Source organism: Flavobacterium ginsenosidimutans (assembly GCF_003254625.1).
In the GTDB taxonomy this organism is placed as follows: domain Bacteria; phylum Bacteroidota; class Bacteroidia; order Flavobacteriales; family Flavobacteriaceae; genus Flavobacterium; species Flavobacterium ginsenosidimutans.
The window spans coordinates 1-43,345 of sequence record NZ_QJRJ01000058.1 but is presented as its reverse complement, the minus strand read 5'-3'; the positions used below and the strand labels follow the sequence as shown (position 1 = coordinate 43,345).

Sequence of the window (43,345 nt, the reverse complement as noted above, 5' to 3'; positions counted from 1 at the left end):
TTGGTCTGGCTTGGCGCTATTGTAAGGGCTGATGGTTCAGATATGGTAAAGCTTCTAGTGGCTTGGCATCCGTTCGCATCAGTTACTGTTACCGTATAAGTGCCGGCAGAAAGTCCTGATGCGGTAGCAGTTGTTTGGACAGGAGATGTATTCCAAGAATAAGAATAATTAGGAGTTCCTCCAATTGGCGCAACTGTTGCAGTACCATTAGCTCCTCCGTTGCAGGACACATCTGTTTTGCCTCCTCCAATTGCTGCGTTTAACACTGGAGGCTGATTAATGGTAAAGCTTCTAGTGGTTTGACATGCATTAGCATCGGTTACCGTCACAGTATAAATACCAACAGTAAGTCCTGTTGCTGTAGCAGTTGTTTGGACAGGAGTTGTATCCCAAGAATAAGTATAACCTGGAGTTCCTCCAGTTGGCGCAACTGTTGCAGTTCCATTAGCGCCTCCATTGCAGGACACATCCGTTTTGCCTCCTCCTGATACAGCGCTTAAAGCTGCTGCAGGTTGGTCAATAGTAAAACTTCTAGTGGTTTGACATGCATTAGCATCGGTTACCGTCACAGTATAAGTGCCTGCAGTAAGTCCTGTTGCTGTGGCAGTTGTTTGTACCGGATTTGTATCCCAAGAATAAGTATAACCTGAAGTTCCTCCAGTTGGTGCAACCGTTGCAGTTCCATTAGCGCCTCCATTGCAGGATACATCTGTTTTGCCTCCTCCAGATGCAGCACTTAAAACTTCTGCAGGCTGGCCTACTGTAATATTGCTTACTGTTGCTGTGCAACCATTGTTATCAGTAATAGTAACGGCATATGTGCCTGCGATAAGTGCAGTTCTGTCTTCGGTAGATGCACCTCCCACCCAGTTATAAGTATATGGAGGTTGACCGCCTGTTGGTGTAAGGTTAATGGCTCCATTAGATCCCCCAAAACATGAAACATTGGTTGGTACCGCAGTTCCACCAAGCGCAGAAGCAGGTTGATTAACTGTAAAGCCAGATAATGTTCTTGAACATGAATTAGCATCAGTTACTGTAACTGTATATGTGCCTGCAGTAAGCCCTGTTCTGTCTTCTGTAGTTGGTCCATCACTCCAAGAGTATGTGTAAGGACCGACACCACCGCTAGGAGTAAAGTTTATAGCTCCAGTATTTCCTCCATTGCATGCAATATGTGTTATGGTTCCTAATCCGGTTATTACTGGAGGTTGGGTTACAGGAATATTGCTGACAACTATTTGGCATGAGTTAGCATCTGTAATGGTAACTGAATATATGCCTGCTGTAAGTCCTGTTCTGTCTTCAGTTGTAGTTATTCCATCATTCCATAAGAATGTATAAGGAGTAGTTCCTCCAGTTGGAGTAAGATTAATAGCTCCAGTATTTCCTCCGTTACAAAGCACATTAGTAGGAATTGCTGTTCCGCCAAGTACTGCAGCTGGCTGGCCAACTACTATATTGTTTATTGTCTGGCTACAATTGTTGGAGTCGGTAATGGTAACAGAATATGTACCTGCTGTAAGGTTTGTTCTGTCTTGGGTTGTTATTCCACCTCCCCAATTATAAGTATATGATCCGCCGCCTCCCGTAGGGGTAAGATCTATATAACCATTATTTCCTCCATTGCAGGATACATTACCAATAGTAGTTGATCCTGAGATAGCTGAGTTCTGAGCTATTGTAAAGTTTTTAGATATCGAAGTCCCCTCACTATCTGTTATTAAAACAGAATAATTAGTTGAAGCTAAACCTATTGCTGTTGCTGCTGTAGTACTATTGGACCATGCATATGTATAAGGTGATTTCCCTCCTGAGGGAGTTACTGTTGCTGTTCCATTATTAGTGCCGTTACAAGCAATTGTTTGCGATTGTGTAGCAGATAGGGCAGCATTGGTTGTAAACGAAACAGTATTTCCATATCCAGTTCCAGCTGAATTTGTTGCGTAGGCTCTATAATATATTGTAGTCCCTGAGGGAAGTGAACTTACAGGAATGGTAAAAGCACCAGTTCCCGCAGTTCCTGCTACTTGTGTTACACCTGGACCATTTATTACTGGATTTGTTGTTAATGACCAGACAATACCTCTATTAAGTACTGTATCACCACCATCAGTATTTGAACCACCTAATGTAGCTGTAACTGCACCATAATTTGTTACAGGAGTATTTGTTGTTACTGTTGGAGTAGTAACTCCATTAGCAAATGTAAAATTATCAATAGCAAAATAGTCGTAATTACTGCTTAATTGAATTTCTAATTGATCAATAACTTGGTTAGTATTATTCGAACCGCCTTCAGTGGCAAAATTAACTAATGTAAAACCGTTTCCAGGTAAAGCAAATCCTGTATCTGCACCAGTGGTGTTTCTAACTACAGTAAATACGGTGTTTCCTGCAAGTTTTCCTCTAAAGGTTATACTACCAGCACCTCCGCCATTAGTTACACCAGGATCAACTTCAGCATTTCCTGATACATAGAACCAAAAACTACTCACTTTAAAGGAGCCAGATGCGGCAGTAATAACACCAGTTTGCCCCATTGCGCCAGGAAGTAGCGGATCGGAGACCTGAATAAAATTTGGAGTAGCATTATAACCAAGGCCTGGAAATGAAGCTACTTTAAAATCAAAAGGAGAAGTTAGATTAAAAGTTTTGCCATTGGATGTAAAGTTTGCAACATCGGCAGTGGCGCTTTCAAAAGTTTCGGTAAAAGTTTGCGCGTTTATATGCTGAATAGCAAAAAAAAGCAGCGTTATTAGTAGGTAGAGTTTTTTCATAATTTTCTGATATTTAATTATCTATTTGGTATTGTAACATTATCTTTTTGACTTATATTTCAGACTTAAAAAAGCATTAATAAAGTTTTTTAATATGTATAAACAAGAACTCACGATCATTGTTAAATCTATCATAGACTCAAATACTGTTAGCGAGCAGTTAGAATCTGCTCAACAACTTTCATGTTTTTATAAAAATATTATTAGCTGTACTCATTCAGATGACAATGAAACACTTGTAAATGGAGGTGTAGCTTTATCGAGCTCAGGTGCAGCAGACTGTGTTGATGATTACCTTCGAACAGTTTCTTTTATAAAAGGCATTCATAAGGCCTTAACAAGACTTTTTATTAATTCACCAGAAAAGAGTATTAATATACTTTATGCAGGCTGTGGACCATATGCAACATTAATTCTTCCTTTATTGCCATTATTCGATAAAGGAAGAATTAGCGTTGTTTTAATTGATATTAATCGTTCATCATTAGAATCAGTTCAAAATCTTGTATCTACAATTGGACTTGAAGATTATAATCTTCAAATGATAGAAACCAATGCAATTACTTATAAAATACCAGATGATTTTAAAGTAGATCTTGCTATTTCTGAGACCATGCATTATGCTCTTACAAGAGAACCTCAAATTGCCATAAGCGGGAATATAATTAAACAACTTCCTTGTGAAGCAATATTTATTCCGCAAGAAATTAGAATTGATTTAGCTTATACTTTTTTTGATTATGAGCAAAGCCTTAGAGTAAACGTAAACGAAGTAAAGGGCTACAAAGAAATGCAGCCCTATCCTCATAAGGTATTTGTAGATAGATTATTTACAATAAACAAAGAACATTTTGAGAGAGAAAACAGTAATTCTAGAATAGAAAGTACTTTTTATACCCTGCCAGATATTTTTGAAAATTACCCTGATGTTTGTCTTTTTACCGAAATCAAAATTTTTGAAGATATAGAATTACAGACAGCTGAATCTTATATTACAAATCCTTATTGTCTAGTGTCTATGTACGGTATTAAAGATTATTCAGAGATTAAATTAGTATATGATTTTAGTGAAATACCTAAATGGTCCTATCAATTAAAATAGTGCTACTACATTTTTTCATTAATTTCTTGGAGGGAAAACTCCTTCAACACAAATAATGTAATTGATTGCTAAATAGGGTTGCATGTTATTTACAGGAACATTATTGCCAGTTGGAGCAGTAATAACGTTACTATTTAAATTCACACTTGGTGTTGATGTTGCAAAGCCTAGTGTTGGTGAAAAAGTTCTTGAAACAAGCTGTCCTGGAGTAGCAATTGAAGCACCATCTACTGGTGTAGAATCTGTAGCTTGTGCGCTACTTACAGAAATTTTACTAGCTCCAGTATGTATGTGCGCAGGCAAATTATTTACTAAAAGTGTTGTAGTTGTAGCACCTGCTGTTTCGCCAATAGTATATACTTCACCACTTCTACTGGTTCCTTGCCCAATTGGTACAGTACCTTGCAAATTAGGTAAGGCAAAGTTAGTAGTACCATTTCCACCATAAGTAGTGCCTAGAATTGCAAATAAAGCTTGGTTTTGTGAAATAGCAATTAATTGTCCTGCACAAAACATGTAACCTCTAGGAGCAAAATTTCCCGCAAAAATTTTAATTACTCCAATGTATTCATCTTGCATAGTTTTTAAGATTTAATAGTTAATGTTAGCTTTTTAGTTTTAAATAATTTGACAGATTTTTTTTCATGCATGATTGATCTGACCGTATTTTACTACAAAGCTAAATTACTGTATATAAATTGTTTAAGAATAGGGGTTTTTACGTGTTTTCGTAAAAAGTTCTTTTTTGTAACATTTTTAATACAATATCTTAAAAAACATTCAATTTATGTCAGAGAATATTTTTAGAATTATCCTTTACGTGAAGTCATGTTCTCTTCAAAGTTTAAGCAATAAAAAAGGCGGTAATCACTTACCGCCTTTTTAAATTTTAACTTGAAAAATTCAAACCTTTATTTTTGAAACTAACATAAAGTTCCTGTCGTGCTGAACTTATCGTTTCTTCTGTTCGATATATACTGCACCAGAATTTAATAAGAAGTTTATACTTTCCATCAGAAATTGAACTGTAATAAATTTGAGATGGTTTTTCGTTGTTCACTAGCGGAAGATTTGCCAGTGTTTCATTTACAATTGTATTAATTTCTTCAGGAATTGTTTCTCCGTTAATTTCAAAAGTAACTTCAACTAACTTGAAATTATCTGTATACGTCCAGTTGGTAATATTTTGAGACAATAAATTACCATTCGGAATAATGATTTCGGCACCGTTTGGAGCATTAATTTTAGTAGTTCGAAGTCCCATCGATTTAATACGACCAGATTCTGAACTAATTTCGACAACATCACCAACTTGAATTGGTTTATCAAAAATTAAGATAATACCCGAAACGAAGTTGTTTACAATGTTCTGAAGTCCAAGTCCAACACCGACACCTAATGCTCCTAAAAGAATACTCAATTTATCTAATGGCATTCCAGAAGCTGCAACTGCAAGCAGATAACCACTTATTAAAACAACTAGACGGGTAATAAGTAATTTTGAATGTTGTCTTTTATTGATATTTTCTTCGTTTTCATCATCAATTTCACCAAAGAAATAAGCAACATATTTCTGTAATAAGTGTGCAGCCCATATAATAATAAAGAATAAAACAATATTTCCAAGTGTAAACGTAATGCTTCCAATAGTATTTGGATGACTTAACAACTTAGTTAAAGAACCTCGAAGCGACTCCCAAATATTCAAATTTGATGCAATTACAATTAGCCACATATAACTAATTACAATGATAAAAGGCTTTTTAAGATTGTCTGATAAACTTTCGTAATCAAACATTTTTTCGATTCCTCTTTTTACTCTAGTAGTATAAATTTGAAGTAAAATAATCTCTAGAATAATCTTCAAAAGAACACTTAAAGCAACAATTTGAGTAAGTGAAATAAAAGCTGTAAGACTAAGCATATTAGAAAGCGAAACTCTACCAAATAAATTGTAAAGAATAGACAAACCATTCAATCCGATAAAAAGGATACTTGCCCATTTAAAAAAGCCTTTTATATAAAGTTCTTCTTTAAGTGTTTTAATCTGAACCAAACCATAGCGAATTCCTAAAACATTAATTGCAACGAAAGCAACACGCTGTAATAATCCGATTGTGATAAATAGATCCAAAAAGCAAAGTGCAAAGAACAATCCTAAAAGGTAAAGCCAGTTTCTCATGGCAACTCCAGACCATTGGTTTTTGAAAAGGAAAATTAAAACTCCAAGCAAGAAAAGCTGAATCAATTCTAAAAATAGAGCAGGAGCATACAAATTAGTAACTACAGCAATATTTAAAGCAATGACCAAAACTGGCAATAAAATGCCTCGGTTTAAATATTTAAAGTTTAAAAGCAAAAGGTTTTCAGCATAACCGTTTACCTTAATGTATTTCATATTTCGGGAAATGTACCAAAATAAAAGTCCCATGAAGAAACACAGTGTAATAAGTCCGCCAGCTTTGTAACCAAGATAATATGCAGCAACATTTTCTTCAATGATAATTTTTGCTCCAATGTTATGCGTTACTCTTTTCTTAGCAGCAGAATCATTTATTTGCCATAAAGAAGGATATTCTTTTTTGAAAATACTGATTCCAGATTTCTCCAATTTACTTTCAACAGCAACTAAAGCATTCGAAACCGAAATTTTTCGTTGTACAGTAAGTCTCTTTTTATTGTTTAAAGTAGTCTGATTTTTAGTCATCAAACTATCTGTTGCAACGTATCTTTTTCTAAGATTTCCAAACTCTTTCTTAAACTGCTTACGACGAATAGTATCTTTTATTAAAGTAATTAAAGTTTTGTCTTTACGGAGATCAATAACACGTTTTTTGATGTTTTCAAGATTTAGATTTCGAGCATTAATTGCTTTATTCTGTTCTTCTAATTCTTGTTGGATTTCTTGAAGTACAATGCGGTACATCTGTTGATTTCGCACATTCGGATTAGCGCCTTTTAAACTAGCTAAAATTAAATCTAGTTTGCTTTCTGTACGTTTCATTTCGCCAAAAAGATGATGAGTATCACCTGCAAAATCAATGTCGTTGTAAGCGGATTCTAATACTTCTCCGGCTTTTTCAATTGCCATTAAGTAATCACTGTCTGTGGCTGTAGTGTCGTTGAATAGTCTTCCGCGACTTTCTTTTTTTACTGTTTTTTGCCCTTGAGCATAATTAAACTGAGAGAAAAAAAGAAATAAAACTAAGGGGATAAAATAAAAAGTTCTTTTTTGAAAAATCATAATGTGAATGGCTTATTTAGGGAGTCCAAATTTAATTTTTTTTAAAGAACTTTCGGTTAAGAAAAATTAAATTTAAAAACCTTATAACCTTTCATTTTGTGATTTTATCTGAGCTCTCTAAAAGCAATTTCTTTTTTTATTTCTTTTAATGAATTAGAATTGATAATAATAATTGGAGTTAAGGAAAAGGGAAGGACTATTAAAGGGCTGAAATCCTTCTTGAGGAATAAAATGCTAATAATTAATAGTAGTATAATAGTTAAGACGATTAAAAAAGTGATCAAAACTTTAATAGCTTTCTCGATTTTAATTAGTTCTTCATTAGTCATTTCGCTTGGTTTCTTTACTTTCATTTTATATTTTTACTTAAGAATTCTCACAAATTTTAATCAAAAAACAGTTTAAAACAATAAGTCAGATTTTTTTGACTACCTAAAAAAATATGGAAGAAGCAGAAACTTGTCCAGCGCAAAGACTTTTAAAAATGCTTTCAGGAAAATGGAAAGCTGAAATTTTCCGTTTAGCTTTAGAAGCGCCATTGCGATTTAATAGTTTACTAAGACAAATTCAGGGATCAAACAAACAATCTTTAGCAACAGCTTTGAAAGAATTGGAAGAAGAAGGGCTTTTAGAAAAAGTAACGATTAAGTTGAAGCCTCTTCATATCGAATATAATTTGACAGAAAAGGGAAAAGCCTTGATTCCAGTTTTTCAGCAGTTGGAAGGGTTGGCATAAATTTTTATTTTTAAAATAGAAAGATCCTCAAATACTATTCAGTGCTACCATAGCCACTGATGTTCTCTGAGAATCATCTCCTACATCCAAAAAATAAAAACGTCAGCTAAAAAAAGCAAGACTGATTAATCAATAAAGCTGAATTTATCTTCAAAAACTTGTCCAACTAACGGAATTGGTTTCTTTTGTTCGTTAGCGGCATTTATGATTCCGAAAATCCATAAAATAAAAATAACGTATCCAATATAGCTTAAAAAGTAAAGCGCTGGAACGATAGTTACAATAATAGACAAAGCAACATTTACGACTAAAGAAACCAGAAAAATTCCGAATCCTTGTTTTAAATGGTATCTCACCAAATCACTTTTAGGTGTTAAATCTTTACTTTTAACAAAAGCTATAATCCAACCAATAATAGTGACATAGCTAAGAATAGAAAGGGTTTTATTATTCATAGTTTAAGTTATTTATTGGGTCAAAAATAGAAACTAGGAATAGGACCCGAAATAGTTACTTTGTCTACTGTGCTTTTTGATTGGTATTGGTTAGATTTAAATGGGTAAGAGGTAAAATGTGTTTTTCAAAAGGTTAAATTTCTTCTTTCATTAATTTGAAAAATTGCTCTTTTTTTCCTCGCGAAATAGGCACAACAGATTTGTCATTCATATGAACCATTCCTTCGCGAGAATAGCTTACAATCGAATTTACATTGATTAAATGCGATTGATGAACGCGAAAAAACATTGGAGGCTCCAGTAAATCTTCATAATTTTTTAAAGGTTTAGAAACCATAATTTTTCGGCCATCGGTCAAAAAGAAAGTGGTGTAAGAACCAGAAGTTTCACATCTTATAATTTGTTCTAATTTAACTACATACATAGCCTCTTGAGTTGGCAATATGATACGGTCTGGAGTTTTGGTAAGGTTATTTTGCAATTCGTTTAATTGCTGTTTTTCTAAAACTCTTTCTTGCAAAAGCGAAATCCTTTCAATTGCAGTTCTAAGTTCATCTGGATCAATTGGTTTTAGCAGATAATCTATTGCGCTGTATTTGAAAGCATTAATGGCGTGCTGTTCGTAAGCGGTTGTAAAAATAAGATGAAAAGAGTTGAAGGAAATTTGTTTTAGAACATCAAACCCAGTTCCATTTTGAAGCATAATATCCATAAAAACCAAATCCGGCTGCATGCGGTCAATTAATTTTACAGCTTCTTCAGCACTTTCCGCGTAAGCGATAATCTGAATTTCTTCTGGAGCAACCATTTCCAACATAATGGATAAAGCTTCGCGAATGCGTTGTTCGTCTTCTATAATAATAGTTTTGTACATTTTTTTACAATATTGGAATATTAATAATAACAATGCAGCCCGTTTCTCCGTTGTCTGCATTGCGCTCTAAAACCTGAAAACCAGCATACGGATGGTCTTTTTGCATTTTTGCTAATCTTTCATCAGTAATTGTGGTAGAAAGAGATTTATGGTTTTCGTTTGTTTTCAATTTTCTCGAAGCTGTAAGTCCGATTCCGTTGTCTTTTATAGTGCAGATTAGATTTTTTTCTTGTGTTTGCTGTGAGAAATTAATTTGCAATAGACCTTTTTCTTCTTTTGTTTTTGGTTTTAATCCGTGTTCAACAGCATTTTCAATAAAAGGCTGAATCAAAAGTGGCGGAATAAGAATGTCTTCTTCAACAGATTCGTCACAAACAATAGCATATTCGAAACTATTATTAAGACGCAATTGCTGCAATTCGATGTAATTTTTTAAAGTACTGATTTCTTCTTCTAAGGAAATGTTTTCCTTTCTTGATTGTTCTAGAATCTGGCGTGTGAGTTTGGCAAATTTATTTAAATAAGAAACCGCCGGAATCGTATCTTTCTGCAAAATCATACTCTGAATATTCCCCAAAGCATTAAATATAAAATGCGGATCCATTTGAGAACGCAATAATCTTCTTTCTAACGAAAGTCTGGTTGCAAGGTTTTCAATGGTTTCTTTTTCCATTAATTGCAGCTTCAATTCACTGTTGGTTTGTTCTTGTTTTAAAATTTCTTCACGTTTTAAATAATAACGTTGCCTGAAATAGTAAGAACGAAACATAAAAACAAGTCCAAGCAATAAAACTCCAGCAATTCCATAACCTAAAAGTTTATTTTGCTGCTCCAGTTCATTTTCCAATTCAAGCTGTTTTATGCGCTCCATTTTTTTTGTAGACTCAAATCTGGCATCTGCATTTTGCAAAAGTTTTTGAGTGGTTTCATTATATTTTAACTGATTGTATTTCGTGAACAATGTATCGTATCCATAATACGCTTCAAAATCATGACGTTTTACAGAAACTTCTTTTAAGCAATTGTAAAAGGTAGCTAATAAATAATTATCGGTGTAAGGTAGGCTAAGCTGGTATTTTATCCCTTCAATAAAAAGCATTTCGGCTTTTACATAATTTCCTTTTTCAGTATAATAAAAACCTTGAAGGCCTATAGCGCTTCTGTAAATGATTTTAATATTGTATTTTTTGGCAATTGCTGTAGCTTTTTCAAGGTTATCAAGCAAGGCAGTTTCATTAATTGGTTTCGGACCTTTAGAATAAAGATCTGCCAGATTGATGTAAGCGATTCCGATGTTGCTTTTGCTAATGATATCAAAAGATTCTTTTTCGGCAAGTGCCACTGTAGTTTTTAAAAAATCTAAAGTCTTTTGCCAATCTTTCTCTGTTCCAGATTCGAGTTTATCGGTCAAATAACCTCCGTAAGCCAATCTTGCATACAATTTACTTTCTGGATCTTTTGCTTTATAAGCATGTTCAAGAGCCTCTTGCGCATATTTATGAACCTTTTCTGGCGATGCTGGAGAAAATAGATACGATATATCGGCCGCAATTTTAGCACATTGATCATGAGCATCTATTTTTGAGAAAAGCGTATAAGAATGCAGTAAATGGTCGATGGCCTGAGGTTTGTCATCTATATATGACTTTAAATTTCCCATTGCTAGAGAAGCAAAAGCTTTAACTCTTATTTTGTTGCTTTTTTTAGCTAAAATATAAGCAGTGTCTGCATAGCGAGTAAATTCTTTTAAATGCAATAAACGCCTTTGTGTAAGAGCGAGATACGAATAACAAATAACTTCATCGTCGATATTCTTTTTTTTCTTGGCTAAAGCAAGAGCTTGCTGCTGAATTTTTTTACTGGCAGATGAATCAGAAAAACGTTTAGAATATCCATAGGATGCAATCTTTTCGACTGCCGAAATTTGTGCATTTATAGGGGTGATGAAAACCAAAAAAAGAAACGAGAACAACCATTTCGTTTCCCTTTTTTTGATCTGATTTAAAGTAGTTTTTTCGTGCATATATTGTGGTAATTAAGGCCAAAATACAAATTGAAAATAGACTGACCAAAAAAAACTCCCTGCAAATTGGACAAGAAAAACCTTCGTAAAGTCTATGTGTAGAAGCCGCTAAAAAGAGCTTTTTCTCGATACTGGCATAGAATTACCAAATAAAAATCTAAAGCATCCATTTGCCAATTTCGAATTGTAGCAAGTTGATCTTAGTAGTAATCTTGCTGGTATAAATTATTTTTAAAACTATAAAATTATGAATAGGAATTTTTTTACATTGCTAATGATCGCTTGCCTTTTTATATCATCATTAAGTTATGGGCAAGAAGATAAACGCATTAAAATAGAAATCGCTTTGAAAGATGGTAACAAAACCACAAAAGCGGTATTAAGATCTGCTACATTTTCTTTTACAAAATCTACAGCCATTGGAACAGAATCTGAGATAAAAAACAATTACTATTTTTCTCTTGATTTTGAGAAACAAGATATTGCCTTGCTGGCTGTATTTATGAAAAACAAAGCAGGGGTTGATGGTCAGATTACAATGATCGATACATTTGGAAAGCTTCCTACGAGAAAATTTGATTTTACAAAAGGAAGAATTGATTCTTTAAGCGATCAATTAACTGCCGATTATACTAGTTCTTACATCTCACTTCTTTGTGATTCTCTGATTATTGATGGCGTTAAAATTGAGTAGAAAAATGAATGAACTTAAGAAATTCACAAAAGAAGAAAATCTGTATGTCATGAAAAGACAGTACGGCTTTGGTCTAATTGTGGTATTAGGCATGATTGCTTTTACTATTGGAGGAATTTATTATAAAAATAATGCAGTAATTGGCATTTTTGGAGTCTTGGCTGTTATATGCTTTATTTCGATTTGGCAGGAAGGATTTAGTATTGATCTTGACAGAAAGGAGTTTAGAATAAAAAACGGATTGATTAACAAACCCGTTCTGATTCCGATTGCTGATTTTCTTAATTTTGAAGTGGTCAAAGTCAGACATAATTTTATTACAACAAACGTTTGCTTAAATCTTTATTACAGAAAAGATAACAAGGAGAGATGCACTGGAATTGCCCAAGGTTTTACAGCTAGATCCATGCAGAATTTGATTAATGAAATTAATGAAATTTTAGATGAACATTCGAGAAAGATATAACATCGAAGAAACGCTTCATTCATTTTCATTAAATCCGCAAAAGCCATCACTAGATCAATCATGGTGGTTTTTGGCTGGAATAACGGCAGGAGTAATAGCTTTACTATTGTTTTTTAATGATCTAGGAGAAGAAATGCGTTGGGTGATTGGTATATTCTTAGTATACTTTTTGATTCATTTTTTATATGATATTCAAATAGCTTCTAAAATTCGGTTTACGTTTGATGCTCGTAATAATGCCGTTTATAAAACAAGTCCGTTAATTTCAAAAAAGAAAATAATGAATCTGGATGAAGCCATAATTTTTGTTCAATCAGAAATGGGAAGCTGGCATTATGCTTTAGGAGCAAAGAAAAGCCAGTTTGTTAAGAATTATAGAATTAGTGAAGGATTTAGTTCAGGGAGAAAAAGCGACGAAAGGCAAGATGCGTACGAGAATCTGATTTTAGTAAAAATCGGTAAGCTTCAAGAAAATGTAAATTCCAATCGCAATAATTAATTCGATAAGATGTGACTTTTTTTTCACGCAGACTAAAAGGTTAGGGCAGATGCCAATGCTGCAGACGAAAAATATCTATTAAATTATCTCTAGTGAGAGCTGGAGATAATTCAATAGATACTTTAGATTTTCTTTTTTATAATACTGTAAATAAATTAAATAGACTGCCTCAATTGTTTTTATTTATCATAATAACTTCATTTCCAGCAATAGCAAAAATATGATGATCTGATTTTGGTTTTAAAATAAACTTTCCTGTAAACTCTCCAAAAGCTGGCAGAATCATTTGATTCGGTTTTTGAAAAAAACAACGCAATTTTAAACTTTGCAGTCCTAATCCACGGAGAATTATTCCAGGATGGATATGTCCAGAAAAATTAAACAAATTGTCTTTTTCTGTTGGATGATGCGTGAAGAAAAAACCTTCTATTTCTAGCATTTCAATAACTATAACGCTAATAGATTTATAGTGTTTTTCATCAATAATATCGTGATTTCCTGTTATCAAATAGGTTTCTTGATTATGATTAGAAAGCCACTTTTCAAACAAATCCCATTCTGCATTTTTTGAGCTGTGAAATAAATCACCTAAAAAGATTATTTTTTCAGGCTCAAAATAGTCTAAAACATCAGTGATTTTTCTAAAATTTTCAGAAATTGCATTTTGTGGAATTGCAATTCCGTATTTTCTAAAATGCGTCACTTTTCCTAAATGAACATCAGAAATAATAATGATTTTTTTAGATTCCCAAAAAACAGCTCCACTTGGATGAAGTATAAAGGTTTCGTCTTTTATTTGAATTTTCATAAGCAGTTACTTCATATAAGAAGCGGTCATTTTTTGGATTCTTTCAGCCAAAGTTTCACTCGACAATTTCTCTCGTAATCGATCTGTAATAATTGGAAAACTGAAAGGAGTTGGTTTTAAACATTGTTTCCAGATTATTTTTTGATTTGCAATTCTTTCTAAAGCTAAAATTAGACGTCCTTCTTCCAATTGATGTTCGAATGTTTCTCGATATGCTTGATGCAATAATAAATTATCTGGTTCAAAATCTCTGAAAACTTCGAACAATAATTGTGAACCGCTTTGTAAATGTTTCGTTTTAACCATTTTTCCTGGAAAACCTGTAAAAACTAATCCAGAAATTACAGCAATATCTCTAAATTTTCTTCGTGCCATTTCAGTCGAATTTAAACTTTTTTGCAAATCATGATGCACATATTCAGTTGAAAATAGATTATTATCTAAAACCGCTTCGATATTAATTTCCTGATCCGAAAGCAATTCAAAGCCATAATCATTATAAGCCAAAGAAAAAGTTATGGATTGCAATAAACTAATTCTAAAAGCCAATAAACTTGCCAAAGCTTCGTGTACAAAACGACCTTCAAAAGGATAAAAAATTGCATGAAATCCTTCTCGAGTTTTGAAAGTTTCAATTAGAAATTCATCTGAACTTGGCACAATAGATTCTTTTCGCTGTCTTTGAAATAATGGTTGTAAAACTTTTAATTCTGCTGAAAGATTATCGGTATTGGCACGATATAATTCTTTTCGGAGCAATTCACTCATTTGAGAAGATAAAGCCAAACGGCCGCCCATCCAGCTCGCAATTTTTGATTCTTTCTTCGGACTTGCTTTTTTTACCAAAACCTGCATGTTTCTAATTTTGAACAATTCGAGTTTTTTTCCAGCGAAAATAAAAGTATCGCCAGGTTTTAATTTCGAAATAAACCATTCTTCAATAGTTCCGATATAACCGCCGCTTACATATTTCACATTCATTACGGCATCTCCCACAATAGTTCCAATCTGCATTCTATGATGCATGGCAATCATTCTGCTATTGATTTTATAACAGCCGTTTTCGTCAATTTCTACTTTTTTGAATTCGTCATAAGCATGAAGACTTTGACTTCCTTGAGTTATAAAGTTTAAAATCCAATTCCAGTTTTCTGTTGTGATAGTTTGATAACTAAAGGTTCCTTGAATTTGTTTGAAAATCTCATTAGGATAAAATCCGTCAGAAACAGCTAAAGTATTAAGATATTGAACTAAAACATCCCAGCTATTTAAATAAGGGATACGATCTTCGATTACACTATTTTCAACCGCTTTTTTTAATGCCGAAGCTTCTATCAATTCAATGGCGTGAGTAGCAAGAAAATAAATAACGCTTTCTTTTCCAGGCTGATGTCCGCTTCGTCCAGCTCGTTGCATAAAACGTGCAACACCTTTTGGTCCACCCACCTGAATGATCGATTCAACTGGAGCAAAGTCTACGCCCAAATCTAGACTTGAAGTGCATACTACGACTTTTAATTCTTCATTTCGAATGGCATTTTCTACCCAAAGTCTGGTTTCTCTGTCTATACTTCCATGATGCATCGCCATTTCGCCAGCAAATTCAGGATATTTTTCTAATAATCGCTGATACCAGATTTCGCAGGCTGAACGCACATTTGTAAAAATTAAAGTAGTTTTACTGGCTTTGATAATTTTAGCAACTTCATCAATTAAATGCAATCCCATGTGTCCGCGCCACGGATAGGTATCCATTTTTTCGGGAATAATGGAAACTACTTTTATTTTCTTATGAATTACTGCTTTAATTAAAACCGAGTTCTGATAAGCTTCAGACTCAACTCCAAGTAAAACTTCCTGAGCTTGCTGAAGATTTCCAATTGTGGCTGAAATTCCCCAAATACGTAAATTTTCGGCAATCTTTTTTAATCGAGATAAAGCCAATTCTATTTGAACGCCACGTTTTGTTCCAAGTAATTCGTGCCATTCATCAATGACAATCGAACTGCAGTTTTTAAATGTATTGGCGTAGCCTTTTGTAGCCAAAAGCAATTGCAGACTTTCTGGAGTTGTAATTAATAAATCGGGCATTTTATCTTTTTGTTTGGCTCTTTCAGTTGCAGAAGTATCTCCAGAACGTATTCCAACAGTCATAGGAATATCTAAATCGGTTAAAACTCGTTCTGCTGCTTGTTTGATTTCGACTGATAAAGACCTTAAAGGCGTAATCCAAATCGCTTTTAATCCTGAGTTATGTTTAGTTTTGTAATTCGGATTTTCTTTGATGTAATTTAAAATGATGGGAAGCCAAAGCGCATAGGTTTTTCCACTTCCTGTTGGCGCATTTAATAATCCATTTTTACCTTGCAGAAAAGCAGTCCAAGTCTGGGTTTGAAATGGAAAAGGTTTCCACCCCTGACTTTTAAACCAATTATTGGCGATTGTAAACAACTGCTCTCTGTTCATTTATAAAATCATATTTTTTAAATCTTCAATAGAATTGGCTTCATCTATTTTTTTATCGTGACGCCATCTTAAAATTCGAGGAAAGCGGGTTGCAACTCCGCTTTTATGTCTTTTAGAAAGCGCAATGCCTTCAAAACCAATCTCAAAAACTAATTTTGGTGTAACGCTTCTAACAGGACCAAATCGCTCTAATGTGTTTTTCTTAATCCAATCATCAACCATTCTAAATTCAGCATCAGTTAAGCCTGAATACGCTTTCGCGAAAGTGACGAGTTCGCGTTCCTGATTTTCGTTTTCTTGCCAAAGCGCGAAAGTATAATCAGTAAATAAATTTGATCTTCGTCCATGACCGCGCATGGCGTAGGTGAGAACCGCATCAATTACTAAAGGTTCAATTTTCCATTTCCACCAATCTCCTTTTTTCCTTCCAACGAGATAAGGAGAATCTTTTCGTTTTAACATCAAACCTTCGCTTTTCATTTCGCGAGATTTTAATCTTTCATTTGTGATTTCTTCCCAAGTAGAAAAATTGATTCTTTCGGAAAGCTGTAACGGAATATTTTTTCCAATTAATGAAGTAAACAATTCTTCTAATAAAATACGACGTTCTTCGTAAGGGAGATTTCGAATATCATTTCCCTGCCATTCGAGCAAATCGTAAGCCTTTATAATAACTGGAGTATTTTTTAAAACAGATGCTGATACATTTTTTCGTCCAATTCGGGTTTGCAAATCGTTAAATGTCCCAATTTGATTGTCTATGAAGGGAAGAACCTCACCATCAATCACAGTTCCGTTTGGAATCATTCCGATGAAAGAATTAAATTCGGGATATTTATCGGTTACTAATTCTTCACCACGGCTCCAAACGTAAATTTCGTTATCACGAATAATCGTTTGAGAACGAATCCCATCCCATTTATGTTCTGCGCTCCAATCTTCAGGATTTCCTAAACTTTCGAGTTCTCCTTCAATCGGATAAGCGAGATAAAAAGGATAAGGTTTAGATAAATAATCACTACTTCTTTCATCCAAAACCAATTCCTGAAATGTAATTGTATTCGGGTTCCAATCGCCCATTAATTTATACGCCAATGTATCTTCATCAATATTTTCTGCTTTAGAAAGTGCTCGCGTCATCAACTTTTGACTTAAACCAATTCTGAAACTACCCGTTATTAACTTCGTGAAAACAAAACGTTCATAATAATTCAAATTAAGCCAGTTAGTTTGCAAATATTCTTTTTTCTCTAAATCATCTTTCTTTTTTAAAGCAATGATTTCTTGAAGAAATTCCGTTAGACTTTTGTCAGAGTGTTCTTTTGTCGTGGGAATAACAAGTGCAATTGTTTCGGCTAAATCTCCCACAATATGATAACTTTCTTCAAATAACCATTGCGGAATTCCAGCCAGTTCATTTGCCCATAAACGCAATAAAGTAGTGTTAACTGGTCGAGGAGGACGGCGATGAGAAAGTATGGCAATCGTCCAGACTTTGTCTTCATCACTTGCCTTTAGGAAATAATTCGCCAACGCATCAACTTTTACCGATGTTTTATTAGAACTATCTAAGGTTTTTATAAGCTCGGCAAAGTTTTTCATTTTTTTTGTTGTAAAATGTTAGATGTAAAATGTGAGAAGAGGTTAAATGTGGTCTTTTTACATTTAACTTTTTACATTTTACAATTATTCTTCATCTGTATTATTGGTTTCTCCTTCAAATTGAGTGTTTGCTGTTCTGGCATCGTAACCTAATTCTCGAAGATATTTTGAAAATATATCAGAATATCCATGTGTGCAGATTACTTTTTCTGCTCCAGTTGCTTTAATGCTTTCTAGTAAACCAGTCCAATCGCAATGATCACTAATTACAAATCCGCGGTCCACTGCACGTCTTCTTCTTGCGCCTCGAAAAGCCATCCAGCCGCTTGCAGTTCCCGTTACAAAATGTGTCATTTTTCTAATCCAAGTACTTCCGTGTGCGCTTGGCGGTGCGAGAACAATATTCCCTAATAAATCTTCTTTTTTAGTTTCTTGAGTTACTCGAACAGTTGTAGGCAAATCGATTAACTGACGAACAACATTAGTCATATTTTCTATAGCACCGTGTGTATAAATCGTCCCAATACTTGGGTCAAGATATTTTAGTAATCGCTGTGCTTTTCCTAAAGAATATCCAAAAAGTACAGATGTTTTCCCTTCTGCACGATTTTCTGCCCACCAATTATTAATTTCAGTCATAACATTTTTTTGTGATTCCCAATTAAATGCAGGAAGCCCAAAAGTGCATTCTGTTATAAAAGAGTGACATTTTACAACTTCATAAGGAACTGAAATTCCGTCATTTTCTGTTTTATAATCGCCTGTAAAAACCCAGATTTCATCTTTATATTCCACTCTAATTTGTGCTGAACCAATAATATGTCCCGCAGGATGAAAGGAAAACTTTACGCCGTTTATGGTAAAAGTTTCATTCCAGTTTTTGCCAGAAACGTTTATTTCGCCCAAACGATATTTTATAATCGGAATGTTAGAATAATGTGTGATGTAATTTTGATGTCCCCATCGCGCATGATCAGAATGCCCATGAGTAATAATCGCATTTTTTACAGGCCTCCACGGATCAAGATAAACATCCGCCTGTTGGCAGTAAATTCCTTTATCGTTAAATTGTAATAATGGTGGATTCATTTTCAATTAGATAATTTATGTGCTTGCTGCGATAATTAAGTAGGCGATAAGTGATATGCTTAGTACAAACAGCATCATTGTAATAAAGGTAAGCATTGCGGTTGAATATTGATACTTTCCTTTTTTTAATAGTTTGATTGTGTGAATGTAACGTAGATAAGACAGCAGAATTGTCAACGCGCCAGCAATCAATAATCCGATTCCCAGATAAATAGTAAAATTACTTTTTGGCGCAACTGTTTCTGCTAAATATTTAGCCGGAAGTTGTTTTAAAAACAATGAAAATTTTACCGCGACAAATCCGAAAACCATTATTCCAATTCCCGTACGAAGCCAAGCTAATAAAGTTCTTTCATTAGACAAGTATTCGTTCATAATTTCCTGATCATTTTTTGGCGACATAAATATTTCTAAAGTTTATTAGTGTTCAAAATTTCTATAAGGAGGACAATCGTATCTGTTGTCTTCATTATCTAAGTTATAACTGTCATAAGGATTTGAGTCGTCATAACTTGAAAAAGGAGTATTATCTTCAGCTAAATTTAGTCCACTTTCTATAATTTCATAACAATCATCAGAAGAATGATCACAGTGGTTTTTATAGTTAACATCTTCATTTTGTCCCGAAGTAAATTCTTGATCCATCGCTTCATTTTCATGAGCTGTATCAATATGATCGGGTTTACTGCATTTAAAATCATTCAAATTTGCAGTTTGGCTGTTGACATCTTTTTTCATGGCTGCTATTTTAAATTAGTAAAGTTTTCTAAATTTTGATATATACAAATTTGAAAATAAGCTGCTTAAAAAAATTATAGGATTTACTTTTAATCTTACAAGATTTAATTCTAGATTATTCTTGTCTAATTCTCATTTTGTAAAACTGAAATATAATTCTGTAAAATAAGCACTTACGTATTTTGCAACTTTGTACTATTAATAATTTAAAAAATTATAACATTATGGAAACTTCAAGAAAAGATTCGAAATCTGGAATGAAAGATTCTGGAAAAACTCAAAAATCAACATCTGGTTCTAGAGGAAAAAGCACTACAACAAAATCGAATGATTCAAAAGGTAGAGCTGGTCATTAATTTTTTAGTTTATTAAAAAGACTAAATAGTAAAAGCGTGCTGTTTAAATATAAACAGCACGCTTTTAGGTTTTTATAATTAAGGTTTTATTTCAAAACTTCTTGAATTGTTTTTACAAAGGTTTCAATTGGCTGCGCGCCAGAAACAGCATATTTACGATCAAAGACAAAGAAAGGAACTCCTTGAACACCAATTTCGGCAGCTTCTTTAATATCTGATTCAACTTCTTTAATAAATAAGTTTTCGCTTTCTAGAACTTCTCTAATTTCATTTTCTTCTAATCCAGCTTGGATTCCTAATTTAATTAAGGTTTGTCCGTTGTTTAAATCTTGCCCGTCAGTAAAATAAGCTTTAAAGAAAATTTCTTCCATTCGATCGCCTATATTTTTAGTTTTAGCCAATTGAATGATTCTATGTGCGTTTAAAGAATTTGAAATAATAGCTTTATCAAAATTATAATCCAAACCAACGCTTTTGGCACGTTCTGCGACACCTTTGTGCATTTCTTTAGATTGTTCAATTGACATTCCTTTTCTTTCTGCTAAGAACGTGTAAACGTCCATATCAGGCTGAGAAGTAATAGTTGGGTCAAGCTGAAAGCTTTTCCATTCGATTTCAAATTCATCATTTGGAAATACCGCAAGTGCAGTTTCCAGTTGTCTTTTTCCGATATAACAAAACGGACACATGATGTCCGACCAAATTTCTATTTTCATTTTACAAAAATACGGAAAAAAAATTGTTTCAAGTTTCAAGTTTCAAGTTGATATACTATGCGTATAATTTTTAACGCAAAGTACACAAAGGTTTACGCAAAGTTCGCTAAGTTTTTTTTCTAAAGTCTTTAATAAAGATTATAAGTACGCAAAGCTTTGTGTTCTTAGCATTCTTAAAAAAATTAAACATAAAACTTAGTGAACTTTGCGTAAACCTTTGTGTACTTTGCGGTTTAAAAAACACAAAGTAGATCAACTTGAAACCTGAAACTTTAAACTTGAAACAAAAAGTAAAAAATAAAAAACCGCAACTCTTTATAGGAATTGCGGTTTCTAGGTATAAAAAATGGTTGGTTAATAGCGATATCTTTTTTTTACAATGATATATCTTTTATTTAAAACTAAAAAATATCCCTGTAACAGAAAGAAACTTTAATGTTAACTATTTAACATTACAGGCATTACAAGCATAGTAACTGTTTCGCCTTCTTCTAAACCATCAACAGGCGTTAAAATACCAGCTCTGTTTGGTAAAGACATTTCAAGCATGATCATGTCAGACTGCAAGTTTGTTAGCATTTCAGTTAAGAAACGAGAGTTGAAACCAATTTGTAAATCATCACCTTGATAATCACAAGTTAATCTTTCTTCTGCTTTGTTTGAGTAATCGATGTCTTCTGCAGAAACATTTAATTCTGCTCCAGCAATTTTCAAACGAATTTGGTGTGTAGTTTTGTTAGAGAAAATCGCAACACGACGAACAGAACTTAAAAATAAAGAACGGTCAATCATTAATTTGTTTGGATTTTCTTTTGGAATTACCGCTTCGTAGTTAGGGTATTTTCCGTCGATTAAACGACACATTAAGATATAATTGTCAAATGAGAAAGTCGCATTTGAATCGTTGTATTCAATTTTTACTTCAGCATCAGAGCTTCCTAAAATACTTTTTAAAATGTTTAAAGGTTTTTTAGGCATAATAAAATCTGCAACTTGAGATGCTTTAACATCTGTACGAGCATATTTTACTAATTTATGAGCATCTGTAGCTACGAAAATTAATCCTTCTGGTGAAAACTGGAAGAATACTCCAGACATTACTGGACGTAAATCATCGTTTCCAGCTGCAAAAATAGTTTTACTTACTGCAGTTGCTAAAACTTCTGCTGGAACAAGTGTTACAGATGGATCTTCAAGACTTACAGCTTTAGGAAATTCTTCTCCAGCTGCGTAAGCCAATGCATATTTACCAGAATTAGAGCTAATTTCTACTGTGTTATTATCTTCAACAGTGAAAGTTAACGGCTGCTCTGGGAAAGTTTTTAAAATTTCAAGCAAAAGTTTTGCAGGAACAGCTACGCTTCCTTTGCTTGTAGAATCGATCGATAATGTAGCCGACATAGTCGTTTCAAGATCTGAAGCCGAAACGGTCAACTCATTATTGTTTAGTTCAAACAAAAAGTTGTCTAAAATTGGCAACGTATTGTTGCTATTGATTACACTACCTAAAACTTGTAATTGTTTTAATAAGTACGAACTCGATACTATAAATTTCATCTGCTTTATTTTATTTTTTGATAAGCTTTTTATCTAATTTGGGGCTAAATATACGGATTACAAATATATCTTAAACTATCCAAAGTATTACATTTTTTTATTAACATCTATTTGCTGTATTTTCTTTTTCTGATGAAAGTAAATACAAGTCCGAATATCAATAAAATTAGAATTGGAACTCCGATAGTTATGAATTGAGTTAAAGTATAGCTTTCATAAACTTTCTCTTTGTCTAATAGCGGTAACTCAACATCTTTGCTTCTAATGTTAATAAGTCCTGTGTCATCAAGAAGATAATTGATACAATTCATAATGAAGTCTTTGTTGTCGTATAATTGGCCAGTTCTTTGGTCGTAACCTAATTCAACAGGAATTCCGTTTTTGTCCAGTTGATTTTTAGCTAAATCTCCGTCGGCAACAACAATCATTTTATTTGGTTTTCCTTGTGCTGTAAAAGAATTGTCTTTGAATGGTAAAACTCTATTTTCAAAAGCGGAATGGAAAGAACCTTCTAATAAAACAGCAAGCGGTTTATTTCCTTTGTTAAGGTAATCCTGCGGACTTGTTTTTTCAGTTACCATATTCAAATTGATTTCAACAGGTGAACCAATTGTTTTAGAATATTGAGAAGATTGCAATAAAACCGTTTTTTTGATTCCGTTTTTCAAAGTGTCAATTGGACTTGCGAAATCGAATTTAATTCCGCCCAAATTTTTAACAATTGGATGCTGACTTGTTGGATAAACCTGCGGTGCAAATTTCCAGATAAAATCTTGATATTGTGTTGCACTTCCTTGTTCGCCAGTAGCCAATTTTATTGGACTTCCTTGTTCGTCTTTAATCAAATCAGGATTAATTCTAAATCCATATTTGAAAAACATATCGTTTAGATTTAAATCTCTCGGATAAGCCAAAGTCGCGCCCATATCATTGTACAAGCTGTCCATGTCCGCAGCAACTTGGTCAATTAGCCAAAGTGTTTTACCGCCATTCATAATAAACTGATCCAGAACTTCTTTTTCTTCGTCAGAGAATTTTTCAGTTGGTTTTGCAATAATGGCTAAATCGTATTTCTTCAATTCATTTAAAGTAGCATTCGGGTTTTTGGCAACAGAGTCTAATGTAAAAGGCCCAATTAAATAGCTTTCATGAATTTGCTTTAGCATTCCAGCAATATATCTTTCTTTCAATTCGCCATTTCCTTTAATAATAGCAACTTTTTTCTGTTTGGTTTTCGTTACTTTATTGATAGCATCTGCAATAGAATATTCTAAATGCTGAATTGATCCAATAACTTTTTGCGTAGTCGAAGCGCCCATTATATTTTTCAATAAAGGAATATTGACTTCTTTATTATTGTAAACAGCAACTGCCCAAGGAAAAACCATTGCTTGAGATTGTTTTCCTTTATCGTCAACAGTAATATTTATAGGAGTTAATCCTTTTTGGAAAAGTGATTTTGTTAATTCATCACTTTCATCTTCATTTGCCAACGGATCAACAAATTCGAAAACAATATTTTTATTATAAGCTTGAAATTCTTCTAATAATTGTTTGGTTTCTTGCTGTAAACGTCTAAAATCTGCTGGAAGATCTCCTTCCATATAAATCTTAATAGAAAGTGGATTTTCAACTTGTTTTAGAATCCCTAATGAAGTCGGAGAAAGGGTATAGCGTTTATCTTTTGTTAAATCAAAACGATGAAAAAAGATTGTTCCAAGTACATTTAAAACAACTAAAATAAAAATAGTGATGCCTAATGTCTTTAAATTATGTTTTGTAGATAGTTTCATTAGGCTTTAAAAGATTTTAATTGGTAAACAGTAAAAGACAAGAAAGCGATTGCAATGCTCAAAAAGTAAATAATGTCGCGAGTATCAATTACGCCACGGCTCATGCTTTTAAAGTGATTTTGCATTCCTAAAGCTGAAATTAATCCGTTTGAACCTGGAATCAGAGAACTTAAACCTTCAAAACCAAAATAAAAGAAAAAGCATAAAAAAACGGCAATAATAAAAGCCACAATCTGATTTTCTGAAAGGGTAGAAGTAAAGATTCCAATTGCTGAATAAGAAGCAATTAAAAACAATAATCCAAAATAAGAACCGATTGTGCTTCCCATATCAAGGTTTCCTTCTGGCGAACCTAAATCTGAAATCACTTTTACATAAATCAAGGTTGGAATTATTGCTAGAATAATTAGCAAAAACGAACCGAAAAACTTACCATTTACGATTTCCCAAATTGATAAAGGTTTAGTCAATAATAACTCTAAAGTTCCTTGTTTTTTTTCGTCAGAGAAACTTCTCATTGTTACGGCTGGAATTAAGAAAATCAAAATCCAAGGCGCTAATGTGAAAAACGGAGTTAAATCGGCATAACCTGTATTTAGGATATTGTAGTCTCCTTCAAAAACCCATAAAAAGAGTCCGTTGCTAATTAAGAAAATCGCAATGACTAAATAGCCAATTGGAGAGCCAAAAAAGGATTTTATTTCTCTTAAAATGATTGATTTCATTTGTTATTATTTTGTTTCAAGTTTTTTTGTTTCAGGTTTCAAGTTTTAAGTTCTTGAAATAACTTATAAATTATTTTCCGTGCGTAATTTTTATAATTCGTGAATTTCTAGCATCAATAATTATTAGAAATGTTCCGCCTAAATAATTTTCAGGCAAAGTTCCAGAAATAACCCAGTAATTTTCTAAAAGGTAAATTTCATATGGCCTTTGTTTTTCTATCTTTTCTTTTCCGTAGATATCAAATAAAATTGGCTCTGCGATTTCAATTGCAGTAATGCTGTCTTTTATAATTATCTTTTTATTATCGACAACATTATGTTGTGATTTTTTAGATAAAGCAATTTTTAGTTCTTCATTCGCATTTTCAATTCCTAAAACTAAACGCTTGTTTTGCGCACAACTGCTAAGTGTAATTAGTAAAAGTGATAAGAGAAAATATTTCATAATTTGATTTTTTATTTCATGTTTCAAGTAGCATGCTTAACGTGAAACTTTAAACTTGAAACTAATTTAAACTAACCAATTTATCAACGCTCCAGGCTTCAGGTTTTGCATTGAATAATTTTTTTGTAAAATTCCAAACGGTATTAAAAAGCTCAGAATTTCTATAATTTTCTAAATCTTCTTCAGTTTCCCAATAACTGTAAGTGAAAAAGATGCATTTGTCATTTTTGTCCTGATACAATTCTAAAAAACGATTTCCTTCTGCATTTCGTATTTTCTCTTTCACCGATTCAAAATTCTCTAGAAAATCAGGGATTTTTTCTTCGTGAAAACTCATTTTTACTATTCGGACAAACATGTTATTATTTTAGAATTTAGATTGTTGATTTTAGATTTTTTGAATTGTCTAAAGTCTTACAGGTGCGCAAAAATACCAAATTTGATTGTTGTTTTAAATAAAAAATGAAATATTATAAAATCATGTTTTTCAAATATAGCCTGTGGTTTCAACCACGGGAACACAACGTTTATAATAATGCGTCCCCGTGGTTGAAACCACGTGCTATGTTTATGATGTAATGAATAATCTGCTCAATCAGGAAAATCTGCTAGAGAATTAATCTAAAATCTGAATTCTAAAATCTAAAATTAATTTAGGAGAATTTAATCGTAATCACATCACGATAATTTAATCCCAACAAACTATTGGCAGAACCTACTTTAGAAGGATTACTTCTAAAAATAGCAATTTCTAGAAAACCTGCTTCATTAAAAATAGCCAGTTTTTCTCCCTCATAAGTTTTAATTGGATATTTATCGGAAGTTGCAATTGCCGAATAATTTGGCAGAATTGTCTTGATGCTTTTGGGTTTCATCACGATTTCATACGGGCGTCCGCGTGAAATTTCTAAGAATTGTTTTTTAGAAATATTAGTCACCACATTTCCAAAATGATCAATATAAATGATATTACCTTTTATAGAATTTCCGTCATCGGCCACAAGAGCTTGTAATTCGGTAGCTTCTTTAATAGATGAAATCTCTTTTCCAATTACATTCAATAAACCACCTTTTGATAAATGTGAAGCAACTTGAATGAAAATATCCAAATCTGTCGATTCTATCGGGAAACGATCGTGAATATTAATAGCAACAATTTTCTGCGGAACAATTTTCTGCGTAAGCATACTCAAGATTCCATTATCAGCACAAATAAAATAGTGATCGTTCCATTGCATAGCAATATGCTGGTTCTCTTTATTGCGCTCAATATCGACACCAATAAGATGTACAGTTCCTTTCGGAAAGCTCAAATAAGAAGCGCCAATAATGTAACTTGCTTCGGCAGTATTAAAGGGATCAATGTCGTGAGAAATGTCAATGATTTGAACCTCTGGATTTTCAGAAAGTATTTTACCCTTCAGCGACCCCACAAAGTGATCTTTTAAGCCGTAGTCTGTAGTAAGGGTAATTATTGACATATTTTTGTTTATAACTATTGATAGTATTTAAATCTAATTTTCATTAAATTTGAGAAATGCAAAGCTAATAATAGTAAACACAAATTGAAAGAAAGAAAAGACAAATTGTGTTTTTAAAAGTATTTGCCTGTTACAATATTCAGAAACACTGATTTAAGTTTATTTTGTTAAACTGAGACTGCGACTGAATACTGAAACTAATAAAAAAGACCCGACAACCACTAAATATTAAAAGGAATTATTTTAATTTAAAACTACTTCATTTGAACGAAAGAATAATCGAGCTAGTAGATATTGCTCCAAAAGAGTTTTGGGGCGCACAGGATAGCCATTTAGAAATTATTAAAAAGTATTACCCGAAGCTTAAAATCGTAGCGCGAGGGACAACTTTAAAAGCATTTGGCGAAAAAGAAGTTTTAGACGAATTCGAAAAGAGATTTCAAAGATTAATGCTTCATTTTACGCGTTATAATAATATTGATGACAATGTAATTGAACGTGTAATAATGAGTGATGGTCAAGAAGAAAAAAGATCTTATGATCATGATAAAATCTTAGTTCATGGTGTTGGCGGTAAGATAATCAAAGCAATGACGCCAAATCAGCAATTGCTGGTTGATACGATTAAGAAAAACGATATGGTCTTTGCTATTGGTCCTGCTGGAACCGGAAAAACGTATACCGGTGTTGCTATGGCGGTTAAAATGCTAAAAGATAAAGAAGTAAAAAGGATCATTCTAACACGTCCAGCGGTTGAAGCCGGAGAAAATCTCGGATTTCTTCCTGGGGATATGAAAGAAAAACTTGATCCGTACATGCAGCCACTCTATGATGCGTTGCGTGATATGCTTCCGAATGAAAAATTAGAAGATTATATTTTGAAAGGAATTATTCAGATTGCGCCACTTGCCTTTATGCGCGGACGTACGCTTGATAACGCCTTTGTAATCCTTGATGAAGCACAGAATACAACGCACTCACAAATGAAAATGTTTTTGACCCGTATGGGAAAAAACGCCAAATTTATGATTACGGGTGATCCTGGACAGGTCGATTTACCTAGAAGAACTATTTCTGGTCTTAAAGAAGCTATTTTGGTTCTGAAAGATATTGAAGGTATCGGAATTATTTATCTGGATGATAAAGATATCGTACGTCACAGATTGGTTAAAAAGGTGATTGACGCTTATAAACAAATCGAGAATCACGATTAATAATAATTTTAGTGAAATGTTAAATGTAAATCGTGAATTGTGTTTTAGCATTTATTAATATTCGTTTTGCACGTTTTATTTAAAGGTGCAAAACGAATATTTTTTTATTTAAAAAAAAAATGAAACAACTAGATGATTTCTACCTAAACCAAGAAGAGCCTATAAAAGGAATATTTTTGGCATTAAAAGAAATCATCTTAAAACAAAATCAAGACATTTCAAACACTTTGAAATATGGAATGCCTTTTTTCTCTTATAAAGGAAAAATGTTCTGTTATTTATGGATTCATAAAAAACTCAAAAAGCCTTATATTGGAATCGTAGAAGGAAAACATTTTGATGAAGATTTTCTTATTCAGGAAAATCGCTCACGGATGAAGATTATGATGTTTGATAATAATGAAGATTTACCTTTGGAGCAAATAGAAGCTATAATCAAAAAAGCGATAAATTTATATAAAACGGGAATTGTTAGAGTTTAATTGTTTAAAAAGCAATATTTAACCGAATAGTTAAATAAATAATAAACTTACCTCAATTTTAGCCTTCAGAGCTTGTAATCTTTGTCTAGCCGAGCTTAAAACCGTAAATTTGCACATCATCGAATTTGATAATTAATATGACAAAACTTAAAAATATAAAAGTTGTAGTAAGTGACCTTGATGGAACTTTACTCAACCCACAACACAGAATATCAGAGTATACTAAATCAATTTTTCAAGAACTTCATAATCAAGGTTATTTGATTGTTGTAGCTACAGGACGTCATCACCTTGATGCAATGGCTATTATAGAGACACTTGCAGTGCCAGTTTATCTTGTAAGTTCTAACGGAGGAAGAATCCATTCGCCAAATAAAGAAGAGCTTTTCGCTTTTAATTTGGACAGCGATGTTGTTAAAGCGGCTTTGAATATAGAAATCGATCCAGATGTTACAGTTGTATTATTTAAAGAAAACGTTTGGCAGACTAATAAATGGAATGAAAGATTAAACTCTTTTCAAGCCGAATTAAAATACCGTCCAGAATTAGTTGATTACAAAACCATAGAAGATTTCAAAGCAATCAAAATTTTCTTTTCTTGCGATAATCATGAGAAATTGGTAAAAGTGAGAGACGCTGTTTTAGCTAATTCTTCAGAACATTTGCATCATGCTTTCAGCTTACCAACTTGTTTAGAATTTATGGACAAATCGGTAGATAAAGCGGTTGCCATTGCAAAAGTGCTAGAAAAAGAAGGTTTTACTCTGGATGAAGCTATTTCGTTTGGAGATGGTTTTAATGATTTGCAAATGTTGTGTGCAACCGGTAAAGGATTAATTATGGGTAACGCGCCTTCAATTTTAAAAGATGCTTTACCTGATTTAGAAGTAATTAAAACAAATGCAGAAGACGGAGTAGCAAAATATATCGCATCTAAAATTTTAGATAAAGAATTTGCAACAAGCTAATTTTGAAACATATTAAAATTAAAATCCTTGAATAAATCATTCAGGGATTTTTTTATTTCTGAATCTTAAAATTTCATTGTGTAACTCAGTGAAATAATTTTAAATTTGCATTCATAAAAACAACACAACAAAATGAGCAATACAATCACAACTACAAATTTTAATTTCCCGAACCAGAAATCAGTTTACCGCGGAAAAGTTAGAGAAGTTTATAATATCAATGATGAACTTTTAGTAATGGTGGCAACGGATAGACTTTCGGCTTTTGATGTAGTTTTGCCAAAAGGAATTCCGTACAAAGGACAAATCCTGAATCAGATTGCAACAAAATTTATGGAATTGACGCAAGATATCGTTCCAAACTGGCTGATTGCAACTCCAGATCCAAACGTTGCTGTTGGACATTTATGTGATCCTTTTAAAGTAGAAATGGTAATTCGTGGTTATTTATCTGGTCACGCTGCCCGCGAATATGCCGCTGGTAGAAAACAAATCTGCGGTGTTACTATGGCTGAAGGCCTAAAAGAAAACGATAAATTCCCAGAACCAATTATTACGCCAACTACAAAAGCAGATAACGGTTCTCATGATGAAGATATTTCTCGTGAAGATATTTTGGCAAAAGGAATTGTTTCTGAAGAAGATTATTTAGTTTTAGAAAAATATACTCGCGCTTTATTTCAAAGAGGAACTGAAATCGCTGCAAAACGTGGATTGATTTTAGTGGATACCAAATACGAGTTCGGAAAAACAAAAGATGGTGTAATAGTTTTAATTGATGAAATACATACTCCAGATTCTTCTCGTTATTTCTACGCCGACGGTTATGCTGAAAGACAAGAAAAAGGAGAGGAACAAAAACAATTATCTAAAGAGTTTGTTCGCCGTTGGTTAATCGAAAACGGTTTCCAGGGGAAAGATGGACAGCAAATTCCAAATATGACAGAGGAATATATTGAATCAGTTTCTGAAAGATATATCGAATTGTATGAGAATATTTTAGGAGATAAATTTGTAAAAGCTGATATTGACAATATTGATCAACGTATTGAAAAAAACGTATTAGATTACCTTTCTTCAAAATAATAATTTTGGGTTTAAACTAACTATTTAAACCATGAAATTTATAACGAAAAAAAATGCCCTGTTAGTCTGTTTTGCTACAGGGCATTTTCTTTTTGCGCAGATTGATAAAAATGCGACAAAAGAAACCAAAAAATTATATCAGAATCTTAAAACTATTTCCAAAAAGCATATTCTTTTTGGGCATCAGCATGCGCTTGAATATGGGCACGGATGGAGTAGTGAGCCTAATCGTTCGGATGTAAAATCGGTTACGGGTTCACATCCAGCAGTTGTTGGAATTGATTTTAGTGATTTTTCAGGACGTTCCAAAGACCAAATTGAAAAAACAAAAGAAGTTCTAAGAAAGAATGTGATTGATACTTATGAAAGAGGTGGAATTACAACTGTTTCATGGCATTTTAATAATCCAGCTTCTGATGGAGGATTTTATTGGAAAGACGGAATTTCAGCCGCTTCAATATCTTTGATAAAGCCTGGCGGATCTCATCATGAAGAATACAAAGAAATTTTAAAAAGCATTGCAGATTTTGCTCATTCTGTAAAAGCAAAAGACGGAAAACTTTCTCCAATGATTTTCAGGCCTTTTCATGAATTTGATGGTGATTGGTTTTGGTGGGGAAAAGCACATACATCTAGAGAAGATTTCATTGCAGTTTGGCAGTTTACGGTTTCTTATTTAAAAGATACTCTAGGCGTTCATAATTTTATTTATGCATTTTCTCCAGATAACCGATTCAATTCAGAAGAAGAATATTTAGAACGTTATCCAGGAGATGAATTTGTTGATTTGTTGGGTATGGATGATTATGGAGATTTTGGAAGAGATGGCAAATACGATCTAGATGCTGGACTAAAAAAGCTTAAAATATTTTCTGATTTGGCTATTAAAAAGAAAAAACTAGCAGCATTTACAGAAACGGGATTAGAATCAATTCCAAATGAAAACTGGTGGACAGAAGTTCTCCTTAAAACGCTGAAGTCTGAAAATTTAGAATTGGCTTATGTTTTAGTATGGCGAAATGACACTACAAGTCCAACGCATTATTATGCTCCTTTTCCAGGACAAGCAAGTGAAAAAGACTTTATAAAATTCTATGATGATCCTTTTACTTTGTTTGAAAAAGATTTAAAAAATATTTACAGCAAAAAGTTTAAGATTTAGTTATCATCAAAACAAGTCAAAAAGCGCAATTCGGATAAATCTGAATTGCGCTTTTTATTTTTTTAGAAATCATGCAACCAAAATGATTTTTATGTCGTCTAAATAGTAAATCATCATCATCAATCATTTAACAAACAATCAATCATGAAAAAAACAGTAATTATTTTAGGAACAATTTTTCTTTTTGGAAATGTTACAATTGCATCAAATTCTGGATTAAGAATTAAAAATCAAATTGAGTTTACATTGTACGGAAAATCTCCATTGCATCTCGCAATTAGTAAAGGTGACATTGAAGCGGTCAAAAAATTTGTAATCTACGGAACGGATATCAATAAAAAGGTTAATAATATGACACCTTTAATGGTTGCGGCGCGATTTAATCAATTTGAAATTATAAATTTTTTACTTCTTCATAATGCAAATCCATCAATAGAAAACTCTCAGGGTTTTACAGCTTTAGATTATGCAGAGTATGCAAAATCAACTGAGTCAATTGCTATCTTGAAGAAAATAAAAGAAGGAAGTCGAAGAAATAGTAAATAAAAAAAGAAAGTGCAATTCAAAAATATGAATTGCACTTTCTTTTTTTATCATTTTAAGATGTTATTCCATTTTATCTTTTAAATTCTCTAAACCTTTCTGTAAGTCATTCCCAATCATTTGGTCCATTTTAAGCATTGGAAGCATGATATTTGTTGGATAAGGAATTACACCGCTGATTCCCCATTTTACTTTGGTCTGGTTTTCAGAAAGTGGTTCGGTAGACATAAATCCGACAGCAGTATCTTCCATCGGTTTTTTAAAACGAAGAGCAAAGTCTAGGCGTCGTCCTTCTGAAATCTTTGTAATTTCTTGTTCACCAACACCAACTTCTTTGACATTGCTTTCCCATGAAGAAATAGAACCAACATTTCCGTCAATGCCTTTGTAATTTATTTTTATTTTAGGATCCATATTGGCCCAAACGCTAAACTCATTTTGGTTTTTGAGTGATCTAACATATTTAAAAATACTATCCGCAGGTTTATTGATTGTAATTTCTCTTTCGACAGCATATTCCTTTGGCATAAAATAAGCAACAATTAAAACAATCGAAATAAGTAAAATTAGAATGATTAGAATTCTTTTAATAAATATCATAGTTTCAGTTTTAAGGTTATTATTCTTAGATATTGCATACGAAAACAAGAGTATTTCTCAGTAAAACAACTACTTCTGTACTTTTTGAATATGTAATCGTATAGTAAATTTAAAAAAAAATGATTCTGTTTTAAAGCTGATATTAAACATTTTGAATAAAAGGTGAAAAAAAAGATCAGATTTATTGTAACATATTTTCTTTTTGGTAGTCTATTATAGTATAATCAATAATTTGATAACGTTTAGGTCTTTCAATTATCGTTTTATTAAGTAACTGTTAAGAATTGGTTAAAACATGGTACTTTGTAATGCATAATACAATAAAATAAATTACTTTTACATCATCAAATTAAAATTATCATCATCAATCATTTAACAAACATCAATCATTATGAAAAAATCAGTTATTTATTTAGGACTAGCCTTGGTAACATTTGGAAATGTAGCAATGGCTTCAAATGGAGTTTCAATTGTAAAAAATCAAGTTGAGCTTAAAAGTTATGTAGGAACTCCTTTAAATGTTGCTATTAGTAAAGGAGATCTTGAAACCGTTAAAAAATTTATTGAATACGGTTCAGATGTAAACCAAATGTCTGAAGACTTTACTCCTTTAATGATCGCCGCACTTTACAATAAACATGAAATCATTAAAGTTTTATTGGCTAATGGAGCAAATCCTAATGTGAAAAATGAAAAAGGTTATACTGCATTAAAATATGCACAAGCATCAAATGCTTCAGAAGCAATTGCGCTTTTGAAAGATTTGAAATAACAGTTTAAAAGTTTTGAGTTAGTAAAAATGACCTTTCTGAGCAAAAGGTCATTTTTTTTGTTTATTAGAGAACTTCATCAAACAAAAAAGCACCATTACGAGAATGATGCTTTTCCTTTTTAAATCCCAACAAATTGATTTAAAACTAAATATTATAAATTATTATTCAATTGGCTCATGTTTTTTTCTGTTGAAAACCCAGAATAATATCGGAAACACAAGTAATGTTAAAACAGTTGCAGTCATTAAACCTCCAATAATTACAATTGCAAGTGGTTTCTGTGACTCTGAACCAATTCCTGTAGAAATAGCTGCAGGCATTAATCCAATTGAAGCCATTAAAGCTGTCATAACTACCGCTCTGGTTCTGGCTTTTACTCCCATAAAAATTGATTCTTCGAGTGAGAACTTAGCCTTCAGATTATGATGAAACTCGGATATTAGAATTACTCCATTTTGAATACAAATTCCGAGAAGCGCTATAAATCCAACTCCAGCAGAGATTCCGAAATTCATTCCAGTAATATGCAAAGCGATAATTCCACCAATAATAGCAAAAGGAACATTTGCCAACACAAGAAGCGAATCTTTAAAGTTTCCGAACAGAATAAATAAAAGAACAAAAATTCCAATTAAACTGATTGGTACTACTTGTGCCAGACGCGCACTCGCACGAACCTGATTTTCAAATTCTCCTGTCCATCCTGTGGTGTAACCAGCAGGAAGTTTAAGCTGATTTACTTTTTGCTGTGCTTCAGCAATTGTACTTCCCAAATCGCGATCACGAACAGAGAATTTAACTCCGATAAAACGTTTGGTGTTATCTCTATAAATAAATGCAGGACCAGTAATAGTTTTAATGTCGCAGATTTCTTTTAAAGGAATTTTGATTCCGCTGATGGTTGGAACTTTAATTTCCTCCAAATCTTTTTCATCTTTTCGGTATTCTTTAGAAAAACGAACACGAACATCAAATTTCTTTTCATCTTCATACTTTTCAGTTGCTGTTTTTCCTCCAAAAGCCAATTCTAAAACTGCTTGAGCATCACTTAAAGTCACTCCGTAAGCCGCCATTTTTTCACGATCTAGAATTACGCTGATTTCAGGCTGGCCGACATTTCTTAAAATACCAACATCTTTTATACCCGGAATATTTTTAATTTGTGCTAAAACTTCATTGGCAAGCTGATCTAATTTGTTCAAATCATCTCCATAAATTTTCACAGCATTTGAAGCTTTAAATCCAGCTACCGATTCTGCAACGTTATCAATTACGGGTTGAGAATAATTGTATGTAATTCCCTGATGAACTTTCAATTTATTATCCATTTCATTAATCAGATCATCCATAGAAATTTTACGTTTCCATTCGGCTTTTGGAAGTAAGTCAACTTGAAGCTGAATAAATCCGAAACCATTAGGATCTGTTCCATCGTTGCTTCGTCCAGTCTGAGACAAAACTTTTTTAACTTCAGGAAAACTTTCTAAGTCTTTTCTAATCATTGCCGCAGTTTTAACACTTTCAGGAAGCGAAGTGCTCATTGGTAATTCCGCAGTAACCCATAGCGCACCTTCATTTAATTGTGGCAAAAATTCTGTTCCTAAGAAACCAGCAGAAAAGAAAACAGCGGCTAATAATCCTATGGATGCAATTAAGGTTTGCACTTTATGTTTAAATGTCCAAGCAAATCCTTTGGAAACAATTCGATCCCAAAAATTCACAAACGGATTGTGTTTTTCTTTTACATTTTTATTTAATAAGATATGTGAAAGAACAGGAACTAAAGTCAAAGTAAAAATTAATGCTCCAAGTAATGCAAAACCTAAAGTAAAGGCTAGGGGAGAGAACATTTTTCCTTCTACTTTCTGGAATGAGAAAATAGGAAGTAAGGCTGTAATAATGATCAATTTTGAGAAGAAAATGGCTTTACCCATTTCAGTTCCTGTTTTTTTGATCAAACTTCCTTTTGCAATTTTATTGAATTTTTCCATTCCTAACTGATGCGCTCGATGATCTAAGACGACAAATAGACCTTCGACCATTACAACAGCACCATCAATGATAATTCCAAAATCGACAGCACCTAAACTTAATAAGTTGGCACTCATTCCCATCATTTTAAGACATAAAAATGCAAATAATAAAGAAAGCGGAATGACAATTGAAACGGTAAAAGTAGTTCTCCAGTCGGCCATAAAAAGAAATACAACAACAGTAACCAGAATAATACCTTCAAATAAGTTATGCATTACGGTTTCGGTCGTGAAATTCATCAAATTATCACGATCATAAAATGTTTCAATTTTAATGTCTTTTGGAAGAACATTATCATTAAGATCTTTGATTTTTGCTTTAATTAATGCCAAAGTTTCCTGCGGGTTTTCGCCTTTTCGCATTACCACAATTCCTTCAACCGCATCATCATTATTTCCAATACCAGTTTGTCCAACTCTTGGCATCGAGCTTTCGTAAACGTCAGCTAAGTTTTTAACCAAAATTGGATTTCCTCCAGCATCATCAACAATAATATTTCCAATATCTTCTTTTGACTTTAACAAACCAACACCGCGTACAACAAAAGCTTGTCCGTTTTTCTCAATAACATCACCACCAACATTTAAGTTTCCAGCATTTACTGCATTGTAAACTTGTAAAGGCGTAATATTGTATTTTGCCAATTTGATTGGATCAACCCCAACTTCATAAGTTTTAGTTTGTCCTCCAAAAACATTTAAATCTGCAACACCAGGAAGAGAACGAAGCTGTTTATCGATAACCCAGTTTTGGTAAGTCAATAATTCTCTGCTGTCTCTACTATTACTTTTTACAATATATCTGAAAATTTCACCTGTAGGACCATAAGGAGGCTGAACGTCTGGTTCTACATCATCTGGAAGCGAAACATTTTTTAATAAATTATTTACCTGAAAACGGGCAAAAGTATCATCAACACCATCGTCAAAAATGATTTTAATGACCGATAACCCAAACATTGTAATACTTCTAACGCTAGTTTTTTTCTGAACAGAATTCATTGAGATTTCGATTGGAGACGTTACAAAACGTTCCACTTCCTCAGCACTTTTTCCGTTCCATTGCGTAATGATAATAATTTGAGTGTTGGTAACATCCGGAAAGGCATCAATAGGCATATTTTTGAATGAAATAAATCCAGCAACAGCCAATAATCCAACCCAAAAGAAGGTGAATGCTTTATTCTTTAAAGAAAAAGCAATGATATTTTTTATGAATTTGTTCATGTCTTAGTTATTTAAAGCACCATAAATAAATAGCTGATTGTTTGTGATCACTTTTTCATTCTCTTTTAATCCGCTTGAGATATATGTTGTATCGCCAACAACTCTATAAACTTCTACTTGTCTAGTTTCGATATTATTACGGTCTTTAAAAACCACAACAAAGTTTTTGCTTTTATCAAAAACAATAGCTTTACTTGGTACGGCTATCATAGACTGATTTTCATTAAAAGATAATTTAATATTAGCATTCATATCAGGTTTAAGCATATAATCAGGATTGTTTAATTTGATTCTTGCTTGCATTGCTTTTGTTTCTGGATCAATTACGTTGTAGATTTTATCAACTTTCCCATTAAAAGTTTTATCTGGATAACTTAAAGTTGTAACTGCAGCGCTGGTTCCTAATTTTACTTTATTAATATCAATTTCATTAATATTGGCCATTGCCCAAACCTCACTAATTTCTGCTATATCAAATATATTTTCTGAACGGTCATTTCTTAAAAGCATATCTTGATTAATGCTTTTTTGAATGATAAAACCACTTATAGGAGCTGTAACTTCATAAATAGATCCAGCTTTGATATTATAGATTTTATACGTTTCCTGAATTTTACTCAATTGAGACTGTGCTTTATTTACTTCTGATTTCGCTTGTAAAACATCGCTTTCAGAATTCAGTTTTCCATCAAATAATTCTTGTGCCACTTTCAAATTGTTTTTAGCAACAAGCAAATCGCTTTTTGCATCGATAGACTGTTTTTCAAAATCGGCAACATCGGTACTTTTTATGGTCGCTAAAACTTGTCCTTTCTTAACATAATCGCCAAGTTCAACATTAACTTTCATTACGTTTCCGCCAACTAAAGGATAAACATCAATCATTTTATTATTGTCAGCAGTGATTTTTCCGTAAAAGCTAAGCTCGTTTTTTAATGGCTGAGTTTCTGCAGTAGCAGTTGTTGTAGTTTTTAACATCGCATCACTTAAAACAAATGAGGTATTTGTTTCTGGATTTTCAACTTCTTTTTTGCAGCTTGTAAGGGATAAACCTGCTAATGCTATTCCGATGAATAATATATGTTTCATTTCTGTAATTTTTTAAAATAAATCTTTGTTAATGGTGCTATTTAATTCTTCGCCTGCTATTACTACTTTTTTCTTTAATTCATTTAACTGAATTATTGCTTGATTGTAGCTTTCCATAAAATCTGTAAATTCTAAAAGACTTACATTTCGTTTTTGGAAATTGGTTAGCATCCCGTTATATACCGCTTCAAAATCTGAATTTACGGTTGGTTTAATCACGCTGTAGTTTTGTCTGGATTCATCCCATTTTGTCCAAGCCGATGTAATTTCCGTTTGCAATTGCAGTTCAAAATTTTGTTTTTCAACTTTAGATTGCTCTAAAATGGTTTGGGCATATTTAATATTTCCTTTGTTTTTATTCCATAAAGGAAGCGGAATCCCTATACTCACATTAGCTTCTTTATTAAAAGCACCACTTCGCTGATCATAATTAGCGCCTAGAGTAATATCTGGAACCGATAATGATTTCTGCCATTTTACATTCAATTCATTCGCATCAATTTCTTTTTGTTTGGCTAAATAATCAGGACGGTTTGCAATAGCTTGTTCTTCGAAGCTTTTAAGATCAAAATCGATTATTTTTAAGTATTTATTCGAATCATCTTTACTAACAACAGGAATTACATTTTCAGTTTCATTTAAAAGAAGTTTTAAATTAGCCTGTTCCTCTATATTGTTGTTAATTACTTCTAATCTTTCGTTTTTGAAATTAAGATATAGTGATTGCAAGCGTACAACATCTTTCAAAGGGATATTCCCTTTTTGCGCTTGAACCGAATATGAATTAATTAAATCCTCGATATGAGCTAACTGCTTATCTGTATTTTCGAGATTTTTGGAGTTATAGTATACAGTGTAGAAACTCTTGCGCAATTGGAATTTTAAAGTACGCAGTAGATCATTAAACTGTAATTCTGCCAATTGCGTATTGGTTTGAGCCAGTTTAACTTCATTACGTTTTTTTCCGCCAAGATAAATAAGCTGTTCGATGCTAAATGCCTTTTGACCTTCTTTACCAATATCAAAAAACTTATCTCTTTCAGGGTTATACGCATTCAATTCAGCAGTTATCGTGGGATTGTCCCAAATACGCGCTTGAATGGTTAAAGCTTTTGAGGCATCAATATTGTATTGGGATGCCAGTAAATATAGATTCTTTTTTAAGAATTGGCTTTCGCAGTCTTGAAGAGTGACTGTTTTCTGAGCCATAACTACCTGATTTAGGAATGCAAGTAGCAAGAATGCATATAGTTTTTTCATTGTATTAAATTTATTTTATACAAATATGCTATCGGTAAACTTTAAGATGCCTTAAAATCTACCTTAAAAATAGCTTAAAATAAATTATCTACGAAAAATAATACAAAATAAATTTATGTTATCACTTGGAATACTGTATGTTATGTGTGAATTGTGAAGATTTAATATTCGATTTACAATTCGAAGGCCTAATCCGAAACCGGTTATTCCTTTTGCATTTTCTCCACGCATAAAAGGCTGAAAAAGATTTTTTTGTTCAGCGTCATTTAATGTTCGGCCAGAATTTGAAATCGATAAAAGCAGTAAATCATTTTCTGTACTGATTTTTACTTTTGCCTGTTTGTTGTCAGAATAAATATATGCGTTCTTTAAAACGTTTGTAATGGCGATTTCCAGAAGATTTTTATTACCATTAATTTCTAAAGCAGTATCCAGATCGTCACTTTCTTCCATTTCAAAAAGTATGACAAAATCTGGGAATGTTTTGTTGATCTTTTCAATCGAAGAAAATAATATTTCATCGATACGCTGTATTTCATGATAATCTGCTTTTCGATTATCAATTTTTGAAAGAATTAAAAGCGAATTAATTAATTCACTTAGATGATTAACATCTCCTAAAATGTTGTTTAGAAAAGATTTCTTTTTCTCTTTTATATCTGGATCGGCAATAGCATTTTCGATCTGAGAAGTCATCCTAGAAAGCGGTGTTCTTAATTCGTGAGATGCGTGAGCAGTAAATTCCTTTTGCTTTTGATATGAAACTTCGATACGATCCATCATAAAATTGAATTCGTCAGCAATTAAATCAATTTCATTTTTAGTGCTTTTAGATTCGATTCTTGTGTCAAGATTGTTCTCGTTGATATTTTTTATTTTCTGATGAAAAGCATTTAGCGGATTCATGGCTTTTCGAACCATAAAAGAAGTTAGCAACCAGCAGATTGTGGTAAAAAATATATAAGAGATAATTAATGTGTATCTTAGGAAAAGCAGTTTTCGATTTCCATAATCGTCTGTTGCAGAAATTAAAGCATAGAAATCTTTGTCATTTGTATCATAAAATACGCCATAGACTTCATAATTTCCTTGTTGTTTAAAAAAGGTTTTATTCTTTTTTAAATACTTTAAATCATTTACAGACCAATTGATTTTTGCATCGTCAATACTGCTATAAATCAGTTTATAATTAGAATCAAAGACTAAAGTTTTTTCGTCGTATAACTTATTAATAGAATTCTGGTCGATTATTTTCAAAAGCTGATTATCAACCTGTTTTACATTAACTAATAATTTGATATTAGATAAAGCTTTCACTTCCAATCGATCACGAAATTCTTCTTTTCTGTAATTAGAATACAAAATGAATATCACTGTAGATGCCAATCCGAAGAGGATGGTAAACAGTAAACTTACTAAAAGTGATATCCGATTTTTTAATGTCATTCCTGATCGCTTAAATAATAGCCGTAACCAACCTTGGTACGAATAAGTTTAGTCTCATGATCTTTATCAATTTTTTTCCTCAAAAAGTTGATATAAACTTCTATTGTGTTCTGATTAGTTTCAATATGATAATCCCAAAGTTTTTCAGCAATAAATTGTTTCGAAAGGACTTTTCCTTTGGCATGAGCCAAAATTAAAATCAGTTTGAATTCTTTTGGTGTGAGTTTAATTTCTTCTCCAGATCGAAAAACTTTCATCTCATCTTCAAGAATTTCCAAATCTTTAACTATAATTTTATTTTCTATCTGCTGCGGAACTTCTTTTCGTCTTAAAAGAGACTGAACTCTTGCATATAGTTCTTCAAAATGAAAAGGTTTTACCAAATAATCATCTGCACCATTATCAAAAGAAGATAATTTATCTTCAATTTCGCTAAAAGCGGTGAGCATGATAATTGGTGTTTTTTTGTCAATTTCTCGAATAGCTTTGCAAACTTCGATTCCATTTGTACCTGGAACATTAATATCAAGAACGATTAAGTCATAATCGTAAGGAAAATATTTTTTCAGCAAAAAAGTTCCATCATAAAAAGGAACGCACTCGAACTCCTTTGAGGTAAAGAATGCTGAGATTTCTTTTGATAAAGTAAAATCGTCTTCGAGTAAAAGTATTTTCATTCTTATAAGAATTTATAAATTCGGCTATTAAGAAACAGCCGAATTTAATATATAGTTTTTAATTGAAATAAGAGAAACTCTCGTTGCTCTCAATTTTCAGCAATGTTTCATAAATCAATTGAATAACATTCTCAACATCATCTCTATGAACCATCTCTACAGTCGTATGCATATAACGCAACGGAAGTGAAATTAATGCAGATGGCACACCGCCATTACTATAAGCAAAAGCATCTGTATCTGTGCCAGTAGCACGAGAAGTTGCATGTCTTTGAAACGGAATTTTATTTTCTTCCGCAGTATCTACAATTAACTCACGTAATTTATTTTGTATCGCAGGAGAATAGCCAATAACAGGACCTTTACCCATTTTAAGATCACCTTCCACCTTTTTGTCAATCATTGGAGTAGTAGTATCGTGGCAAACATCTGTTACAATAGCAACATTTGGTTTTATTCTATGCGCAATCATTTCGGCTCCGCGAAGACCAATTTCCTCTTGGACAGAATTCACAATATATAAACCAAAAGGAAGTGTTTTATTATTTTCTTTTAATAAGCGAGCAACTTCAGCAATCATAAAACCGCCCATTCTATTATCAATCGCACGACAAACAAATTTATTCTCATTCAAAATCATAAATTCATCAGGATAAGTAATTACACATCCAACGTGAACACCTAAAGCCTCAACTTGTTCTTTGTTTTCACATCCTAAATCAATAAATATGTTACTCAGTTTCGGAATCTCTTCCTTATCACGTAAACGAGTATGAATTGCAGGCCATCCAAAAACACCTTTTACGATTCCTTTCTTAGTATGAATATTAACTCTTTTTGAAGGAGCAATTTGATGATCAGAACCACCATTTCTAATTACATATATTAAACCATCTTCAGTAATATAGTTTACATACCATGAAATTTCATCAGCATGCCCTTCAATAACAACTTTATAAGGAGCATCAGGATTGATTACACCAACGGCTGTTCCGTAAGTGTCAGTAATAAAAGTATCAACATAAGGTTTTAAATAATCCATCCAAAGTTTTTGGCCTTCACTTTCGTAACCAGTAGGAGAAGCGTTATTTAGGTAGCTTTCTAAGAATGCTATAGAGGTATCTTTTAAGATAGAATTTGTGCTCATAAAAATATTTTTCTGCTAAAATATAAATTTGGTATTAGAGTTGTGTATAAATATATAATTTTACATTTAAATTATGATTCGATGAGATTAACCACCTTTGTTTTATTTGTACTGTTTGTTTCCTTTTCTTCTAAAGCCCAAGTCACTCCAAAAGAGAATGAACAAATGGGCTATATATTAACTGAAAAAGATTCTATTTTAGGTGACACCATTCAGTTGCCAGAAATAATTATTTCAAAAGGGCAGAAGATGAGCCCAGAAGAAATGAAACAATTTCAAATTCTTCAGAATAGAGTTTATAAAGTATATCCGTATGCAAAACTGGCTTCAGAGAGATTAACAGCTCTGAATAATGGAATGGCACGTTTAAAAACAAATCGCGAAAAAAAGAAATACTTTAAAATCGTTGAAGATTATTTAAATAATGAATTCGAAGAAAGACTTAAAAAACTATCCAGAAAACAAGGGCAGATTTTAGTTAAGTTAATTCATCGCCAAACAGGAATCACAACTTATGAACTAATAAAAACATTAAAAAGTGGATTTAAGGCTTTTGTTTCCAATACAACCGCCAATTTGTTTGATATTAGTTTGAAAGAAGAATACAAACCGTACGAAGTAAATGAAGACTATTTAATAGAAACAATTTTAGTACGAGCATTTGAATCTGGCCGACTCATAAATCAAAAACCAGCAAGTCCTGTAGATTATGACGATCTATCAGAGAAATGGCAACAAAGAGCAAAAGATCTAAGCAAGAAATAATTCTACATATATATTATAGTATAACCCGACAGGTTTTAAAAACCTGTCGGGTTTCTTTTTTATACAATATATATAAGGTATGATTTGAATATTATGGTTTTTAAGGAGCTGTTTCCCGCTATCCGCTTCAATCTTTTTATGGCGAACCCCGCCACAAAAAGGATTTCCGCTCCTATCGGGGCTAGGGCACCGGTTTCCAGAAAGAAAGAAAAGGCTAAACTTTG

General features: G+C 32.7%; 40 protein-coding genes. 14 read left to right on the top strand and 26 right to left on the bottom strand.

Annotated elements, in window-relative coordinates:
• Positions 1-2,780: beta strand repeat-containing protein (locus DM444_RS00720; RefSeq protein ID WP_204251654.1), on the bottom strand; the 2,780-nt coding region annotated here is incomplete at its 3' end.
• 94 nt (positions 2,781-2,874) lie between these two features.
• Between DM444_RS00720 and DM444_RS00715 the strand changes: the two genes are divergently transcribed.
• Positions 2,875-3,882: an SAM-dependent methyltransferase gene (locus DM444_RS00715; protein ID WP_111283053.1), complete on the top strand. Its 1,008-nt coding sequence runs from the start codon at positions 2,875-2,877 to the stop codon at positions 3,880-3,882.
• A gap of 18 nt (positions 3,883-3,900) precedes the next feature.
• On the opposite strand, the gene DM444_RS00710 is transcribed toward DM444_RS00715, so the two are convergent.
• The gene (locus tag DM444_RS00710; RefSeq protein ID WP_111283051.1) at positions 3,901-4,461 is read right to left on the bottom strand and encodes a phage tail protein; all 561 of its coding nucleotides are present in this window, start codon (positions 4,459-4,461) and stop codon (positions 3,901-3,903) included.
• Between the two features lie 310 nt (positions 4,462-4,771).
• Positions 4,772-7,126 carry a mechanosensitive ion channel family protein gene (locus DM444_RS00705; protein ID WP_111283049.1) on the bottom strand — a complete coding sequence of 785 codons (2,355 nt, stop codon included), beginning with the start codon at positions 7,124-7,126 and terminating at the stop codon, positions 4,772-4,774.
• Positions 7,127-7,568: 442 nt separating this feature from the next.
• Between DM444_RS00705 and DM444_RS00695 the strand changes: the two genes are divergently transcribed.
• Positions 7,569-7,862 (top strand): winged helix-turn-helix transcriptional regulator, encoded by a 294-nt coding sequence (locus tag DM444_RS00695; RefSeq protein WP_111283045.1) that lies wholly within the window; start codon positions 7,569-7,571, stop codon positions 7,860-7,862.
• Between the two features lie 125 nt (positions 7,863-7,987).
• Here DM444_RS00695 and DM444_RS00690 read toward each other — a convergent pair whose 3' ends face one another.
• The 3 genes from DM444_RS00690 to DM444_RS00680 all read right to left on the bottom strand — a co-directional run bounded on the left by DM444_RS00690 (position 7,988) and on the right by DM444_RS00680 (position 11,214).
• The gene (locus DM444_RS00690) at positions 7,988-8,317 is read right to left on the bottom strand and encodes a DUF4870 domain-containing protein (RefSeq protein WP_095930035.1); all 330 of its coding nucleotides are present in this window, start codon (positions 8,315-8,317) and stop codon (positions 7,988-7,990) included.
• 133 nt (positions 8,318-8,450) lie between these two features.
• Complete coding sequence (locus tag DM444_RS00685; RefSeq protein WP_204251653.1) at positions 8,451-9,191, bottom strand: LytR/AlgR family response regulator transcription factor; 741 nt, start codon at positions 9,189-9,191, stop codon at positions 8,451-8,453.
• A 4-nt stretch (positions 9,192-9,195) separates the two neighbouring features.
• Positions 9,196-11,214 (bottom strand): sensor histidine kinase, encoded by a 2,019-nt coding sequence (locus DM444_RS00680; RefSeq protein ID WP_111283042.1) that lies wholly within the window; start codon positions 11,212-11,214, stop codon positions 9,196-9,198.
• A 247-nt stretch (positions 11,215-11,461) separates the two neighbouring features.
• Between DM444_RS00680 and DM444_RS00675 the strand changes: the two genes are divergently transcribed.
• Genes DM444_RS00675 through DM444_RS00665 form a run of 3 tightly spaced genes read left to right on the top strand, consistent with a single transcriptional unit; the run spans position 11,462 to position 12,873 of the window.
• Positions 11,462-11,908, top strand: a complete 447-nt coding sequence (locus DM444_RS00675) for a hypothetical protein (RefSeq protein ID WP_162614890.1) — start codon at positions 11,462-11,464, stop codon at positions 11,906-11,908.
• A 4-nt stretch (positions 11,909-11,912) separates the two neighbouring features.
• Complete coding sequence (locus DM444_RS00670; RefSeq protein ID WP_162614889.1) at positions 11,913-12,374, top strand: hypothetical protein; 462 nt, start codon at positions 11,913-11,915, stop codon at positions 12,372-12,374.
• Positions 12,352-12,873, top strand: a complete 522-nt coding sequence (locus DM444_RS00665) for a hypothetical protein (protein WP_111283036.1) — start codon at positions 12,352-12,354, stop codon at positions 12,871-12,873. The genes DM444_RS00670 and DM444_RS00665 overlap by 23 nt, the downstream gene beginning before the upstream one ends.
• A 169-nt stretch (positions 12,874-13,042) precedes the next feature.
• Here the strand turns inward: DM444_RS00665 and pdeM are convergent, their stop codons facing one another.
• From pdeM to DM444_RS00635, 6 genes are all read right to left on the bottom strand, one after another.
• On the bottom strand, positions 13,043-13,681 hold the full coding sequence (gene pdeM, locus DM444_RS00660; RefSeq protein WP_111283034.1) for a ligase-associated DNA damage response endonuclease PdeM: 639 nt from the start codon (positions 13,679-13,681) through the stop codon (positions 13,043-13,045).
• A gap of 6 nt (positions 13,682-13,687) precedes the next feature.
• Positions 13,688-16,147, bottom strand: coding sequence for a ligase-associated DNA damage response DEXH box helicase (locus DM444_RS00655; protein WP_111283032.1), 2,460 nt, complete (start codon positions 16,145-16,147; stop codon positions 13,688-13,690).
• Entirely contained in the window at positions 16,148-17,749 is a 1,602-nt protein-coding gene (locus tag DM444_RS00650; protein WP_111283030.1) for an ATP-dependent DNA ligase, read from the bottom strand.
• Between the two features lie 84 nt (positions 17,750-17,833).
• Entirely contained in the window at positions 17,834-18,838 is a 1,005-nt protein-coding gene (locus DM444_RS00645) for a ligase-associated DNA damage response exonuclease (protein ID WP_111283028.1), read from the bottom strand.
• 15 nt (positions 18,839-18,853) lie between these two features.
• On the bottom strand, positions 18,854-19,240 hold the full coding sequence (locus DM444_RS00640; RefSeq protein ID WP_111283026.1) for a YidH family protein: 387 nt from the start codon (positions 19,238-19,240) through the stop codon (positions 18,854-18,856).
• Between the two features lie 18 nt (positions 19,241-19,258).
• A complete protein-coding gene (locus tag DM444_RS00635; protein ID WP_111283024.1) occupies positions 19,259-19,576 on the bottom strand; it encodes a hypothetical protein in 318 nt (105 codons plus the stop codon).
• Between the two features lie 224 nt (positions 19,577-19,800).
• Between DM444_RS00635 and DM444_RS23980 the strand changes: the two genes are divergently transcribed.
• Positions 19,801-19,932, top strand: coding sequence for a hypothetical protein (locus tag DM444_RS23980; protein ID WP_262510489.1), 132 nt, complete (start codon positions 19,801-19,803; stop codon positions 19,930-19,932).
• An 86-nt stretch (positions 19,933-20,018) separates the two neighbouring features.
• On the opposite strand, the gene DM444_RS00630 is transcribed toward DM444_RS23980, so the two are convergent.
• The 7 genes from DM444_RS00630 to DM444_RS00600 all read right to left on the bottom strand — a co-directional run bounded on the left by DM444_RS00630 (position 20,019) and on the right by DM444_RS00600 (position 26,649).
• Positions 20,019-20,648, bottom strand: coding sequence for a DsbA family oxidoreductase (locus DM444_RS00630; RefSeq protein WP_111283022.1), 630 nt, complete (start codon positions 20,646-20,648; stop codon positions 20,019-20,021).
• A 438-nt stretch (positions 20,649-21,086) separates the two neighbouring features.
• A complete protein-coding gene (gene dnaN, locus DM444_RS00625; protein ID WP_111283020.1) occupies positions 21,087-22,205 on the bottom strand; it encodes a DNA polymerase III subunit beta in 1,119 nt (372 codons plus the stop codon).
• A 107-nt stretch (positions 22,206-22,312) separates the two neighbouring features.
• Positions 22,313-23,998 carry a gliding motility-associated ABC transporter substrate-binding protein GldG gene (gene gldG, locus DM444_RS00620; protein ID WP_111283018.1) on the bottom strand — a complete coding sequence of 562 codons (1,686 nt, stop codon included), beginning with the start codon at positions 23,996-23,998 and terminating at the stop codon, positions 22,313-22,315.
• On the bottom strand, positions 23,998-24,723 hold the full coding sequence (gldF, locus tag DM444_RS00615) for a gliding motility-associated ABC transporter permease subunit GldF (protein ID WP_111283016.1): 726 nt from the start codon (positions 24,721-24,723) through the stop codon (positions 23,998-24,000). The genes gldG and gldF overlap by 1 nt, the downstream gene beginning before the upstream one ends.
• Before the next feature lie 70 nt (positions 24,724-24,793).
• Complete coding sequence (locus tag DM444_RS00610) at positions 24,794-25,168, bottom strand: YbbC/YhhH family protein (protein WP_111283014.1); 375 nt, start codon at positions 25,166-25,168, stop codon at positions 24,794-24,796.
• Positions 25,169-25,229: 61 nt separating this feature from the next.
• Complete coding sequence (locus tag DM444_RS00605) at positions 25,230-25,526, bottom strand: putative quinol monooxygenase (RefSeq protein WP_111283012.1); 297 nt, start codon at positions 25,524-25,526, stop codon at positions 25,230-25,232.
• Between the two features lie 295 nt (positions 25,527-25,821).
• Positions 25,822-26,649: an SAM hydrolase/SAM-dependent halogenase family protein gene (locus DM444_RS00600; RefSeq protein ID WP_111283010.1), complete on the bottom strand. Its 828-nt coding sequence runs from the start codon at positions 26,647-26,649 to the stop codon at positions 25,822-25,824.
• Positions 26,650-26,912: 263 nt separating this feature from the next.
• On the opposite strand from DM444_RS00600, the gene DM444_RS00595 reads away from it, so the two are divergent.
• The 6 genes from DM444_RS00595 (at position 26,913) to DM444_RS00570 (ending at position 32,107) form a co-directional block, all read left to right on the top strand.
• Entirely contained in the window at positions 26,913-27,863 is a 951-nt protein-coding gene (locus DM444_RS00595) for a PhoH family protein (protein ID WP_111283008.1), read from the top strand.
• 119 nt (positions 27,864-27,982) lie between these two features.
• Positions 27,983-28,345 carry a DUF1801 domain-containing protein gene (locus DM444_RS00590; protein ID WP_111283006.1) on the top strand — a complete coding sequence of 121 codons (363 nt, stop codon included), beginning with the start codon at positions 27,983-27,985 and terminating at the stop codon, positions 28,343-28,345.
• A gap of 137 nt (positions 28,346-28,482) precedes the next feature.
• Positions 28,483-29,313 carry a Cof-type HAD-IIB family hydrolase gene (locus DM444_RS00585; protein ID WP_111283004.1) on the top strand — a complete coding sequence of 277 codons (831 nt, stop codon included), beginning with the start codon at positions 28,483-28,485 and terminating at the stop codon, positions 29,311-29,313.
• Positions 29,314-29,445: 132 nt separating this feature from the next.
• Entirely contained in the window at positions 29,446-30,399 is a 954-nt protein-coding gene (locus DM444_RS00580; RefSeq protein WP_111283002.1) for a phosphoribosylaminoimidazolesuccinocarboxamide synthase, read from the top strand.
• Between the two features lie 31 nt (positions 30,400-30,430).
• A complete protein-coding gene (locus DM444_RS00575; RefSeq protein WP_111283000.1) occupies positions 30,431-31,561 on the top strand; it encodes a glycoside hydrolase family 26 protein in 1,131 nt (376 codons plus the stop codon).
• Between the two features lie 144 nt (positions 31,562-31,705).
• Positions 31,706-32,107 (top strand): ankyrin repeat domain-containing protein, encoded by a 402-nt coding sequence (locus DM444_RS00570; protein WP_111282998.1) that lies wholly within the window; start codon positions 31,706-31,708, stop codon positions 32,105-32,107.
• A gap of 60 nt (positions 32,108-32,167) precedes the next feature.
• Here the strand turns inward: DM444_RS00570 and DM444_RS00565 are convergent, their stop codons facing one another.
• Complete coding sequence (locus tag DM444_RS00565; protein ID WP_111282996.1) at positions 32,168-32,704, bottom strand: SRPBCC family protein; 537 nt, start codon at positions 32,702-32,704, stop codon at positions 32,168-32,170.
• Between the two features lie 391 nt (positions 32,705-33,095).
• On the opposite strand from DM444_RS00565, the gene DM444_RS00560 reads away from it, so the two are divergent.
• Positions 33,096-33,476 carry an ankyrin repeat domain-containing protein gene (locus DM444_RS00560; protein WP_111282994.1) on the top strand — a complete coding sequence of 127 codons (381 nt, stop codon included), beginning with the start codon at positions 33,096-33,098 and terminating at the stop codon, positions 33,474-33,476.
• A 162-nt stretch (positions 33,477-33,638) separates the two neighbouring features.
• On the opposite strand, the gene DM444_RS00555 is transcribed toward DM444_RS00560, so the two are convergent.
• The 6 genes from DM444_RS00555 to DM444_RS00530 all read right to left on the bottom strand — a co-directional run bounded on the left by DM444_RS00555 (position 33,639) and on the right by DM444_RS00530 (position 42,356).
• The gene (locus DM444_RS00555) at positions 33,639-36,737 is read right to left on the bottom strand and encodes an efflux RND transporter permease subunit (protein WP_111282992.1); all 3,099 of its coding nucleotides are present in this window, start codon (positions 36,735-36,737) and stop codon (positions 33,639-33,641) included.
• 3 nt (positions 36,738-36,740) lie between these two features.
• Positions 36,741-37,826, bottom strand: coding sequence for an efflux RND transporter periplasmic adaptor subunit (locus DM444_RS00550; protein ID WP_111282990.1), 1,086 nt, complete (start codon positions 37,824-37,826; stop codon positions 36,741-36,743).
• A 12-nt stretch (positions 37,827-37,838) separates the two neighbouring features.
• Positions 37,839-39,086 (bottom strand): TolC family protein, encoded by a 1,248-nt coding sequence (locus DM444_RS00545; RefSeq protein ID WP_111282988.1) that lies wholly within the window; start codon positions 39,084-39,086, stop codon positions 37,839-37,841.
• Positions 39,087-39,170: 84 nt separating this feature from the next.
• A complete protein-coding gene (locus DM444_RS00540; RefSeq protein WP_111282987.1) occupies positions 39,171-40,532 on the bottom strand; it encodes a sensor histidine kinase in 1,362 nt (453 codons plus the stop codon).
• The gene (locus tag DM444_RS00535) at positions 40,529-41,209 is read right to left on the bottom strand and encodes a response regulator transcription factor (protein WP_111282985.1); all 681 of its coding nucleotides are present in this window, start codon (positions 41,207-41,209) and stop codon (positions 40,529-40,531) included. The genes DM444_RS00540 and DM444_RS00535 overlap by 4 nt, the downstream gene beginning before the upstream one ends.
• A 58-nt stretch (positions 41,210-41,267) precedes the next feature.
• On the bottom strand, positions 41,268-42,356 hold the full coding sequence (locus tag DM444_RS00530) for a M42 family metallopeptidase (protein ID WP_111282983.1): 1,089 nt from the start codon (positions 42,354-42,356) through the stop codon (positions 41,268-41,270).
• A gap of 81 nt (positions 42,357-42,437) precedes the next feature.
• On the opposite strand from DM444_RS00530, the gene DM444_RS00525 reads away from it, so the two are divergent.
• Positions 42,438-43,121 carry a DUF4294 domain-containing protein gene (locus tag DM444_RS00525; RefSeq protein ID WP_111282981.1) on the top strand — a complete coding sequence of 228 codons (684 nt, stop codon included), beginning with the start codon at positions 42,438-42,440 and terminating at the stop codon, positions 43,119-43,121.
• Positions 43,122-43,345 lie beyond the last annotated feature (224 nt).

What these genes read in the sequence shown, in the direction of transcription:
- DM444_RS00715 (WP_111283053.1), top strand. Translation starts at nt 2,875, where the DNA reads ATGTATAAACAAGAACTCACGATCATTGTTAAATCTATCATAGACTCA.
- DM444_RS00710 (WP_111283051.1), bottom strand. Translation starts at nt 4,461, where the DNA reads ATGCAAGATGAATACATTGGAGTAATTAAAATTTTTGCGGGAAATTTT.
- DM444_RS00705 (WP_111283049.1), bottom strand. Translation starts at nt 7,126, where the DNA reads ATGATTTTTCAAAAAAGAACTTTTTATTTTATCCCCTTAGTTTTATTT.
- DM444_RS00695 (WP_111283045.1), top strand. Translation starts at nt 7,569, where the DNA reads ATGGAAGAAGCAGAAACTTGTCCAGCGCAAAGACTTTTAAAAATGCTT.
- DM444_RS00690 (WP_095930035.1), bottom strand. Translation starts at nt 8,317, where the DNA reads ATGAATAATAAAACCCTTTCTATTCTTAGCTATGTCACTATTATTGGT.
- DM444_RS00685 (WP_204251653.1), bottom strand. Translation starts at nt 9,191, where the DNA reads ATGTACAAAACTATTATTATAGAAGACGAACAACGCATTCGCGAAGCT.
- DM444_RS00680 (WP_111283042.1), bottom strand. Translation starts at nt 11,214, where the DNA reads ATGCACGAAAAAACTACTTTAAATCAGATCAAAAAAAGGGAAACGAAA.
- DM444_RS00675 (WP_162614890.1), top strand. Translation starts at nt 11,462, where the DNA reads ATGAATAGGAATTTTTTTACATTGCTAATGATCGCTTGCCTTTTTATA.
- DM444_RS00670 (WP_162614889.1), top strand. Translation starts at nt 11,913, where the DNA reads ATGAATGAACTTAAGAAATTCACAAAAGAAGAAAATCTGTATGTCATG.
- DM444_RS00665 (WP_111283036.1), top strand. Translation starts at nt 12,352, where the DNA reads ATGAACATTCGAGAAAGATATAACATCGAAGAAACGCTTCATTCATTT.
- pdeM (WP_111283034.1), bottom strand. Translation starts at nt 13,681, where the DNA reads ATGAAAATTCAAATAAAAGACGAAACCTTTATACTTCATCCAAGTGGA.
- DM444_RS00655 (WP_111283032.1), bottom strand. Translation starts at nt 16,147, where the DNA reads ATGAACAGAGAGCAGTTGTTTACAATCGCCAATAATTGGTTTAAAAGT.
- DM444_RS00650 (WP_111283030.1), bottom strand. Translation starts at nt 17,749, where the DNA reads ATGAAAAACTTTGCCGAGCTTATAAAAACCTTAGATAGTTCTAATAAA.
- DM444_RS00645 (WP_111283028.1), bottom strand. Translation starts at nt 18,838, where the DNA reads ATGAATCCACCATTATTACAATTTAACGATAAAGGAATTTACTGCCAA.
- DM444_RS00640 (WP_111283026.1), bottom strand. Translation starts at nt 19,240, where the DNA reads ATGTCGCCAAAAAATGATCAGGAAATTATGAACGAATACTTGTCTAAT.
- DM444_RS00635 (WP_111283024.1), bottom strand. Translation starts at nt 19,576, where the DNA reads ATGAAAAAAGATGTCAACAGCCAAACTGCAAATTTGAATGATTTTAAA.
- DM444_RS23980 (WP_262510489.1), top strand. Translation starts at nt 19,801, where the DNA reads ATGGAAACTTCAAGAAAAGATTCGAAATCTGGAATGAAAGATTCTGGA.
- DM444_RS00630 (WP_111283022.1), bottom strand. Translation starts at nt 20,648, where the DNA reads ATGAAAATAGAAATTTGGTCGGACATCATGTGTCCGTTTTGTTATATC.
- dnaN (WP_111283020.1), bottom strand. Translation starts at nt 22,205, where the DNA reads ATGAAATTTATAGTATCGAGTTCGTACTTATTAAAACAATTACAAGTT.
- gldG (WP_111283018.1), bottom strand. Translation starts at nt 23,998, where the DNA reads ATGAAACTATCTACAAAACATAATTTAAAGACATTAGGCATCACTATT.
- gldF (WP_111283016.1), bottom strand. Translation starts at nt 24,723, where the DNA reads ATGAAATCAATCATTTTAAGAGAAATAAAATCCTTTTTTGGCTCTCCA.
- DM444_RS00610 (WP_111283014.1), bottom strand. Translation starts at nt 25,168, where the DNA reads ATGAAATATTTTCTCTTATCACTTTTACTAATTACACTTAGCAGTTGT.
- DM444_RS00605 (WP_111283012.1), bottom strand. Translation starts at nt 25,526, where the DNA reads ATGTTTGTCCGAATAGTAAAAATGAGTTTTCACGAAGAAAAAATCCCT.
- DM444_RS00600 (WP_111283010.1), bottom strand. Translation starts at nt 26,649, where the DNA reads ATGTCAATAATTACCCTTACTACAGACTACGGCTTAAAAGATCACTTT.
- DM444_RS00590 (WP_111283006.1), top strand. Translation starts at nt 27,983, where the DNA reads ATGAAACAACTAGATGATTTCTACCTAAACCAAGAAGAGCCTATAAAA.
- DM444_RS00585 (WP_111283004.1), top strand. Translation starts at nt 28,483, where the DNA reads ATGACAAAACTTAAAAATATAAAAGTTGTAGTAAGTGACCTTGATGGA.
- DM444_RS00580 (WP_111283002.1), top strand. Translation starts at nt 29,446, where the DNA reads ATGAGCAATACAATCACAACTACAAATTTTAATTTCCCGAACCAGAAA.
- DM444_RS00575 (WP_111283000.1), top strand. Translation starts at nt 30,431, where the DNA reads ATGAAATTTATAACGAAAAAAAATGCCCTGTTAGTCTGTTTTGCTACA.
- DM444_RS00570 (WP_111282998.1), top strand. Translation starts at nt 31,706, where the DNA reads ATGAAAAAAACAGTAATTATTTTAGGAACAATTTTTCTTTTTGGAAAT.
- DM444_RS00565 (WP_111282996.1), bottom strand. Translation starts at nt 32,704, where the DNA reads ATGATATTTATTAAAAGAATTCTAATCATTCTAATTTTACTTATTTCG.
- DM444_RS00560 (WP_111282994.1), top strand. Translation starts at nt 33,096, where the DNA reads ATGAAAAAATCAGTTATTTATTTAGGACTAGCCTTGGTAACATTTGGA.
- DM444_RS00555 (WP_111282992.1), bottom strand. Translation starts at nt 36,737, where the DNA reads ATGAACAAATTCATAAAAAATATCATTGCTTTTTCTTTAAAGAATAAA.
- DM444_RS00550 (WP_111282990.1), bottom strand. Translation starts at nt 37,826, where the DNA reads ATGAAACATATATTATTCATCGGAATAGCATTAGCAGGTTTATCCCTT.
- DM444_RS00545 (WP_111282988.1), bottom strand. Translation starts at nt 39,086, where the DNA reads ATGAAAAAACTATATGCATTCTTGCTACTTGCATTCCTAAATCAGGTA.
- DM444_RS00540 (WP_111282987.1), bottom strand. Translation starts at nt 40,532, where the DNA reads ATGACATTAAAAAATCGGATATCACTTTTAGTAAGTTTACTGTTTACC.
- DM444_RS00535 (WP_111282985.1), bottom strand. Translation starts at nt 41,209, where the DNA reads ATGAAAATACTTTTACTCGAAGACGATTTTACTTTATCAAAAGAAATC.
- DM444_RS00530 (WP_111282983.1), bottom strand. Translation starts at nt 42,356, where the DNA reads ATGAGCACAAATTCTATCTTAAAAGATACCTCTATAGCATTCTTAGAA.
- DM444_RS00525 (WP_111282981.1), top strand. Translation starts at nt 42,438, where the DNA reads ATGAGATTAACCACCTTTGTTTTATTTGTACTGTTTGTTTCCTTTTCT.